Source organism: Jeotgalibaca sp. MA1X17-3, from assembly GCF_021513155.1.
GTDB lineage: Bacteria > Bacillota > Bacilli > Lactobacillales > Aerococcaceae > Jeotgalibaca.
The window spans coordinates 771372-829042 of record NZ_CP090983.1; the positions used below are offsets into that span (position 1 = coordinate 771372).

General features: G+C 33.9%; 50 protein-coding genes and 1 pseudogene (1 of these 51 only partly in view). 32 read left to right on the top strand and 19 right to left on the bottom strand.

Annotated features, from left to right (window positions below; translation table 11 throughout):
• Positions 1–109: 109 nt before the first annotated feature.
• Positions 110–556 carry a DUF4385 domain-containing protein gene (locus LZ578_RS03865; protein ID WP_235146019.1) on the top strand — a complete coding sequence of 149 codons (447 nt, stop codon included), beginning with the start codon at positions 110–112 and terminating at the stop codon, positions 554–556.
• A gap of 690 nt (positions 557–1246) precedes the next feature.
• Positions 1247–6814, top strand: coding sequence for a polysaccharide lyase family 7 protein (locus tag LZ578_RS03870; protein WP_235146020.1), 5568 nt, complete (start codon positions 1247–1249; stop codon positions 6812–6814).
• A 57-nt stretch (positions 6815–6871) separates the two neighbouring features.
• Here the strand turns inward: LZ578_RS03870 and LZ578_RS03875 are convergent, their stop codons facing one another.
• Together LZ578_RS03875 and LZ578_RS03880 are read right to left on the bottom strand one after the other, a co-directional pair.
• Positions 6872–7834, bottom strand: coding sequence for an aromatic acid exporter family protein (locus tag LZ578_RS03875; protein WP_235146021.1), 963 nt, complete (start codon positions 7832–7834; stop codon positions 6872–6874).
• A gap of 20 nt (positions 7835–7854) precedes the next feature.
• Positions 7855–9120: an HdeD family acid-resistance protein gene (locus LZ578_RS03880; RefSeq protein ID WP_235146022.1), complete on the bottom strand. Its 1266-nt coding sequence runs from the start codon at positions 9118–9120 to the stop codon at positions 7855–7857.
• 130 nt (positions 9121–9250) lie between these two features.
• On the opposite strand from LZ578_RS03880, the gene LZ578_RS03885 reads away from it, so the two are divergent.
• The 8 genes and pseudogenes from LZ578_RS03885 to LZ578_RS03920 all read left to right on the top strand — a co-directional run bounded on the left by LZ578_RS03885 (position 9251) and on the right by LZ578_RS03920 (position 17098).
• Positions 9251–10093, top strand: a complete 843-nt coding sequence (locus LZ578_RS03885) for an SDR family oxidoreductase (RefSeq protein WP_235146023.1) — start codon at positions 9251–9253, stop codon at positions 10091–10093.
• Between the two features lie 109 nt (positions 10094–10202).
• A complete protein-coding gene (locus LZ578_RS03890) occupies positions 10203–11186 on the top strand; it encodes a sensor domain-containing diguanylate cyclase (protein ID WP_235146024.1) in 984 nt (327 codons plus the stop codon).
• Between the two features lie 197 nt (positions 11187–11383).
• Positions 11384–12136 (top strand): SDR family NAD(P)-dependent oxidoreductase, encoded by a 753-nt coding sequence (locus LZ578_RS03895; RefSeq protein WP_235146025.1) that lies wholly within the window; start codon positions 11384–11386, stop codon positions 12134–12136.
• Between the two features lie 232 nt (positions 12137–12368).
• Positions 12369–12773 carry a MarR family winged helix-turn-helix transcriptional regulator gene (locus tag LZ578_RS03900; protein WP_235146026.1) on the top strand — a complete coding sequence of 135 codons (405 nt, stop codon included), beginning with the start codon at positions 12369–12371 and terminating at the stop codon, positions 12771–12773.
• A 27-nt stretch (positions 12774–12800) separates the two neighbouring features.
• Positions 12801–13439, top strand: a complete 639-nt coding sequence (locus LZ578_RS03905) for a nitroreductase family protein (RefSeq protein ID WP_235146027.1) — start codon at positions 12801–12803, stop codon at positions 13437–13439.
• A 226-nt stretch (positions 13440–13665) separates the two neighbouring features.
• Positions 13666–14604: a TIGR01212 family radical SAM protein gene (locus tag LZ578_RS03910; RefSeq protein WP_235146028.1), complete on the top strand. Its 939-nt coding sequence runs from the start codon at positions 13666–13668 to the stop codon at positions 14602–14604.
• A 215-nt stretch (positions 14605–14819) separates the two neighbouring features.
• Positions 14820–15784 (top strand): annotated as a pseudogene (locus tag LZ578_RS03915) (glutathione S-transferase family protein).
• Positions 15785–15805: 21 nt separating this feature from the next.
• Complete coding sequence (locus LZ578_RS03920; protein ID WP_235146029.1) at positions 15806–17098, top strand: DUF2254 domain-containing protein; 1293 nt, start codon at positions 15806–15808, stop codon at positions 17096–17098.
• Positions 17099–17146: 48 nt separating this feature from the next.
• Here LZ578_RS03920 and LZ578_RS03925 read toward each other — a convergent pair whose 3' ends face one another.
• The 5 genes from LZ578_RS03925 to LZ578_RS03945 all read right to left on the bottom strand — a co-directional run bounded on the left by LZ578_RS03925 (position 17147) and on the right by LZ578_RS03945 (position 21080).
• A complete protein-coding gene (locus LZ578_RS03925) occupies positions 17147–17791 on the bottom strand; it encodes a pentapeptide repeat-containing protein (protein ID WP_235146030.1) in 645 nt (214 codons plus the stop codon).
• 35 nt (positions 17792–17826) lie between these two features.
• A complete protein-coding gene (locus LZ578_RS03930) occupies positions 17827–18330 on the bottom strand; it encodes a hypothetical protein (protein ID WP_235146031.1) in 504 nt (167 codons plus the stop codon).
• 404 nt (positions 18331–18734) lie between these two features.
• On the bottom strand, positions 18735–19208 hold the full coding sequence (locus LZ578_RS03935) for a GNAT family N-acetyltransferase (protein ID WP_235146032.1): 474 nt from the start codon (positions 19206–19208) through the stop codon (positions 18735–18737).
• Positions 19209–19366: 158 nt separating this feature from the next.
• Entirely contained in the window at positions 19367–20410 is a 1044-nt protein-coding gene (gene add / locus LZ578_RS03940) for an adenosine deaminase (RefSeq protein ID WP_235146033.1), read from the bottom strand.
• Between the two features lie 100 nt (positions 20411–20510).
• A complete protein-coding gene (locus LZ578_RS03945) occupies positions 20511–21080 on the bottom strand; it encodes a hypothetical protein (RefSeq protein WP_235146034.1) in 570 nt (189 codons plus the stop codon).
• A 197-nt stretch (positions 21081–21277) separates the two neighbouring features.
• Between LZ578_RS03945 and LZ578_RS03950 the strand changes: the two genes are divergently transcribed.
• On the top strand, positions 21278–22123 hold the full coding sequence (locus LZ578_RS03950) for a DegV family protein (protein WP_235146035.1): 846 nt from the start codon (positions 21278–21280) through the stop codon (positions 22121–22123).
• Between the two features lie 45 nt (positions 22124–22168).
• Here LZ578_RS03950 and LZ578_RS03955 read toward each other — a convergent pair whose 3' ends face one another.
• The 3 genes from LZ578_RS03955 to LZ578_RS03965 form a co-directional block, all read right to left on the bottom strand.
• Positions 22169–22666, bottom strand: a complete 498-nt coding sequence (locus tag LZ578_RS03955; RefSeq protein ID WP_235146036.1) for a hypothetical protein — start codon at positions 22664–22666, stop codon at positions 22169–22171.
• Positions 22667–22691: 25 nt separating this feature from the next.
• A complete protein-coding gene (locus tag LZ578_RS03960; protein WP_235146037.1) occupies positions 22692–23546 on the bottom strand; it encodes a DegV family protein in 855 nt (284 codons plus the stop codon).
• Positions 23547–23711: 165 nt separating this feature from the next.
• Entirely contained in the window at positions 23712–25268 is a 1557-nt protein-coding gene (locus LZ578_RS03965; RefSeq protein ID WP_235146038.1) for a helix-turn-helix domain-containing protein, read from the bottom strand.
• A 280-nt stretch (positions 25269–25548) separates the two neighbouring features.
• On the opposite strand from LZ578_RS03965, the gene LZ578_RS03970 reads away from it, so the two are divergent.
• The 6 genes from LZ578_RS03970 to LZ578_RS03995 all read left to right on the top strand — a co-directional run bounded on the left by LZ578_RS03970 (position 25549) and on the right by LZ578_RS03995 (position 32749).
• Positions 25549–28314, top strand: a complete 2766-nt coding sequence (locus tag LZ578_RS03970) for a VWA domain-containing protein (protein ID WP_235146039.1) — start codon at positions 25549–25551, stop codon at positions 28312–28314.
• Positions 28315–28325: 11 nt separating this feature from the next.
• Complete coding sequence (locus LZ578_RS03975) at positions 28326–29837, top strand: SpaH/EbpB family LPXTG-anchored major pilin (RefSeq protein ID WP_235146040.1); 1512 nt, start codon at positions 28326–28328, stop codon at positions 29835–29837.
• 110 nt (positions 29838–29947) lie between these two features.
• Positions 29948–30808 (top strand): class C sortase, encoded by an 861-nt coding sequence (locus LZ578_RS03980; RefSeq protein ID WP_235146041.1) that lies wholly within the window; start codon positions 29948–29950, stop codon positions 30806–30808.
• A gap of 1 nt (position 30809) precedes the next feature.
• Positions 30810–31613: a class C sortase gene (locus LZ578_RS03985; protein ID WP_235146042.1), complete on the top strand. Its 804-nt coding sequence runs from the start codon at positions 30810–30812 to the stop codon at positions 31611–31613.
• A complete protein-coding gene (locus LZ578_RS03990; protein ID WP_235146043.1) occupies positions 31592–31846 on the top strand; it encodes a hypothetical protein in 255 nt (84 codons plus the stop codon). The genes LZ578_RS03985 and LZ578_RS03990 overlap by 22 nt, the downstream gene beginning before the upstream one ends.
• Positions 31847–31870: 24 nt before the next feature.
• Positions 31871–32749: a class C sortase gene (locus LZ578_RS03995; protein ID WP_235146044.1), complete on the top strand. Its 879-nt coding sequence runs from the start codon at positions 31871–31873 to the stop codon at positions 32747–32749.
• A 44-nt stretch (positions 32750–32793) separates the two neighbouring features.
• On the opposite strand, the gene LZ578_RS04000 is transcribed toward LZ578_RS03995, so the two are convergent.
• Positions 32794–33990, bottom strand: coding sequence for a helix-turn-helix domain-containing protein (locus LZ578_RS04000; RefSeq protein ID WP_235146045.1), 1197 nt, complete (start codon positions 33988–33990; stop codon positions 32794–32796).
• A gap of 119 nt (positions 33991–34109) precedes the next feature.
• On the opposite strand from LZ578_RS04000, the gene LZ578_RS04005 reads away from it, so the two are divergent.
• The 4 genes from LZ578_RS04005 (at position 34110) to LZ578_RS04020 (ending at position 38709) form a co-directional block, all read left to right on the top strand.
• Positions 34110–35081: an NAD(P)-dependent oxidoreductase gene (locus LZ578_RS04005; protein ID WP_235146046.1), complete on the top strand. Its 972-nt coding sequence runs from the start codon at positions 34110–34112 to the stop codon at positions 35079–35081.
• A 154-nt stretch (positions 35082–35235) separates the two neighbouring features.
• A complete protein-coding gene (locus tag LZ578_RS04010) occupies positions 35236–37047 on the top strand; it encodes a GGDEF domain-containing protein (RefSeq protein ID WP_235146047.1) in 1812 nt (603 codons plus the stop codon).
• A 131-nt stretch (positions 37048–37178) separates the two neighbouring features.
• Positions 37179–38099: an HD-GYP domain-containing protein gene (locus LZ578_RS04015; RefSeq protein WP_235146048.1), complete on the top strand. Its 921-nt coding sequence runs from the start codon at positions 37179–37181 to the stop codon at positions 38097–38099.
• A gap of 196 nt (positions 38100–38295) precedes the next feature.
• The gene (locus LZ578_RS04020; RefSeq protein ID WP_235146049.1) at positions 38296–38709 is read left to right on the top strand and encodes a hypothetical protein; all 414 of its coding nucleotides are present in this window, start codon (positions 38296–38298) and stop codon (positions 38707–38709) included.
• Positions 38710–38806: 97 nt separating this feature from the next.
• Here the strand turns inward: LZ578_RS04020 and LZ578_RS04025 are convergent, their stop codons facing one another.
• The 6 genes from LZ578_RS04025 to LZ578_RS04050 all read right to left on the bottom strand — a co-directional run bounded on the left by LZ578_RS04025 (position 38807) and on the right by LZ578_RS04050 (position 42892).
• Positions 38807–39064, bottom strand: a complete 258-nt coding sequence (locus LZ578_RS04025; protein WP_396326717.1) for a metal-sensitive transcriptional regulator — start codon at positions 39062–39064, stop codon at positions 38807–38809.
• Between the two features lie 2 nt (positions 39065–39066).
• Complete coding sequence (locus LZ578_RS04030; protein ID WP_235146051.1) at positions 39067–39366, bottom strand: rhodanese-like domain-containing protein; 300 nt, start codon at positions 39364–39366, stop codon at positions 39067–39069.
• A gap of 2 nt (positions 39367–39368) precedes the next feature.
• Positions 39369–41039, bottom strand: coding sequence for an FAD-dependent oxidoreductase (locus LZ578_RS04035; RefSeq protein ID WP_235146052.1), 1671 nt, complete (start codon positions 41037–41039; stop codon positions 39369–39371).
• Positions 41039–41305: a rhodanese-like domain-containing protein gene (locus LZ578_RS04040; RefSeq protein ID WP_396326687.1), complete on the bottom strand. Its 267-nt coding sequence runs from the start codon at positions 41303–41305 to the stop codon at positions 41039–41041. Before LZ578_RS04040 ends, LZ578_RS04035 begins: the two co-directional genes overlap by 1 nt.
• 176 nt (positions 41306–41481) lie before the next feature.
• Complete coding sequence (locus tag LZ578_RS04045; protein WP_235146053.1) at positions 41482–42243, bottom strand: ABC transporter permease; 762 nt, start codon at positions 42241–42243, stop codon at positions 41482–41484.
• A complete protein-coding gene (locus LZ578_RS04050; protein ID WP_235146054.1) occupies positions 42236–42892 on the bottom strand; it encodes an ATP-binding cassette domain-containing protein in 657 nt (218 codons plus the stop codon). Before LZ578_RS04050 ends, LZ578_RS04045 begins: the two co-directional genes overlap by 8 nt.
• Before the next feature lie 152 nt (positions 42893–43044).
• Between LZ578_RS04050 and LZ578_RS04055 the strand changes: the two genes are divergently transcribed.
• From LZ578_RS04055 to mglC, 9 genes are all read left to right on the top strand, one after another.
• Entirely contained in the window at positions 43045–43467 is a 423-nt protein-coding gene (locus LZ578_RS04055) for a cupin domain-containing protein (protein ID WP_235146055.1), read from the top strand.
• Between the two features lie 127 nt (positions 43468–43594).
• Positions 43595–44323, top strand: a complete 729-nt coding sequence (locus tag LZ578_RS04060) for a class I SAM-dependent methyltransferase (protein ID WP_235146056.1) — start codon at positions 43595–43597, stop codon at positions 44321–44323.
• A gap of 43 nt (positions 44324–44366) precedes the next feature.
• Positions 44367–45989, top strand: coding sequence for a response regulator (locus LZ578_RS04065; RefSeq protein WP_235146057.1), 1623 nt, complete (start codon positions 44367–44369; stop codon positions 45987–45989).
• A 16-nt stretch (positions 45990–46005) separates the two neighbouring features.
• A complete protein-coding gene (locus LZ578_RS04070; RefSeq protein ID WP_235146058.1) occupies positions 46006–47805 on the top strand; it encodes a sensor histidine kinase in 1800 nt (599 codons plus the stop codon).
• 148 nt (positions 47806–47953) lie between these two features.
• On the top strand, positions 47954–48751 hold the full coding sequence (locus tag LZ578_RS04075; protein ID WP_235146059.1) for a substrate-binding domain-containing protein: 798 nt from the start codon (positions 47954–47956) through the stop codon (positions 48749–48751).
• An 11-nt stretch (positions 48752–48762) separates the two neighbouring features.
• A complete protein-coding gene (locus tag LZ578_RS04080) occupies positions 48763–49779 on the top strand; it encodes a galactose ABC transporter substrate-binding protein (protein WP_235146060.1) in 1017 nt (338 codons plus the stop codon).
• 197 nt (positions 49780–49976) lie between these two features.
• Positions 49977–51035, top strand: coding sequence for a galactose ABC transporter substrate-binding protein (locus tag LZ578_RS04085; RefSeq protein WP_235146061.1), 1059 nt, complete (start codon positions 49977–49979; stop codon positions 51033–51035).
• Positions 51036–51095: 60 nt separating this feature from the next.
• On the top strand, positions 51096–52643 hold the full coding sequence (locus tag LZ578_RS04090; RefSeq protein ID WP_235146062.1) for a sugar ABC transporter ATP-binding protein: 1548 nt from the start codon (positions 51096–51098) through the stop codon (positions 52641–52643).
• An 89-nt stretch (positions 52644–52732) separates the two neighbouring features.
• A complete protein-coding gene (gene mglC, locus LZ578_RS04095; protein WP_235146063.1) occupies positions 52733–53872 on the top strand; it encodes a galactose/methyl galactoside ABC transporter permease MglC in 1140 nt (379 codons plus the stop codon).
• Positions 53873–53919: 47 nt separating this feature from the next.
• Here mglC and LZ578_RS04100 read toward each other — a convergent pair whose 3' ends face one another.
• Entirely contained in the window at positions 53920–54810 is an 891-nt protein-coding gene (locus tag LZ578_RS04100; protein WP_235146064.1) for a Cof-type HAD-IIB family hydrolase, read from the bottom strand.
• Positions 54811–54814: 4 nt separating this feature from the next.
• A complete protein-coding gene (locus tag LZ578_RS04105) occupies positions 54815–55684 on the bottom strand; it encodes a MurR/RpiR family transcriptional regulator (RefSeq protein WP_235146065.1) in 870 nt (289 codons plus the stop codon).
• Positions 55685–55815: 131 nt separating this feature from the next.
• On the opposite strand from LZ578_RS04105, the gene gnd reads away from it, so the two are divergent.
• Positions 55816–56712: a phosphogluconate dehydrogenase (NAD(+)-dependent, decarboxylating) gene (gene gnd, locus LZ578_RS04110; protein ID WP_235146066.1), complete on the top strand. Its 897-nt coding sequence runs from the start codon at positions 55816–55818 to the stop codon at positions 56710–56712.
• A gap of 11 nt (positions 56713–56723) precedes the next feature.
• Positions 56724–57671, top strand: the 5' portion of a protein-coding gene (locus LZ578_RS04115; RefSeq protein ID WP_235146067.1) for a D-isomer specific 2-hydroxyacid dehydrogenase family protein. It continues 54 nt past the right edge of the window; the window shows 948 of its 1002 coding nt (coding positions 1–948); its start codon is at positions 56724–56726; the stop codon falls past the right edge of the window.

The window sequence follows — 57671 nt, forward strand, 5'->3', positions numbered from 1 at the left end:
AAAAAGACCGAATTAGTTTTTAGAAAAATAAAGACACTTGGAATTGTGATGGATTTCCATCAACCAAATGATTCATTTTTATAGAATTGACAAGCTAGGAGGAACAAAAATGGCTTTCGATTATGATTTAGATTTTGAGACAATCAATTTTCGTGAACGTCCTGAACTTTATCGAGTGGGTAGAGGAGAACAGGGTGTATTATTAGTGGAACCATATAAAAGCGAAATTCTTCCCCATTGGCGTTTCAAAACACCGGAGATTGCCAAAGAATCATCTGAAAAGATTTACCAGATGTTTTTAGATTATAAAGAAAAGGATGACTTCGTAGGAATGGATATGGCAAGAAAATTTATTCAAATGGGGTATACGCGGTCTCGTCGTTATGCCAATCATAAAAGTGGTAGAAAGTACGATAAAGACGGAAAAGTAAAGGAACGCGAACTTGATCCAGAGAAAGCAGAATCAGCTGCTATTTTCATGATCAAATGGAAAACAGTAAGGGAAGATGAAGATTATTTGAAGCTTAAAAAAGCCCATCAAAAGAAATATGGTTGAGAATTTAAAATTAGAATAGTTAAAAAAAGTTGCAAGTCTGTTGAGCTTATCTGCGGTCACTTTGATAGCTGCTTGTTCTATTAATGACGAATTAAGCGATATTCCGGAAGAATCAAAAATAGCCGAGACTCCTACTTATAAAGTAGGAAATAAAATGGAGGTTTGAACTGATCGTATGGAAGGTGCTACTGATACTATAGAAGCTTCAGAAAAATTCACAGTCTACAAGATGTAAGTTGCTAAAACAGCAGCTTACATCTTGTTTTATTTTGAGAATCTAGTGTTCCTTTGTACATAATTATATTTTTCTTCTGATTACTTTCCATCGAATCTGAGGATTGATTAGTATCTATTACAGCCTGTCCACAGCAAGAAAGATAACCTCTTGTCTGAATGATATATAGTAATTTTTTTGAAATGTTGATTATTTTACGAGAAATCAACTTAAAAGAACGCTAAGTCAATAATCGTTGAGTTTATCCCACACTATATAAAAATGAAGAGTATAACTTATAGATAATTGTTTTAGAAGTATTTTGAAAAAAATGAAATGAAAGGGCTTGCACTTCTGAAGTAGAAATGATAGAGTAATCATTGTATTTGCGTATTTGCAAATCATTTGCGTATTTGCAATGAAATATACATTTATTGTTTGGATACCAACAATAAAAAATTAATGGAGGAGAAAAAATGAGGCAAAAGATTGGAAGGGTTTTACTTGTTTTAATGTTGATGCTGAGTTCATTTAATTTTGCTGCTTTAGTTCATGGGGAAGAAAATAAGAAACGCTATGATATTGTTGATGTTTGGGCAAGTGGCGATGATGGAAACGTTATTGAAAATACACTAGATAATATTAGTAGTACAAGATGGGCTTCTAAAGCAGATAAAGAACCCCAATGGGCTGTTTATGACCTTGGAGAAGAAAAGAATGTGGCAAAGGTCGGTATCTCGTTTAATAATGGAGATGTAAGACGTACCATCTTTGATATTGAAGTATCTAATGATAAAAAAGAATGGGTGAAACTACTCGATCAAACATCTACTCCTGAAGAAAAAGCTACAAACGATTTGGTTGGATTTGATGTTAAAGATACAACTGCTCGTTATGTTAGATTTACAGGATATGGTTATGAATTTTATGATGAATCAAAAGGTTCTGGAGATTGGATTAGTATTTTTGACTTCCATATTTATGGAAATGACAGTGATCCTTTAGATCCAACTTTAAATATTGAACAAGAGCAAAGATCTGCTTTGACTTATACACAACCTGGACTTGTAAATGCAGATGGTTCGGATCATGCAGAGCCAGTAGCTAATGTAGCAACGACAACGATTGATGTTACAAAAAATGGTGTAGATACTTCTGAAAATGATCAAAGTACTGCAATCCAAAAATTGATTGACGAGGCTGAAGTAGGAACAGAACTATATTTTCCTAATGGAACGTATACCATTGTTGAATATTTAAAAATGAAAGATGGAGTAAATCTTCGTGGAGAAAGTCGTGAAGGAACTATTTTTATGGCTACACCATCCGATTCTGGATATAATGATATGCTTATTCTGATGTTGGGTGTAGAAGATGTTGTTATTTCAGATATAACGATTACGGCAGATTTAGTTGTAGACTATGAAGTGGATCATACAGTTAATAATCCAAATGCTGATGGATTGAAAGTTCCCATCCGGATTAGAGATAGGGAAGGGTATCTAGATTTAGATACAGGTATTCAATTAAATAAACCTTCAAAAAATATTTTGATTAAAAATGTACTTATTGAAAAATATCAAACGATGGGGATTCGTGTTGAGAATAGTTCTGATGTTGTTATTGATGCAGCAATTTTCCAGAATGCGATGGACCTTGGTGGCGTTGGAGCTGGATACGGAGTATCGATTCAAGGCGCAGGTAATAACAGAGATCGTACAGGATTTAGCAATGATTCCAAGCATAATGTGGTTAAAAATAGTCAATTCATAGGACCTTACTTACGTCACGGCGTAATTCTACAATATTATACCCACAATAATGCTATTTATAATAATGTGCTAACGGAAACAAAATTGGATGCAATTGATATCCATGGTGAAGATGAGTATTTAAATGAAATTTATGGAAACACGATTAAAGATATAAAGACAGGTGCTGGAATTGCAGCAGGAAATACTGGAGCGACCCATGATAAATCAGGTCCAGGAAATTATATCCATGATAATACGATTTCTAATTCTCGTGAAGGGATAAAAATTCACTTAGGTACAGAAGATACCATTATTGAAAATAATACGATAATAGGATCAACAGTCCCTAATGCAAAAGGAATTTATTTACAGAATGCACCCGGAACGCGTGTAACAGGCAATACAATTAAAGATAATCAATCAGCAGGTTTCTATTCTGTTTATATGGATTACGATAACGGAACAGCTGCTACAGGGCAACAAGCGCGTGGTTTTGGTATTCCATATGACATCATTATAGAAGACAATACATTTGATAATAATACAAATGGTGTTTATATATCTTCTGGTAGAAAGATAGAATATGATAATAATACATTTACAAATATTTCTGATCAGAAAATAGTTGATACGAGAACAAAAGATTATAAAGAAAGCATGCTTCCTACAGAGATTCTTGATTTAACAAATTGGAAAATAAATACTGCAAGATATGATGAGAGCGGTACCAAACCAGTAGAAGTTAAACAACCAGAACTGGAAGAGTTCTTTGATGAAGATTTCTATTATGTGAATGCAGAACAAACGGGAGTTGTCTTTAATGCACCAGTAGATGGAGCTACAACGCCTAACTCTAATTATCCAAGAACGGAACTTCGTGAAATGAAAAACGGAGGAACAGAGCATGCTGATTGGTCAACTGCAGAAGGTAAACATACTATGGTGATTGATCAGATGGTTACCTCTTTACCAGCAGTTAAAAATGAAGTAACGGTTGGACAAATTCATGATGCGGATGATGATGTGGTTATGATTCGTTTGGAAGCTGAAAGATTGTTTGTTCAAGCAGAAGGTGTCGATCTTGGTACATTAGAATCAAACTATCAATTAGGAACTCGCTTCCAAGTTAAAATTGAAGCAATGAACAATATTGTTTACGTTTACTACAACGGTGAGTTAAAGGTCGAATATCCTGTAGAAAAACATGGAAATTATTTCAAAGCAGGTATGTATACGCAATCAAATCTTTCAAAAGGCGACATAAAAGGTGCATATGGTGAAGTAGTTATTTTTGGTGTTACTCTAGAACATGATTATGACAACGTACCGACAGAGCCAGAAAAAGAAATCGAACTTCCTGAAACAGATCCAACAGGAACAATCAATGCGGTAATGGATACGTTTATTGAGTTGACTGAAGAAGAAGATACAGACGGAGTCAAGCAACCCGTTGCGAACTCTGAACCAAAAAATTCAAGCAATCAATTAGAGCTGAAAACAAGTGGTTCACAGAAGTATATTCGTATGCCAATCATTCAATTTAATGTAGCTAATTATGATAAAGACGTAGCTTCAGCAGAACTTGTACTATCTAAAAAAAGTTTAGATAAACAAGATACAACCATTAGTGTATATGCAACAACTGAAGTATTACCTGAAGATATTACATGGGCGAACACAGAAGGATTAGGTGTAGATTCAAGAATAAATAAAGGAAATACTGATGTTTTAGACTGGCTAAAATCCATCCAGGCAGAAAAAGTTGGAGAAATGGAATTTGCATTAGATGAAAATATTATGGAACATAAAATGAATGTTTCCAAATTTGTAAACAAAGATTTGGAAGAAGAAAATATTACTTTTATTCTGTTAGATGAAGCAGGAGTAAATACATATTTAAAACTTTATTCGATGGAAGAAGAATACGCACCTACGTTAAACATTTGGGATACGGTAGGTGGAAGTGACGAAGATGAAAGTGAAGAAGGAAATCTTGGTGTAGCTGATGAAGAAGTGGATGCAACTCAAGATACATATATTGAATTATCATCAAAAGTTGGAAATTCAGAAACCTATAATGCAAAGAAAACGTTAGACTTAAAAACTAGTGGTGGGCAAACAACAATTAGAATGCCTATTATTGAATTTGACTTAATGAATTCTGAGTCTATCAAAGCAGGAAAGCTAGGACTATCCTTGGCAAGTTTAGATCAAGATATATCAGTAGCAGTGTATGCCACCAATCAATCATTACCAGCAGATATTACTTGGGAAAGTATAGAAGGGTTGAATAATGATTCAAGAGTAACGGAAAACAAAGGAAATACCGATGTTTTAGATTGGATTACTTCAGTTGGAGGAACAAAGGTTGGTAATATCGACTTTTTAGCGGCAGGAGCAACAGAATATACATTGGATGCTTCAGAAGTGCTGAACGAAGAGTTTAATGGGGATCAAGTAACCTTCATTTTAATTGATGAAGAAGCATCAAATGGTTACTTAAAACTTAACTCGATAGAGTCTGGTAATAGTGCAAAACTTAGCATATGGAATGCTGATCCTTCAGAAGAACCAGGAGAAGGAACACCAGAAGCAAAAAACTATACGCTAACATTCAAAGTAAAAGACGAAAATGATACCTACAATGAATTCCATACAGCTGACTATGAAGGTAGTGAAGAGGCAGCTTTAGAGCATGGAGAAGGTCTAGCAGCCAAATTTGCTGATAAATATGGGGAATATACCTATGAAGCAGTAGATAATGGTTTTGTATTTAACTTTGAAGGTTTAGAAATAGAAGTACCTGAAGTGGAAGTTTATACACTTACATTCAAAGTAAAGGATGAGGATGGAGTTTATAATGAATTCCACACGACAGACTATGAAAGTAATGAAGAAACAGCTTTAGAGTACGGTGAAAGTCTAGCAACTGAATTTGTTGCACTCTATGGAGAATATACGTATAAAGCAGTAGAGAATGGTTTTGTATTCAATTTTGAAGGATTAGAAATAGAAACCCCTGAAGTGGAACTCTATACGTTAACGTTCAAAGTAAAAGATGAGAGTGATGTTTACAATGAATTCTATGTAGTAAATTATGAAGGTAATGAAGAAACAGCACTTGATTATGGAGAAAAATTAGCAGTTAAATTTGCTGAAATTTATGGGGATTATATCTATGAAACAGCAGATAATGGCTTCGTATTCAATTTCGAAGCATTAGAAAATCAAGTACCTGAAGTAGAATATTCTACACTAACATTTAGAGTAAAAGACAAAAATGGAATTTATAATGAATTTTATGTAGTAGATTACGAAGCTAAGGAAGAGACAGCTTTAGCATATGGAGAAAAACTGGCCGTTTTATTTGCTGAAACAAATGGGGAGTATATGTATGAGGAAGTAGAGAATGGGTATGTGTTTAACTTTGAAGGACTAGAAGTTGAAAAATACACTCTAACTTTTAAAGTAAAAGACGAAAATGAAGATTACAATGAATTTTACACAGCAATTTATGAAGGTAGTGAGGAAGCAGCTTTAGAGTATGGAGAATCGCTAGCAATTCTGTTTGCAGAAGTAAATGGAGATTACAATTATGAACGAGTTGAGAATGGTTATATCTTTAATTTTGAAGGGTTAGAAATAGAAATACCAGAAGTGGAAATCTATACATTAACGTTCAAAGTAAAAAACAAAGATGGAATTTATAACGAATTCTATGTGTTTGATTACGAAGGAAGTGTAGAAAAAGCTTTAGAGTATGGAGAAACACTTGCAGATCTATTTGCTGAAACAAATGGAAAATATACGTCTGAAAAAGTAGAGAATGGGTATGTGTTTAACTTTGAAGGACAAAGTGCAGAAATTCCTTTAATACCACTAGAGCCAAGTATACCAGTTGACCCAGAAGATGATGTAGACCCAGATGGCGATACAGATCCAGAAGATGAAACAGACGCAGATGCAGATGACGAATCAAATATAGGTGGCGGAGCAGATATAGATGACGAATCAAATATAGGTGGCGGAGCAGATGCAGATGACAAATCAAATACAGGTGGCGAAGCAGATCTAGATGACGAGTCAGATACAAACGCAAGCTCTAATAAGAAACCAGAATCATCAGAGAAGCCTGGTAAAATAGAGGACAAAGAAAAACCAAGCAACTCTAAAGAGGAGTCATTACCTGAAACTGGAACAAAAAGAAATATCTATTCATTACTAGGAATGATGGTATTAGTTATTGGAGCAGCTATAGTTGTGTACAATAAAAAATCCTCAAAAGAATAAAGATTAAAATATTAGGCAGATGGTCTTGATGACGATCTGCCTTTTTTTATTTAAATTTTAATTACTAATTTGTTCTTCAAAAAATTCTTTTTTAATTTGGATGAACCGTGTGAAATCATTCAATAAAATAAATAGTGTTGCTCGATTTTCAAATTCTCGTCTTGTTTTAGGTAAGTCACTATTTCTAAAATCATTTAACAAATCTTGAATGTCTTTCCTTAAGTCGACTACGGGATTACTCTCATGTAGTTGATTTGCCGTTTGATGAAATAAATTTGCTAAGATCATATTTTGCTTTGTAGGTAAATAACAAACACTTAAATCAACCGACATCTCGGAAAGTATTTTTACTTGCTGTTGGCGCATGTGAATATAGTGAATCATATAATCTTCTTCTCGACTGAATAATTGGTTGTTGTGTTCCGTATAAGCTACTTTCTCTGCTTTTTTCAAATCATAATCCAGTTCTTTTATTAAAAGAGCTGCTCTTTCATTTGCAAATCCTTCTTTTAGAATAAGGCTGAACTCTGTTAAAATATTTTTCATTTTTTCTTCAATTTGATCTCTTGCATGTAGTAATTCAGTTTCTTTTGAAGGCATATATAAATTAAATATAATAGCAATTCCTGCACCAATAATCATTAAGGACAACTCATTTGCTAGCCATCCCACAGAAGTACTTTGTTCTAAGAGTAAGTGGGAGACAAGTACCGAACAAGGAGCAATACCTACTTCTACTTTCAGTTGATAGGCGAGTGGAATATAAATCAAAAGGTAGAGTCCAAAAACAAGGATCGTAAATCCGATTAATTGAAAAAGAATAGTTGCTAAAGTTAGAGCAAGAATAGTGGAACCAATCCTTTGTAGAGCAATTGTAACGGATGATTTTTTTGTATCTAGCACACTTAAAATAGCTATAATTCCTGCGGAGACACTATATTCTAGTTGGAAGGTTTGTGCTAGTAAAATAGCAATCGTCGTTGCAAAAGCTATTTTTATTGCACGTAAAGAAATAGTCATTTCTATCGCTCCTTCCTTTTTTAATTATAGATTTGTTTTGAAACAACGAGCATCCGATTAGATGCGTATTCCTTATTTAAATAGTCAAAATAAGTTCCTGGAGAAATAATTCCATTCATTTTATCAATCCCCGCTCCACCAATTACAAAATCAGCTAGTTTTACGCAGTTAGAACCTAGAACAAAATAAGTCTTAAATGTTCCTTTTTTAAATTTAAAGAATCGGGTGGGAGCAGCATGATTTAATTTTGCTGAATAGCTATCATCTTTTCCAGTATAAGCTGGAGGATTCCATGGTACTAGATCTTCTTTTATCAAATCTAAACGACTACGAACGGCTTCTTTTTGAGCATCCGTTAGACGAAGGCCAAATCCAAACAACGTTTTTTGACCTTGTTCAATAGCAAAAGGAATGTACTTCTCACGTTCAGTAACAAATAAAACCCCATCACCAATCGTATCAAATAATCGTAAACTATCTGCATCGTAATTTCCAAAAGCGATACAGACACCTTCAAAAAATAAATCAATATGACCAATTGCACCGAATCCTTTTTCTGTAATATGTACAAAAATTTCTAAGTCATATTCGTTGTTATCTTTCTTTTCTTGATAATCAGGTACATCATCTGTTTTCTGTTCCGGATCTACTTGCAGGAATGAGTTTACATCATTTAGCACGATTCGAGGAAGGAGTGCCTCAATAAATATAGGTAAAGTAATCCGTATTCTTCGTTTTAGTTTTTGTTTTTCTGAAGGAGGAGTCAGTTCTCTTGCTACATCGCTCAATAAACTTAATCCGTAAAAAATAAAATAAATAGCAATAACATTCATCACGAAACTAGAATATAAATAAGGAGAAAAAACTAAAAGGACGCCGATTATCAAATAAGCGATGGTGAGAAATAACGTTCGATAACGAGATAATACTTTGTTTCGACGTTCGATCGTATAGGTTACAAAATGAATAACGGCAAGAATCATAAAGTAAATCCCGCAAATAAATCCAAAGATGGAGATAGGTAAGTTTGGATAAAAAAGAATGAGCAAACCCACTGTGATTTCTACAATCGCACGAGAAAGTGGAAGTTGACTTTCTTTTTTTGTTAGTTTCTTAATGAAAATCCGAAGCAAACTTAAAATTCCTGTAGCAGTCATACTGATCCCAACAAAATTAAAAAGAAGTTGAAGCGCCATACTACCGTGTTGGAAAAGTAGAATACCTGAAAAGAGTAAAAAAAGACTCATTAAAAATTCATAAGTTATATTAATTTGTTTGTTGTACATATAGATGCCTCCTGTTAAGTGTTTCTTATAAGTAGTATACCATTTAGGAAAGATAATATTGAGTGGAATGCTATGTTTGATCTTTGGAAATGGTATCCTTTCTATATAAAAGAAAGTAGGGAGATGAAAAATGAAAATTGCAGTAGTAACAGGAGCCAATACCGGTATTGGGTACGAAACAGCATTACAGTTATCAAAAGAAAATTTTCAAGTCATTATGCTTTGTCGTTCAAAAGAAAGAGGTGAACAAGCACAAAAAGAGATTATTAAAAAGACCAAAAATAAGCAAGTAGAATTAATCGTAGTTGATCTTGCTTCTTTAAAAAGTATTCAACAAGCAGCAGAAGAACTGATTAATAAATATTCTGTGATTGATGTGTTAGTAAATAATGCGGGTGTATTTTCTTTAAAAAAGGAATATACAATAGATGGTTTTGAAAAAATGGTAGGTGTAAACTATATCGGGCATTTTTATTTGACGAAATTATTATTACCTCTTTTAAAAAAAGCAGAGCAAGCACGTATTGTCGTTGTTTCATCTAATGCATATAAGATGGTTCGTTTTGATTTATCAGATCTTTATCCAGAAAGCCGTTTCTCTATTGCTGGGAACTATGGACGATCGAAATTGATGACCCTTTTATTTGCGAAAGAACTATCGAAAAGATTAGTAGATACAAGTATTACAGTGAATGTCCTTCATCCAGGAGCAGTTGCAACAAGTATGGGAGTTAATCGAGAAACGGGGTTTGGGAAAATAGTTTATAAATTTTTAAGGCCTTTTTTTAAAACACCAGAAGAAGGAGCCCAAACGTCTATATACTTAGCAACAAGCCAAGAAGTAAAGGGAATAACAGGGAAATTTTTTATTGATAGGAAACCAGCTTCAGTAAAAGGACTTGGAAAAGATGAAGGATTAGCACATCAACTCTTTAAAGAAACCGATCAGTTAATTGTCGGAAATATAAAATAATTGGAATACAATAAAGTCTTAGCGGGAAGTAAAGAAGCGTTGTATCTCCATCCCAAATTGATTATACTTAGTTGAACGATAGAAGTATAATCAAAGGAGAACATTTTTTATGAATGATTATGAAACCTACACAAAAGAAAAGTTAATAAAAGAATTAGAATCATTAAAGAGGCTCCATAGAGAATTACTACTTACCTTTCAAGAAACTGAAAAATTAGAATTTGGATGGACGGGAAACTTAGGACAGTGGTTTTGGGATTTCACAACAAATGAAGTAACCTTTAACCCCTTAAAAGCAACCACACTTGGATATTTAAAAGAAGACTTACCAGAAAAAGTGCCGTTCCAATTTTTTACTGAAAAAATCCATGAAGATGAATATGAATCAGTGATGGATCAAATGCAAAAACATCTCTCTGGTGAAACCCCTGTATGGGAAGTGAAATATCGTATTCAAGCAATTGATGGCTCTTGGAAGGTTTATCGAGACCGCGGAAAAGTAACAGAACGTGATGAGAAAGGCAATCCACTCTTCTTAAAAGGAATTGTCTTTGACGTTACCGAAGAAGAAGCAGAACGAGATCAATTAATGCTTAAAAATACAACGTTAAAAATAAAAATAAAAATCGATTCTTTAACTTCTTTATATACTCGACCAGCTATTTTATTGGAATTAGGGAAACGAATAAATAAATCAAAAGAAACCAACCAAAGATTTTCTTTAATGTTTTTAAGAGTGGATACAATCTCTCAATATGAAGAAGGTTTTAGTTCCATAATGAATGATGAAAACCTAAAAGAAATGGGAGATTTGATAGCTTCATCAATTAATAAAGAGTCTGCTGCAGGACGTTACCGAGATAATATTTTTATGCTCGTGTTGGAACATATATCCCTAGAAGAAGCTGAAGTGTTGTCAGAGACCCTACGTAAAAAAGCACAGCACTCATTCTTATCAATTTCTAAAAAGTTAGTTGTAAGTGCTGGAATTTCTACTTATTGTCCCACAAAAACAGCAAGTGAACTAATTGAAGAAACGGCAGAAAAGCTATTAGCCGCGCAACGACAAGGTGGAAATAAAACAGTAATTTGAAAGTAGGAAAAGTAGGAAAAGTAGGAAAAGTAGGATAAAGCCTATTTTTTCTGCTTTTTTTATAGAATTAGAATACAGGTAAATAAACATTTTCAATTCTCCAAATCGGTCTGCTTTCCTATCATATTTTGAAGTGCTATGATGAAGATGAATGTAAAGGTTTACTTTGTAAAAATAAAAAGAAGGATCTGATATAGATGTTATTAAAAGATAAAGTAGTAATTATAACGGGTGGTGCAGGAGGAATTGGAGCGGGAATATCTCGTGCGATGGCTACAGCAGGAGCGAATATAGCGATTGTAGATATAAATGAAGAAAGTGGTCAGGCTCTTGTTAAAGAATTAGAGGATACAGGAGTAAAGGCTATTTTCATGAAAAAAGATATTTCTATAGAAAAAAGTGCCGAAGAAATCAAAGAAATAGTCGTAGAAAAGTTTGGAAAAATTGATGTTTTAATCAATAATGCCCATGCATCTCGTCAAGCGAATTTCATGGATACAACTAAGGAAATGTTTGAATTATCCTTTCATACAGGATTTGCAGCAACAACTTATTTGATGAGAGCCTGTTATGAAGAATTAAAGAAATCTAAAGGTTCGGTAATTAATTTTGCTTCTGGTTCAGCAATGAAGGGCATGGCCAAACAAGCCTCTTATGCAGCAGCTAAAGAAGCAATTCGTGGACTTTCTCGTGTTGTTGCAAATGAATGGGCACCGGATGGTATTCGAGTAAATATCATCTCTCCTATAGCTGAGACAGAAGGAGTAGAAAACTGGAAACAAGACCATCCAGAAGCTTATCAAAGTATGGTGAATGAGATTCCTTTACAACGTTTAGGAGATCCACAAAAAGATATTGGACAAGTAGCTGCATTTTTAGCCAGTGATATGAGTAGTTATGTAACCGGACAAACAATTATGGTTGATGGCGGATCTATTCAGCTTTACTAATTGAAACAAAATTTAAAAGAAGAAGTTGTTGAGAGTTAGTAGGCCTACCTATGAAAAGGTGATTCTTCTCGTATACAAGAGAATAGCTTCCAGAAAGTAGATCCATAAGATCTACTTTTCTGGAGTTTTTTATTTTAAATAATATGAGCAAAGTTCTTTACAAAATAAGTAGACCGTTGTATGATTGACCAATCAACCATTGACTCATCAAGTGTGTGAAAGGAAGCCGAATATGAACTTAAGAGAGATAAGTAATTTGCTATATCAAATTAAATTAACCAATCAAAAAGCAAATACATTATTTGAACAAGAAACAGGGTTTAGTTTAACACGCTATGAAATGTTGATGTTTTTGAAAGAAAAAGGAATTTGTTCTCAAAACCAAATTCAAGTAGAAATGAAAATTGATGGAGCCGCTATTACTCGTCATTTAAAAATTTTAGAGGAAAACGACTTTGTTCATCGAAATCGGAATGTAGACAATAATAGAGAAATTTTTGTTGAATTGTCCGATAAAGCAAAGAATGGACTGGATGCCTGTGAGAAAGAGCATAGGTTGAAAAAAACATTGTTACACCCTTCAATTAGCGATGAAGAGGCTCATCAATTATTAAATCTACTGAAAAAATTATACTAATTATTTAAAAAGAAAGAGGATGTTACAATGACTAGCAAAATAATAAATAATGATTTCTCAGATATTACATTTGGGAGAAGATCTGTACGTGCGTACGATGAAAATTATAAGATTAGTAAGGAAGAAATGTTAGAAATGATTGCGGAAGCTACAAAAGCACCTTCTTCAGTAAACTTACAACCATGGCGTTTTGTAATTGCTGAAAGTGATGAAGTAAAAGCAAAACTAAAACCTTTGATCCGTTTTAATACGGTTCAAAATGATACTTCATCTGCAATGATTTTAATCTTTGGAGATATGCACTGTTATGAATACACAGAAGAAATTTTTGACTCTGCAGTAGAGCAAGGGAAAATGCCAGTAGAAGTGAGAGATGCACAAGTATCAGCTATTGTTCCTTATTACAAGAGCTTCACGGAAAAAGAAATGAGTGACATTGTAAAAATTGATTCTAGTTTAGCTGCGATGCAATTAATGCTAGTAGCCCGTGCACATGGTTATGATACAAATCCAATTGGTGGTTTTGAAGCAGATCAGATAGCTGATGCGGTTGGAATTGATAAAGAAAGATACGTACCTGTTATGATTCTATCTATTGGGAAAGCAGCTGGGGAAACGTTCGAATCCGTTCGTTTTGCTCCTGAAAAAATAACTGAATTCAAATAGATTAATAGAAAAACTAGTATGAATATGGTAGTTTTACTGGTAGTAAAAAAATCATCTTGATGAAAGGTGGAATAGCAATTTTAGCGATGCTATCCTTTCTATTTTAGTTAGTCTTAACCACTCCTATTTAAAGGGAGTGGTTATTTTTTTGAGATGAATAAATTTTAAAAGAGATATCCAAATCAAAATTTAAATGTTACTATTTTCACGAGGAGATGAAATAGCTATGCAACAACAGAAAAGTTATTATACATGGAGTGAACATTTAAAAGAAACGTTTGGAGAAAAAGTTTTTAAAGTAGCGATAGATGGAGGGTTTGATTGTCCAAATCGAGATGGAACGGTGGCACATGGTGGCTGCACATTTTGTAGTGTCTCTGGATCGGGCGATTTTGCTCAAAGTAGAGTGGACCCTTTACCTATTCAATTAAGAAAAGGTATAGAGATGATGCATAAAAAATGGCCTAAGAGCACGAAATATATTGCTTATTTTCAAAACTTTACAAATACACATGCACCAGTAGATGTTCTTCGACACCGCTTTGAACAAGTAGTAAATGAAGAAGGGGTAGTTGGAATCATGATTGCAACTAGACCGGATTGTTTGCCCGATGAAACCATTGAATACCTCAGTGAGTTAAATAAAAGAATGTATGTATGGATTGAGTTGGGTTTACAGACGATACATGAAGAAACGAGTGAAAAAATTAATCGTGCTCATTCTTATGAAACGTATTTGAAGGCAGTTGAAAAACTGAGAGCTCACAACATCAAGGTCTGTACTCACTTAATTAATGGCTTACCGGGAGAAACTCATGAAATGATGTTAGAAAATGTAGAGAGAATGATCGTAGATTCTGATATTCAAGGTGTAAAATTACATTTACTACATCTAATGAAAAACACAAAAATGGTTCGTGATTATGCGCAAGGTAGATTAGAGTTACTTGAAAAAGACCATTATGTAGAATTAATTTGTGATCAACTAGAAATGATTCCAAAAGAAATTGTGATTCATCGGCTAACAGGCGATGCTCCGCGAGACACATTGATTGGTCCCGAGTGGAGTTTGAAAAAGTGGGAAGTTTTAAATGCGATCGATGCTGAAATGGAACGAAGAGGCAGTGTACAAGGAATTCATGATATTCGACTCGCTACATTATAGGGAGTAACCCTCAACAATAAGACTGTACGTGTCTGTTTGTTGAGGGTTATTTCATGTGATAGATTTTAAGTAATCATATCGGATATCGCTCTATAAAAAGACATTATTTGTCATAATACAGTACAAATACGATATACTATAGATAACATATTGATTTTTTTAAAAGTTAGCGGGCAAATTTTACAGTTATTCTAAATTTGAAAGGAGTAAATAAAATGGGGTTACTAGTAGATGGAGAATGGCATGACCAATGGTATGACACCAAAAGTAGTGGAGGACATTTTATCAGGCAAGAGTCACAGTTTCGTAATTGGATTACAAAAGATGGAAGTGCGGGTCCCACTGGAAAAGGTGGTTTCAAAGCAGAGCCGAATCGGTATCATCTTTATGTTGCATTCGCATGTCCCTGGGCACATCGAGCACTCCTTATGCGTAAAATAAAGGGTTTAGAAAACATTATTTCTGTTTCTGTTGTCCATCCTCTCATGGCAGAGAACGGGTGGACGTTTGAACCAGGTGAAGGAGTGATTGCTGACCCTGTTATCGATGCAAAATACTTATATCAACTATATACACATGTCGAGCCAGAATATAGTGGGCGAGTAACGGTACCTGTTTTATATGATTTACAACAAAATCAAATTGTGAATAATGAGTCTTCTGAAATATTAAGAATGTTAAATACAGCATTTGATTCTGTAGGAGCAAAAAAAGAGATTATTATCCTCAAGCACTTCGCCCAGAAATTGATGCGATCAATGAAAAAATATATCATACCGTCAATAATGGTGTTTATAAAGCTGGCTTTGCAACCGAACAAAGTGTTTATGAAGAAGAAGTATCTAAATTATTTAAGACCTTAGATGAATTGGAAAGCATCCTAAATGAAAATCGCTTCCTACTAGGAGAAGAAATTACGGAAGCAGATTGGCGTTTATTTACAACGTTAATCCGTTTTGATAGTGTTTACTATAGTCATTTCAAATGTAATTTAAAGCGCATCGTTGACTATAAAAATCTCTGGAGGTATACAAGAGAACTATACAACGAAGTAGGAGTTCCGGAAACTGTGAATTTTAAACATATAAAAGAACATTATTTCGGCAGTCATTTGAATATTAATCCAACTGGAATTGTTCCAATAGGTCCAGAACTGGATTTTAGGTTGGATGAAACATAAATAAGCGAAAGGTTGTGCAGGATGAGAGTAAAACATTGGTTTGAAACCATAAAGAAAAGCATTTGGTTATATCCAGTTTTGTATAGTTTAATGGCAGCTCTACTTGCAGCGGTAGTGGTTCTTTTAGATAATGGTTATATTTTTGACCTTCAACCATACCTTCCAGAATTATTTTTAACGAGTGGTAGTTTAGCAAAATCAGTTTTGGGTATTATTTCAAGTGCCTTTATTAATATTACGACGTTCACCTTTTCAACAACGATGGTCGTTTTAACAATTTATATGAGTGAATTTTCACCACGCGTAGTGGAAAATTTTTTGTCAGATGAACGGACGATGAAGTCATTTGGAATTTTTGTAAGTGGTTTTATTTATAGTATTCTTTGTATGTTATTTATTCGAGAAGAGTTTTTAACGAAGCCTATTCTTGCAGGGACTATTGGGGTTATCTACATTATTTTTGGGTTATTTAACTTTATTTTATTTATTAATAGTGTAGGGAAGCATATCCAAGCAAGTAATTTAATCGATCGTCTCTACGATCGAGCTGCTGAAGATATTACCGTTTATAAAGAAGAGATTGCTCAGTACAAGAATATTACTAAAAAAGAACTCAAACAACATATGCCTGGGCAACCAATTAAAAGTAGTGAAAATGGGTATATTCAGCAAATTGATTATAATCAAATGTTGAGAACGGCTAAAAAGTATGGTGTGATTATTCGGTTTAATAATGTGATGGGGCATTTCGTAACAAACCAAGTAGTAATCGGAGAGCTTCTCTTTGTTCCAGATGATGTAGATCATAACGAAGTAATGGAAGACATCCAAAATAGTATTTTAGTAGGAACGCGAAGAACTGAAGAACAAGATTTTCGGTTTTCTATTCAAAAAATAGTCGAAGTAGCAGTAAAATCTTTGTCACCAGGAATTAATGATCCAAATACGGCTATTTTTTGTATCAATAATTTAGGACTTCTTTTAGGTGATTTATCTAATCTGAAAGAAGGATATGTGGTGATGGAAGAGGAAGCCGAAGCCGGTAAAATATATAGGGAAAGTTATGATATGGACCGAATATTACGTGAAACATTTCTGCAAATTATTCATTATGGAGAAGTGGATGTATACGTGATGATTGCAGTTATAAAAGCATACCGTCATATAATCAGTGAATCAGATCATATAAGTAATGAGATTATAAAAAAACATGCAAAATATTTATTTGATCGTTTGATGGACGGCACATCGGACCCAATGGAAAAAGAGATGTTTCTGGATGCCTATCAAGAAATCATCCAAATAAAGAATTAAAAAAAGACTGTGGGATTTTCCACAGTCTTTTTTTGTTAAATAGATGTATCAAGTTTTTACTTTTAGTCCCAGTAAAGAAGCAAATCCAATTGCCTGTTCAGATGAAACTTCACATCCCTCTAAATCTTCTAAGGATACAGTAATTCTTTCAAAGGTCGAATCACTAAGGTCCATTCCTTTGAGGGCAGTTCCAGAAAGATTCATTCCATCGATATCACATTGTTTGAATCGAAGCTTATGAAACGTACATTCATAGAAATCAGCATTTTTAATGGAACAACTTTCAAATCGTACTTGTTTAAAACGACTGTATCCATATGAACTAAGATCTAAAATAGAATCTTTAAAGAGAACATGTGCCATGCTAGATTCTGAAAGGTTAACACCTAACAACTTGCATTCCTTAAACTCAACCCGATGGAGGTTTCCTTCCATGAAGTTAGTGTTAGACAAATCACAATTTTCAAAAACAACATCTGTTAGTTCAATTTTTTCAAAAGATACCTGATGAAAAATGATGTTTTTAAAAACTACTTGAGAAAATTCAGCTTTATCAATGACCTCTCCATCGATTGTACTGTTGGAGAGGGTGCAATTATGAAGATAGGGATCTTCTTCATCATATATTTCTTGAAAATGTACCGGTCGTAAATTGATGGGGATTTTTGGATGGTGTACGTTTATTTTAGCCATAAAAACTCCTTATAAAATATAATTAATAAACCTTTTCACATTTCTCTGCTGTCATAAGCCCAGTGAAGAAGGGTCTGTCTTTGCTTTTTACGACAACTCAAGTCTCCTGGTTCACAATTCTTTCGGATAGCTCCTGCGTGTCTAGTAATAGCTTTCCAGCGTTTAATTTGACGCTGATCTTCTTGTGGAAGCCTTCGACCGTAATAGTACCGGCAATACCACTGAAACCAACCACGCGGGTCTTCTTCATGAATCCATCCCTTTTCTTGCCAATGTTTTAAAGGGAGCGAGGCATCCACTTTATAGTAGTTAAGAGAAATATCCTTTTTCTTAGGGGATAGCTTTGCATTTTCAAACCAATCTGCTGGAAATTCATCTGTGCAGTCAGTCATATATTTACCTGCAAATACTCCTAATTCTAATAGTTCTTTTGGAGATAATTCTGGTTTAAATTCTGGGTCAAAATTTTCCCCCATTTTTTCAGTTAACTCATACTGTCCTTTTTGCATTTGGTCGTCAATTTTTATTGTTTTTCCCATGCTTATTTCCCTCCAGTATATGTTCATTGAGTTTACCTTGAATGAATGATAATTGCCAGAAATGAAAAAGATAAACTTGTAGGGAATGAATTAGACGTACATTCTGTAGCAGAAGGTACGTATGTTTCTGTACGTTTAAATGACACCTTCCAATAAATCGGAGGTGTCATTTGCTTTGGATAGAAATTTTATTATAAATAACTAAAAGGATTCAAAAAAGTGAACAGGAGAGATAACATAGAACTACGAAAAGTTTTAAAAAAAGGTACCTTAAATCTTATTTTACGATAACTTGCCAGTATGAAGGATAGCAAAAAACAGATGATTGTTAAAATAATTATTAAAAAGATAATAGTAGCAAAGAAATCTTTCATTCTAGACATTGTCTGGATCACCCTTCTTTATCATAAATCTTTTACATACCAAGCATCCATTGCAGAATGTTCACTTCCATCGATGGGTTTATCTAACAATCTGAAATCATACTTTTCATATAACCGACAAGCGGCTTCTAAAGAAGAATGAGTTTCTAAATAGCATTGTTCATAATAATTTGAAGCATATTCTAGAGCGGTATTCATCAGCGTGTTTGATAGACCCAATCCACGGAAATCACTGGCTACATAAATTTTTTGTAACTCACAAATTTTATGGTCAGAAGAGAAGGGAGCAATTCCAACACCACCAATAATTTTATGATTTTTTTCGATTACCCAATAGTTTGCATTTTTATTTGTTGCATAATAATCATAAAGAGTATCAATGTGTGGATCAAAATAGGCAGTTCCCGGAATAGCTAGACCTACTTCTTCTAGAGAAGTTTGGATTAGCTCTTTTACTAAAAAATTATCTTTTTTTTCTATAAATCGTATATTCATAAGGACCTCTTTTTCTCTACAATTTCTTTTTATTGTAAAGGAATTTCATAAAAAAAACAATTGAGGAAGCAGAGCCAAAAAGATAAAATCCCTCCAGAAGTTAGAGTGCCAATCTAATTTCTGAAAGGATTATGTAGTTGGTATTTTAAAAAATATATTTATTGAAAGTTTTCAACATATTTATCTACAGAATCTAAATATAGTTTTTTATTGTCATCCGTGGTCCAAGCAATATCAAATGCATTTTTAACCAGTTGAATAACTTGGCTTGAGGTAAGCTCGTATTTTTGACTTAAAGCAAATAAATCATCGGATACATAGCTTTGGAAGTAAGCAGGATCATCGGAATGGATGGTTACTTTAACACCTTGATCTAAAAGTTCAATAATTTCTTTCCCTTTCATATCATCCACTACAAAACTGTTTGAAACGGGGCAACAGGTCAAACCGATTCCTTTTTCTTTTACATAATCAACTAATTTTTGATCTTCTACAATATTTGTACCATGATCTAATCTGTCGACACCAATATCCATAAGTGCTTGACGGATGTTTTCAATCGATTGCTCTTGGTCGATATCACAATGCATAGTGATATTGAATCCAGCATCTTCTGCTTTCTTAAATACTTCAGCAAATTTTTCTGGAGGATTCCCTCTTTCGTCTGAATCCAATCCAATACCTAAGATTTTATCTTGATAAGGAAGAGCTTGTTCGAAAGTTTCTGCTGCAGATTCTGCAGACATGTCACGTAAGAAACACATGATAAGAGAAGAATGGATTCCTAATGTATGACTGTTTTCAATTGCACGGTAATACCCATTGATAACTGTTTCGAAGGATATGCCTCTACTTGTATGTGCTTGTGGATCGAAAAACAACTCAGCATAGACTACATGATGTTCTTTTGCTTTTGCCAGATACGCCATTGCTAGTTCATAAAAGTCTTCTTCCTTTTGTAGTACATTCATAGCAGGATAATATACATTCAAAAAGGAAGTAAGCGAATCAAATTCATATGCAGCTTTTACTTCTTCAATCGTATTTTGACCAATATCGATATGATTTCGTTTTGCAAGTTTCAATTTCAAATCTGGCTCAAGTGTTCCTTCTAAATGTAAATGAAGTTCTGCTTTGGGCATATTCTTAATAAATTCTAAAGTTGGTTGTTCTGATAACAAAATAATCATTCCTTTAATCATATTTCCTTAAGTTTACCACAAAAAGAAACGAAAACAACGATAAAAATAGTGATTACCGAACTTATAATGTAATACATTTATTTAATGTTCGTAAAAAGGGTTAATTCATTGTTTTTTTAGGATGTCGATCGATAATCTCTGAATATTTTTCTAGTAGTTTTGTTCCTTCAGCTGTAATGCGATACCCTCTAATATCAAATTGATCAGCTAACTGATTTTCTGATACCTGTTCTCTAGTCAATTGTAACAAATCTTCTTTTTTCATTTTAGAATAACCAGTAATAGCAAATTCCTTTAAGATTGTTTTTAGTTGGGGGGCATTCAAATGAGTTAAAGAGCCAGATGCAGAAACTTTACGAGCGTAACCTTTTTCTTGAAGTTCTTGGAGCGCATCATTGGCATTGATGCCATAAGTGTATTCAAAGTATTTAGGGAAGATACTTTTAGTTGTAAAGGTTTCAAAATTAATTCGCCATAATAAGATAATTGAACCAGGAAGAATCCCTTCTTCCAAGCGATTCATATTTCGCAAAGGAACCAGGCTTCTAGAACCAGTTTGAATAGAATGAAGCCATTCCTTTAAATCACGTTGTGATGAAATATAAGGCATCTCAGGATAGTTTGCGTACAATTCTTGAATAGTATTTTGACTGTTATCAAGTGGTTTCATAATTAAACTCCTCCATATATACTTTTATAATACAACTTTCTTCTTGATAAAAAAAGTGGAATAGATTCACATAAATAAGAGAAGGAGTGTTTTTTCTTACCAAAATAAATAGTTCGAACATTCTAATTGCCCCAAATGATAAAAAAGGTATAATGAAGTATAGATGATATTTATATTATGAAAATGAAGGAGCAGCTATGAGAACTTTTAAAGTGTTGACAGACTCAACTGTACACCTAACCCAAGAAGAAATAGACATGTACGGGATTACGATTGTTCCTTTATCCACGATGTTGAACGGTGAAATTCATGAAGATGGATCAGATGCAGAAAAAGCACTATTTTTAGAAAAAATGATGGCTAGCGAAGAACTTCCTAAAAGCTCTCAACCATCCATTGGTCGATATATGGATTTATATAACCAATTGACAGCAGATGGTAGTGAAGTGTTAGCAATCATGGTAACGCACACTCTAAGTGGAACAGTAGAATGTGCAAGACAAGCAGCTGCTTTAGCAGATGGGAAAATAACCGTAATTGATTCAGAGTTTTGTGCACGCGCGATGGCATTTCAAGTACTGGAAGCTGCTAGATGTGCAGAAGAGGGATTATCAGTAGAAGAAACCTTGCCGCGGATTGATGCAACTCGGAGCAAAACGATTCTATATATTTCGATTGTTGATTTAACGAATATGATTAAAGGTGGCCGAATTGGTAGAACATTAGGAGCGGTATCACAAATGCTTAATTTGAAAGTAAATTTAAGTATGATTAACGGAGCTTTGGAAACTGATTCAAAAGGCCGTGGGAAAAAATCAATCATTAAGCGTTATGAAAAAATTATACAAGAGATGAAGCAAGCAAAGGTAGAAATTCTTGAAGTAGGGATTACTCATGATGGGTTATCTGAATACTCTGAAAAAATTATTCAAATGCTCCGCGATGCATTACCTCATGCACATTTTGAAACCGCGTATGCTAGCGCCAGTGTTATGACTCATGCAGGTGCAGAAGCAGTTTCTTTTCAATTTTTAACAAAGTAAACAAAAAAGATTTCTAATCCTATTTTGGGGATTAGAAATCTTTTTTTAATTATACTGTAGAAAAATATCTAAGTCATACGGAATATAGCCTTCAGTAACTGTTTGAGCTTCAGCTGAGTATTCTTTATAAAAACCGCCGGTAATAAATGCATAAGCTGTTAGTGTACTTTTACGATAATAGGGTTTCATTTCCGTAGCAATTTCTTCTGGTAGGACTCCTAATTCAATTCCTTCTATTAATATCTTTAAATCAGTATCCTTATCTGCTAGTAATCCTACATTCATTGTAGAAATCTCTGCATATTTATAGACTCTTCTAGAAGCAGGTGTAAAGCTTTCATCAGTTTTTCCACCATAAAAATTTTTAAATGGATCTTCCTCGACCATTTTCATAACAATTTTTTTAATAAGATCAGACTGGTCGGTTATACTTTTTCCAGTAATTTTTGTTTCGTATTGGATTTTTTCTTCCTGACCTGGATCAACATTTGATGAAGCAACAGTGTTTTTTTTCTTACGTTTAAAAAAATCAAATAATCCCATGTATATTTCTCCTTAAAAACTATTTTTATTTCTTTTCAATTCCAATTATTCCAAAAGCACCAGGCCCGCCATGACTCGAAATAACAGCTCCAGCATGAAACCAACTAGGATCATAAAAACCATTTTCATTTACTGTTTTTTCAGCTAACTGTTTTAATTCGTTAGTTAATCCCGCTGTACCACCAATGGTTAGTGTCGAAGAGTCAATCTCGTACTGCTTAAAGAAATCGTTGATTGTATTTTTTAAACAACGTTCATATGAACCACGATATTTTTTGGATGCAACTAAATAGCCGTCCTTTAAAACGATGGTTGGTCGTAAACTCAATAAAGACGCGCCGAGATAAGCCGCATTCGAAACTCTCCCCCCAGCTTTTAAATACAAAAGAGATTGTGGTAAAAAGACAAAACGAGTCCGTTCACGAACATCTTCAACAAAAGCAATAATTTCATTAGGAGTTACTTCTGGATTTTCTTCTATAAATTTTGCAGTTGCAACTACAACGGCAGTTAATCCGCTTGAAACATTTTTACTATCAACGATGTGAATGTTTTCAAAATCTTGTGCAGCTACTTGGCAAGAATTATAAGATACGGTTGTTACTGCTGAATAAGCAATGTGAATAATATGGACATCTGGATATTGCGTGAAAATCTTTTTAAAAATAACGCTATTATCATGAGGAGTAGAACCAGAAGTCTTTGGTAAGCCACCTGTCTCATCATAAAAACGATATACTTTTTCTACTTCGAAACTTCCATCATCTAAAGTTTCAGAACCCATGGTAACGTGCATGGGAACAACAAAAATATTATAGCGCTCGATGAGCTCCTGAGAAATATCAGAGCCACTTTCTGTAGTGAGTATGTACTTAGGCATGTTGCTCCTCCAATCATATGTGTGAATCCTTCTTATAAATAATCATATCACAAGTAGAGAGTAGATTATATACAAATGAAAACGATTGAAGCAAATCAATTTTGATTGCTTCAATCGTTTTTATATTTAATAGATGTACGTTCTTAGCTGATATGAAAAGAGGACCTATAAAAATGATTTAATAGATAATTGTTTTTTCCTTTTTTTCAATGGTTTTTTATTTTCTTTAATCGTTTCACTAATAATAATATTAAAATGTTGGATATCAAGCTTCCCATTCACACGTTTTAAATAAATAACGGGTTGTTTAATATCAAATAAAAGAGTTCGCGTGCTAAATAGAATATCAAATGTATAATCTTTTAAAGAATATTGATTAAGTGTAGACTCTTTATAGATTTCGATAGTTATAGAGTCATTTAATTCTGAGCTTAATTCTGTTGAAATATTAAAGGCATGAATTGAATGATAGTGACTAAATACTAAAATTTTTAAACGATCAAAAATAGAATACATATTTGGAATTAAATGTTCCCAGTTTGAAAGTAGAGTATACGTTAGTTCAATCAGTTGTCCTCTTTTTAATGAGAGCCCTCTTTTTTTACAAATATTTAAAATATTTTGCTGAACTAATGAATAGAAAACAGGATATTCTTCTTTAAACTTTCTATTTAAAAAAAAGTCAGTAGGATTGAATAAAATGTAATCGTTCCCAATAATTGTCGAAGGGAATAATAAATAATTTGTAATTACATTGTTAAGCTTATAAATCAGGTGAATATGATCAGCTTTAGGTAAACTAAATATGGAGGAAAGCTTTTCGATCATTTTTTTTATTTGTTTCAATTCAGTTTGCATAGATTTGTATTCAAGAGTTAATTCATATTCAGGGGTTGGATCATCTAGAAAAAATGTGGAAAAATAAAATTTCCAATTCATAAGTTGATTTAAGTATGCTTGAGATTCTTGTAAGGAAAGATTGAAAGGTTGCATCATTCGAGTGATTTCAGAGACGGTTTCCTTATACAACAGATTTCGATGTTCAAAAATGATAGAGTAGGGAAGGATTGTGGGGAAACTTTGTCTTTCGCGAGTAATATTGACTGCCAGTTGGATTTTTAGAAAATGATAATCAACGTTATCAGAGGATGTTTTAAAATAATGATGTAGATAATCATTCAAAGCATCTATTAATAGAAGATGAATATTTGGAAAAGACCATTCTTCCAAACTATATCGTTCATTGAAGTAAGCAGAGAAAAAGCTTCTAATCAGCCTTTCATCACCGTGAATTTGAAAAGGATTTGTAGAGAGTACAAGTCCATAGGGGGCTAAAGCATCTTTTACTTTAACAACAAGTCGCTTTAGAGAGGAAGAACTAATAAAAAGTAATTCTTCTGCTTCGTGATCAGATATTTCCTTGTTGAAAAAAATATATTCTAATAATTTAAATGCTGGTATGTTCTTATAAAGGTTCCGTTGGAAATAATCTATTCCAATATTAGGTGGAAGGGTAAGTCTTATTCCTTTCGAAGAAGTAATGACTTCTCCATTTAAATATTCAATATAATTCTCGAGTTCTTTAAGGTCATACTTAATACTTCTTTCAGATGAAGAAGTTTTTTTAGCAAGAGTGCTTATCGTCATCCAGTCATTTGAATAATAAATTGCATCGAGTATCTTATACTTTCGAAGTTCATTTGAAGGCACGAGATCCCACATAATAATCCTCCTATCCACAACCATTCAATGTTAAATTGAATGACTTGTTTCTGATAATATAATTATAGCACAAATGATTTCTCACATAATAATTTAATGCACTACAGAGTGCAAAAGTTGAATAATAATAAACAGTTGTTTGGTGTTATAATTAGTTAAACATAAGTTCATTAAAAACGTTATAAAAATAATTAAGGGAAAGCGAAATTATTATTATCAACACTAGGGAGGTGTCTCTGTTGGACGGAAGAAAAGCATGGATCACAGGAGGTGTTTTAATGTGGATACACGAGAGGGGAAAAAGAGGGAAACACTAGACCATAACAAGTATATATTAAACAAAAGAAAAATGTTTAGTATTGTAATGGTATTCATGTTTCTCTTACAATTATTTTTACCAGTCGGACTTGCCTTTGCTACAAGTGGAACAAGTGAATCGCAAGAGTCTTCTATCGTTGAAATCGAAAAAGAAAAAGATGTAGAAGAAAAGGCAAATGTACATAGTAAAGCAACGAAATCTTCGATGGAAGAAACAAAGAAACCAGAGGAGAAAAGTAGTTTAGAAAGTAGTAATTTAAAAGAACAAGAGAGCTCCAGCGCTGAATCTAAAGAGGCAGACTCATCAAAACCAGTTGAAAAACCGGCGGAAGAATCTTCCAGTCAAGAATCAGTGCCAACACAACCAGAAGAATCCTCAAGCCAAGAGTCAGTGCCAACACAACCAGAAGAATCCTCGAGCCAAGAGTCAGTGCCATCACAACCAGAAGAATCTTCGAGTCAAGAGTCAACACCACCAAAATCAGAAGTTGTAGAGGAAGACGATGTTGATTTAAGCGAAGAGTCTTCAGAAGAGGTTGCTGAGTCTAAGGAATCTAAGGAAGAATCCAAAGAAGAAGAGTCTAAGGAAGAATCTAAAGAAGAAGATATTGAAGATCCGGAAGAAAGTTTTATTGGTTTTGATGGAGTAGATCCATCTCTAGCAATCGGATCAACAAATCTACTTTATTTTACTAAAGGAAGTTCAAATTCAGCTAACTCCAAAAATAGAATGGGAGTAATTGAAACTCAAATCGATGGATTGTTGCCTGGAGAAATTCGAACTAATAAAACTGCTGAGCGTGTACCTGGAACTGTAAATACATGGGATATTGAAGTACTTATTGAAGGACGTGATGATGAAAAAACTGAAACAACTGATGTAGTTTTAGTCATTGACCGTTCTGGAAGTATGAAGGGACAACGATTGATAGATGCCAAAACCGCAGCAAATAATTTTATAGAAACTATGCTTACTAGAGATCCGAATTTACGGATTGCTCTTGTATCATTTGCTGGTCCTAATCCACCTACACAAGCAGTTACCGTTGAGAGTGGATTTTCACAAAATAAGTCGTTTCTAAAAGGAAAAGTTAATGGTTTAGTAGCAAATGGAGGTACTCATACCCAAGCTGGAATCATACAAGGTAGAATTTTACTCAATGGCCCTGCTTCTACTGCAGATAATAAGTTTATGGTTCTATTATCAGATGGAGAGCCCACCTATAGTTATGAACCTCAAAATTGGGAAAATAATGTAGGCACTTACAAAAATGGGATATATAATGGTAACTTTAATGTAAATAAAACGGTAGGTACTGGTAATAGTATAGATCGATACTATGATAATGGAAGTGGTACTCCTAGATATCGATACATCAATAATGGTTTTGCAGCAATTAAACAAGGACAAATTGCAAGAGTAGGGATAGATAGCCTTTATACGATAGCTACAAATACTACCACTCTAGGAGAACAAGTATTAACAGATATTGCTTCTCCAGGAAAAGCGTATCGAACACAAAATTCTGGGGATTTGACTCAAATCTATGATCAAATTGCTGGTGAAATCAGTACCCAGTTTGCACTTAGAGAAGCAACTGTGATCGATGAAATGGGTGATGGATTTACTTTAATTGATGGATCCATCGTAACAACAGAAGGAACGACAACAGTTGCGGGTGCAAGTGATCCGAATAATCAAACCATTAATTGGGATTTATCTGCTGGAGTTACAAAAGTAAAACTAGGATTCCCTAAAATTAAATATGCAAAGATGACTTACCGAGTAGAGATAAATGAAAGTATGGCTAGTATAGGAACAGCTGATGGAACGACTGACCATACAAAATTTAAAACAAACAAAGTAACTGAGTTGACTTATAAGGATTCAGATGGTGGAGCCCAGGAGAAATCAATTACTTCGCCAGAAGTAGATCCAGTATTACTGAAGATTAAAAAGATACTACTGGACGAGGCAGGAAATGAAGTTAATGATGATGCTAGAAAATTCAATGTACAAATTACAAATGGTGGATCTGGATTTGATACTACCACGAACTTAGTTGGTGGAGAGGGTTATCAAATTCTTACAACTCTCCGTAAAGAAGGAACTTACAATATTGAAGAAATTGGCATTGATGGTAGTGCAACTGATTTAAATAAATTTAATATCAGCTACGACATCAATGAAAATGCAACTACAAGTTTTGAAGTTAATCATGAAGGTGAAATACCTCGTGGTGATGTAATTATAGAAGTTACGAACGCAGCAATTACACAAGCAATTGATTTCACGTTTACAAAAATGGATGGTTCAGATAATACATTAGAAGGCTCAGAATTTACTTTAGAAAAACAAAATGGTGAAGGAGAACCGATTCTAATTGAAAATACTGGAACGGATCCAATCTTTACATTTGCAGGATTAAATGAAGGCGTTTACATCTTAACTGAAATAAAAGCATCATTAGGATATAAACTACCCACCGGTACGTGGACCATTACTGTAGTCAGAAATATAGAAACTGGTCTACTAGAACTTCAAATACCAGATAACTCATTCATAACAGGTGATAAAGATACTGGATATGAGGTCGAAAACGAACAACAAAGCGAATTTCCACAAACAGGTGGAATAGGCTCCCTAACGTATATCATGATTGGTTTAATAATAGTAATGAGCAGTTTAACTCTTTCTAGTAATATAAAACAAAAAATTGAAAGGTAGAGGTGGAAAAAATGAATAACAAGAGATTATTAAGATGGATGACAACACTACTAATAGCTGTTATGACCGTATTAGGATTAGTCGGTCAAACAGTGGCACACGCAACCGAGACTGCACCTGCAGGACCTTTGACAGACGTTATCATCACTAAAGTTGACACACCAGATCAAGTTAAAGATATGACCCTTGAACAGTTAAGGGATGGAGTAGATGTAGGATTTTACTTTACAAATGGGAAGGTTTTACCAGGAGTTTCATTTACGTACTTCTCAGTAACAGCTCAACAGCTAATGGATATGAAAGCAAATCCAGGAGCATTCGATACAGCTGCTGAAGTAGCTGCTGAAGTAGGAAACAATGGAACTGCTACTGCAGAAACTGATTCAAATGGACAAGTAACACTTCCAAACTTACCAGAAGGAAACTACTGGATTGTTGAGAACACTAAAGGAACCATTGTAAGTTCAAGAGCAGTTCCTTTTGGATTAACGTTACCGTTTACTAATACTGATGGTAATGGATATTTAGAAAACATTTATGTTTATCCAAAAAACACATTAGAAGACTTACCAGATCTTCCTGAAAAAACAGTTTATGAATCCAACGTTGCAATTGGTCAATTAAATACTTGGACGATTTCAATGAACATTCCAGAAGGTATCGAAGACTATGATAAGTTCACATTTATTGATGAAATTGACTCACGTCTTGACTTTGAAGGCACACAATTCGTATTTGTTACAGCTACTGGTGCTGGTTTAGTTGAAGGCGAAGACTATATAATTAGTTTTAACGATGCAGCTGGACAAGTTGGAAACTATGGGCCTTTAGATGGTAAAACATTGACTGGTACACTAACTGTTGAATTCACAGAAGCTGGTCGCAAAAAGTTAGCAAACGTTGATCCTAAGAAAGTAGAAATTAAATTTAATACAAAAGTAAACAAAACAGCGATTATGGGACAAGATATCTTCAACAACGTAGTAATAGATTTTGATAATGGTAATGGTGATACAGGTGAATATGAACCTACCACTCCTCCTTATGTAAATACAGGCGGTAAAGCATTCTTGAAGAAAGACGGAAGTACTGATGCAGCCCTTAATGGAGCAGAATTCAAAATTACAAATGCTCAAGGACAGTACGTAATTCTTGGAGATGAAGGTGCTATTACTTTTGGTACTGAAGCTGATGCAACTGTATTTACATCAGATGCTGATGGTAAGTTCGAAGTTAGAGGACTACCATATGCTACTTATACATTAGTTGAAACAAAAGCTCCAGCAGGATATGCACTACCAACAAATCCTGAAACAACGTTTGAAATTGATGCAGGTTCATACTACACAAATGCAACAGAGGTAACGATGTGGGATACTGAATCAAATAATCCACAAATGATTGTTAACAAAAAAGTAACCATTCCACAAACAGGTGGTATCGGTACAATGGCATTCACACTTATTGGTGCAGCATTAATTCTATTCTCCATTGTATTTTACAAAAGATCAAGTAAGGCATAATTAAACGATATTCCTCCATTGGAATATGTACTCAGAAATGGAGAGAGTTAAAACTACTGAAAAAATAGTTTTAACTCTTTTTTATATGAAAGGATAGGAGGATATCAACGATGGCTAAAAATCAAAATAAAAAAAGGATGCCCGTTATCATTATCTTTTTGTTTTTGATTGGAGTATTGGTAATGATTTATCCGTTGATATCACGTTCCTATTATGATTACCGCGGAAATGAAGAAGTAAATCAATACCAAGAAGAATTAATACAACTCCCGTCAGCTGAGGTAATGGAACGATTGCAATTGGGATATGCATATAACAATGCATTACTATCTAATGAAAATATTTCGCTGGGAGACCCTTTTAATGAAGAAGAAAAAGAAGAAGGAGTTTCTGCATACGGAAAATCTTTAGAAATTAGCGAAAAAATAGGGACCTTAACGATTCCAAAGATTCATATGAAATTTCCCGTGTATGCGGGGACAGCCGAGGCCATCCTACAAAAGGGAGTCGGCCATATGGAAGGAACCTCTCTTCCTATTGGAGGCTTAAGCACTCACTCAGTTTTAACAGCACATCGTGGACTGCCTGAAAATAAATTATTTACGGATTTAGATCAAGTAGAAATAGGTGACCTATTTTTCATCGAAACGATTGCTGGCGAATTAGCTTATAAGGTGATTGAAATAAAGGTGATCGATCCCACAGAAATTGGCGCATTAAGCATAGAAAAAGATAAAGATTTAGTAACCCTGCTTACTTGTACACCATATATGATTAACTCACATCGATTACTCGCTGTGGGGGAGCGAACAGAAGTACCAAAAGAAGCTCAGGAAGAAGCAACAGATATTAGCTGGTGGGATCATGTAACCAGTTTATTAAGTGAATATCTATTTATTATTGCTATTGCTTTACTGGCTATTATACTTTTCATTGTAAGACAGATATGGAAAAGAAAAGGGAGGGATTAAGATGAAAACGAAGAAGATAGTCGGTATTCTATTATTTTTAATAGGCTTCGGACTAATCTTATACCCAATGATTTCAAGAGCCTACTATGATATCTATTCCCGACAAGAAATCAAACAAATTAATGAAAATATAGGAAATGGTGAGCGTTCAGAAAGCCTATATAATCAACAACTCGCTTATAACCAATCGGAAATTTCTAATCCAGAAAATATTGAAGTTCCAGAGGTTACTTTCATAGAAGAACCCGTTACATCCAGCACTGATGATCATACAGCTAACAACGCTAATACAGCAAGTAACAATCCTAATTTCCTAGTAGATGAAAGTGTACTTGGAACGATTTCTATCCCAAAGATTGACATTGTTTATCCTATTTATGATGGAGCGACTCATGAAAACTTATTGAATGGAGTCGCTAGAATAGAAGGAACTAGTTATCCTGTAGGTGGAATGGATACGAATAGTGTCATAGCCGGTCATAATGGTTTGGTGGGGAAAACTTATTTTTCATTTATTAAGGATATGGATTCAGGAGATATCATTGAAATCAAAAATAGAAAAGAATTGCTTACTTATGAAGTGTATAAAACAGCAGTGATTGAACCAGATGATTCAGCTGCCTTAGCCGTAATACCGGGTCAAGATACTCTTACTTTACTAACTTGTACGTGGCTAGCTCCAGGAACTCATCGGTACTTAGTTTTTGCAAGACGAATTCGAATGGTACTGGTACTAAGGCGGTTAGAAATACAAGTGATCAAGCAGATGCTGAAGAATCCATATTGGGAAATACCGAAATTGTAGAAAATATTGTAGATGATATCGCAACAGAAGAAACTAATATAGAAAATACTGTAATTGAAAATTTAGATAGAAATGAATCCACGAATCAAATGAAGAAGTCAGATAAAAAATTTGTAGTAACAGCAGTGGAAGAAACCTTCGAAAAGATTCATCTTGTAACAACTCGCTATGGAACGATTATCATAATGATTCTATTAGGGATTATTTCATTTTATTTTATTTTTATTAGATAAAAAAGAAAGAAAGAAGGGAAGTAGATGAAAAAGAATAAAAAGAAATCATCTCATAAGATAAGTGTTATCTTAATGGGCTTAGGCATTGTTTTAGGATTAGCTTTTGTGCTTTATCCCTTCTTTTCTCAACTTTATTACGATTATTCTTTTAATTCTGAAGTAGATAATTTCCAACAAGAATTAAAAGCAATTGATCCACCAGAGTTAAAAAAAGAAAATGTAAAAAAAGCAGAAGCATATAATGAGGCATTAGAGCCTAATTTACGTTGGATCGATCCTTATTCAGAGAAAGAACGTGAAGAAGGGGTGGAGATTTATGCTGAAATGTTACAAGTACGTGAGAAAATTGGCGTTTTAAATTTCTCAAAACTTAATCTTATTTTACCTATTTACGCTGGAACTAACGAAAACATTCTACAAAAAGGCGTAGGGCACTTAGAAGGAACTTCTTTACCGGTAGGAGGTAAAAATACACATAGTGTTTTGACAGCTCATAGAGGGCTGCCTGAAGCACGTCTATTTACTGATTTGGATCAAGTAGAGATTGGAGATATTTTCTCTGCTGAAACGATGGCCGGAGAGTTGTTTTATGAAGTAGATCAAATACAAGTTGTAGAGCCTACTCAAACAGACACCGTGAAAATAGTCGAAGGCGAAGATTATTTAACCTTGCTGACGTGCACTCCTTATATGATTAATTCACATCGATTATTAGTAAGGGGGAAACGTATACCCACACCTCCTAAAGAAGTTGTAGAAAAAATAAAAGTAGAACAAGAAAAAGACTTTATGTATTATTTGAATATGTATGGGCATTACTTCTTAATCATTATCATTACGTTTCTTTTAGTTTTTGTTGTTCTTGTATTACAAAAGAAAAAAATGGGTAAGTCTTCTATATAGAAATATAGAGGATCTAAAGACAATAAAAAAGACTCACTCGAAACTTAACTTTCGAGTGAGTCTTTGCTTTCTTGAGCCATTTGTTTAGGTGTAATCGCATATATTTTTTTAAAGTTTCTAATAAATGTATTCACATCCCTAAAACCGACGAGTAGTGCAACTTCTTGAACAGGAAGTTGAAAAGAAAGCAGGAACGTCTTTCCAATCTGAACTCTAAAAAAATTCAATAGTTCTTGGAATGATTTTTGGAATGTATCTTTCAGCAAGCTATTAATCTTTTTCTTAGTTATACTAAGAGCCACCGCTACCTCTTCTAAATAAAGTTCTTCTCGACAATGTTCTAGTAAGTAAATAGCAATTTGCCATGAATCATCAGAATTACCATATGGGAGATGTGAATCCATTCTGGAACGATACTGAAGTGGAGTAATTCCTTGTATATTTTTGAAAGATTTATAAAAGTAAGCATCCGTTTGATACCCACAGATTTTGCCAATTTGATTAATAGATAAGTCCTCAAATTGTAAAAGGGCACTTGCATTCCGAATTCGTACTTGATTTAATAATTTAGAAAAAGAAAAACCAGTAAGTTGTTTTAAGTATGTTTGAACGTTCTCTGAATCTATTTTAAAAATAGCACTGACTGAAGAAAGAGTAATCTGTTCTTGATGATGAAAATGAATGTACTCTAGTAGTTTCCACGATAACGTTCGCTCAAAAGAGGACATCTTTTTATTTTTTTGATAGTAATAGATTAAAAATGAAATAAGGGAAACATGTAGCGAGTCCATGTACTGATTATCGTTTTGTTTTTCCTTAAAAACAATTTGACAAAGGGTGCATACTTCTGTGAATGAATCAGCATCTAATGAAAGAATAGGAGCATTTTGCCCTATCTGTTCGATTGCTTTTAAATATCTACTTTTATCGATATTAATTAATAGAAGAAGACCGATTGAAAAACGAATTCGATAACATTCAATGAATTGTTTTGAAAGAACATTTATTTTATATACATGATAAGGCATTAATTGAATGAACATCCCTTTTTGAATAGAGAAAAGTTGATTATTAATTTCCAGCTGTCCGTTTCCATCTATAATAATAATAAATTCAATTTCATTGCTAAAATGCTTTTTTTCAGAAATGTTTATCATTTCTTTTTTAATGGATAATTCAGTAGGTTTAAAATTATGAAAGTTATAATCGCCAGCTATGTAGGGATAATTATGAGTAGTCATTTAAAACTCCTTTCTTCTAATTATACAGTAGAGTTAGTGTTTAGTCTTTATTTGATGATTATTTAATTTTGATTTCCGGTATACTTATATGTGAAGTTATAAACAAAGGAGAGGTTTACATGTCAAAAGTATTTGTTTTGGGTGGTACAGGTTTCCTAGGTTATTATACAATTAAAGAATTGCTATCAAGAGGATATGACGTAAAGACAATGTCATTACCACCTATGCCGGATGAAAATTTATTTCCTTCAGAAGTAGAAAATAAATTAGGAAATATGAACGAGTTGAGCGATGAAGAAATAAAAGAACTCCTAAAAGATTGTGAAGGGTTTATATATGCAGCAGGTGCAGATGAAAGAACTGTTCCACCAGCTCCAGCGTTAAAATTTTTCTATAATGCAAATGTAATTCCTACGCAACGAATAGCTCGTTTAGCTAGAGAATCAGGAGTAAAGAAATTTGTAATATTTGGTTCTTATTTTGCGGAATTCGCAGAACGATTGCCAGATTCAGGCCTAAAGACACAAGGATATCCGAATACTCGACTTCTTCAAGAACAAGTTGCATTCGCAGAAGGAGAAGGTAGTATGGTTGTTACCTCTTTACGTTTACCTTATATCTTCGGCACTATGCCAGGAAGAATGCCTTTATGGTCCATGTTTGTAGAACAAATTAGAGGCAAGGAAGTTTTCCCAGCATTAAAAGGTGGAACAGCTATGGTTACAGTAGAACAAGTTGCAGAAGCGGCTGTAGGTGCTATGGAAAAAGGTGAACATCGTCACACGTATGCTCTTTCAGGGAAAAATATGAAATTCCAAGAATTTTATCAGATGATGGTTGACGCATTAGGACAAACAGAAACAACACAAGTCCCAGTGGTAGACTATGAAAAAATGAAACCAATGTATGAAGAATTAGATAGACAATCAGCAGAAAAAGGGGTAGAGCACGGAATCCACATGGCGACCAGCTCTAAATTACAAACTCAAGATTTATATATCGATCCGGAAGACACTAAAACAGCATTAGGGATTAGAGAGCATGATGTTATTCAATCAATAAAAGAAACACTAGCAAAATGTGTTAAGTAAGTAATAAAATAAAAATGAAAGGCTACACGAACTTAACGTGTAGCCTTTTTTGGCTAAATAATAAATGTAATGGTATTATTATAATGTTTACTATAGAATAAGAAACAACTTAAGAATAAAAATCAACTTAAATTCTAAATAGGCAAGGTGAAAAATGCGTACTATTCTAAAAAAAAATAAAAAGAAACGATTGACAGTTATCTTGATTGTTCTCTTTTTAACATTTATTATACACTCCCCTGAAATGAATGCAGAAGGACCTGATCCAAATAAAGGACCTTTAAAAAGTGAATTACTTTCACTCAGTGAAGAAGAGCAACAATATATTATCGAAAATCCACATATATCTGTATACGTGGTTGATGGTATGGCTCCAATTCAATACCAAGATGAGAATGGACAACTACAAGGAATTACTAGAAAAATTTTTCATGAATTAGAAATAAAAACCGGATTTACTTTTGAGTATATTTTTATAGAAGATATCCGCTCAGCTTTAAAAGAAAGACAAGCAAAGATCATGGCTGCGATTCCTTTTACTTTTGAAGATACAGAATTCTATGAAGATATTCAGTTGTCCCCTGAATACCTGACTACCAATCAAATTTTGATTTTACATGAGGGAGAAGAAGCCACCCACTTAAAAAACAAAATTTATGGTGCAGTTATTGGTTCGCCGATTCCTAGTTCAGTAGATCGTAGAACAACTGTTTTTTTTCATACGAGAGAGGAAATCTTAGACGCAGTAGATAAAGGGGATGTTGATTTTTCTTTTATTAATGGTTTTTCAGCATCTTACTATTTACTTCAAAACAGCTATGATCATATAGTTTCGATCCCTTCTGCAATCCAAAATACAGAATTATCATTTGGATATTTGGATAAGGATGATCCTTTTCTATCAAAAATTCTAAATAAAGCATTAGGAACGATTGATCCAGATCAAATCCAGAACTATATTGTTGAAGAGGCTACAAAAATTGATCGAAAAGTTTCTCTTCAAGTAGTCTTTAATAATTTTTTCACTGAAATTACAACGATTGTTTTTCTTTTTATTATAGGCTTGGGTTATTTGACCTTTCGATCTCGAAAGGACGAAAAGAAAATTCAGTTGCAAAATAACCGCTTATTAGCATTGTCAGAATTATCAGAAGAATATTTTTATGAGTATGATGTAATCCAAGATCATATTAGTATTTCTGACGAGTTAAAAGTACTACTAAATAACTATGGATATAAAGAATCTTTATTAGTTTTACAAAGAGGACTTAAAAAAACATTTTCTGAACATAGTCATCATCCAAAAATGATAGCAGGACACAATCATTCAGTGGAAAATATTGTTTTAAAAGGTGGTTTTGAAAAGAAAGGAACCTATAAAATGGTTAATCTGATCATACGAAATAATCAACATGATGTTTCAATGATTATAGGTAAGTTAATGGATATCAGTATTTTTGAACGAGAAAAAGAAACTTTAAAAATAAAAGCAGAGCGAGATGGGCTTACTAAATTATATAATTATGAATCTAGTAGGGAATTAATCAAAGAAAGATTACTGCAATTTGACTCTAGTTTTCTAGCTGCTTTTATTGTTTTAGATATTGATTATTTTAAATCAGTTAATGATACATTGGGACACCAAGAAGGAAATCGAATCCTCCAAAAGATGGGGAAATTACTCTTGAATAATTTTCGGAAAAGTGATATTCCTGCACGTATTGGTGGAGATGAGTTTTGTATATTCGTAGATAAATTTACAGATAGAGAACAAGTTATAGAAAAATGTCACGAGCTAATAGAAAGTATGAGTGAAACCATTCATGATGTTCCTATTTCGATTAGTATTGGGATTGCATTTATAAAAGAAGAGGATAATTATCAAACCGCATTCAAACATGCAGACGAAGCACTATACAAAGCAAAGGGATCTGGACGGGCTCGAATAGCTATTTATGAAGAATAAAAAAAGTGCGATTAATGTTTCTATAATTAGAACCGATACTGTATAATAGCAAGATACAAACTTGGAAATAAGTTTGTTTTTGTTCAAACAAAAGTTTGAAAACTTAATTATGAAATGAGGATTTTTCATAGATGAATAATAAAGCATTCTCTTCTATTATTCCAGCCGCATATGCTGAATGTAACTTACTTTCTAATCAACTTGGTACTAAAGCATTTCAGATTAAAAAAGCAAATGAGTCATTTATGCAACTACTTGCATCACCCAATAATGATTCAAAAGCATTTACTGATTGCTTAAAAAAGAAAATACTAGAGAAATCTGTAACCTTACAGCCTCTAGACTTGTCCATTATGGAAGTTCCTTTTCAAGATAGTCAATTTTATATATTTATTGTTCTTTTAAAAAATCAAGTATCTAAAGATATTTGTCAGCGTCTTGCTCTTGCTGTAATGAATAATAATGATTTTATAGATTTTTTTCAAAAAAATGAAAATGAAAACGAACAAAGTTGGCAAAATCGACAATTGTCGAATAGTTTATTTACAAGTGATCATGCTCTGCGTATTAAAAAAGTAGCAAAGGAATTTGGTGAATATGCTAAGCTCTCGAACGATGAGATTAATGAATTGATGATTTTATCAACCATGCATGATATTGGGAAAATTCATATTAGTCCTGAGCTTTTAAACTATCCTGGATCTTTCAATCAAAAAGAAAAAGAAGAAATGGAAAATCATACATTGTATGGATATCTTTTACTTCATAATACGCCTTCAATGAGTAATATTGCTCCATTAGTATTGACTCATCATGAGCGTTGGGACGGAAGCGGTTATCCAATTGGTTTAAAAGGGATGGAAATCCCACTTGCATCTCGAGTGATTTGTCTGCTAGATTCGTATGACGCAATGGTAAACGATAGACCTTATCGAAAAGCATTAAGTAAAGCAGCAGCTATTCAAGAAATCAAGGTTCATTTAGGGAGTCAATTTGATCCTATTCTTGGACAGGTCTTTATAGACTTTTTAAATAGTCAAAAAGAGGGATGAAAATTATTTGAAAGAAGCTGGGACATTTGTCCCAGCTTTTTTTCTACTCCTTAACCATTTTCTTAAACGCCTTTTGTTCCTCTCTTTTTTTAGTTGTGATCAGGCTAATTTGCCAAAAGGTTGATTTTTCAGTATAATTAAAAACGTTGTTCTTTATAAGAACCTTAGTAAATCAACAGAAAGAGGTAAATAAGTAATGAAAAAAAGAATTGATTTAACCGGAAGACAGTTCGGAGACTTAACTGTAAAAGGAAAAGCTGAGACAAATAAAAAAGGTCGTTATTGGGTATGTACTTGTGTATGCGGAAATGAAGTAATCGTGAAACAATCTGACCTAAAGAATCGTATCGTAACAAGCTGTGGCCACTCTGAAGAAGCAACTACTCCATCTGTTAAAAAGACGAAAGCTCCTAAAAATAAAAAAACGGCAGCAAAAAAATCTTCAAATGGAACGGGTTATGTTGGAGTATCTCAAGTAGAACTAAAAAGTGGCACTCGTTTTAAAGCTAACATTAGTGTTGATGGTAAGAATAAGCATCTTGGAACATTTGACACATTGGAAGAAGCAGTAGAAGCTCGAAAAGAAGCAGAAGAAGAATATCGTTCATAAAAAAGACCTCCTGTATGGTCTTTTTTATTTGTACTAATAAAGTAAAAAAATAGAGTGCATATGACATAATGGTCATTGCACTCTATTTAAAATGTTTTTATCTTGTTTTGACTAATAAATGAATCGCTTCTTGAACGGCTTCTTCTGAAGTTAATCCACTATTCTCATCAGAAATACATTGAACAAGGTTTTCTGCAACAATCAAACCAATGGCTTTATCAATACTAGAACGGATAGCAGTTAATTGAGTGACTACTTCTTTACAGTCTTTCTCCGTATCCATCATATTCAAAACACCACGCATTTGTCCTTCTGATTTCTTTAGACGATTCACTATTTTTTTATCGTAACGAATCTTCATTCAATGTCACCTCTCCAAACGGACATTCCTCCGATTACGTTTGTTGTTTGAAATCCAGAATTTCCTAAATGTTGACAAGCCATACTCGAACGACTTCCGGAGTAACAGATAACATGATAATGTTGTGCTCGCTCAAGTTCATTCATTTGATCGGCAAAAGAGCTCAGTGGCATAGAAATAGCTCCTGGAACATGACCAGCCGCATACTCATCTGGCTCTCGCACATCTAAAATTTTAATATTTGATTTTTTTCGGTATAGTTGATCCATTTCGTTTGCAGAGATTGAGTTATACATAATTATAAGGATGTCCTTTCTAATTGAACAATTTTTTCAGGATAAATGGTGGAGTAAAGTGAGAAAGCTCCATCCAAGTTTTTAACGTCAAAGCCATGTTGTTTTAAAATACGTTCCGCAATATAACTACGTTGGCCACTATGACAGCTAATAATATACGGTTTATTTTTATCTAATTCATTCACTCGATCCCGTAATTCATCGAGAGAAATGTTAACCGTATCTTTCAGAAAACCATTTTTCTTCAATTCAGCTGGACTGCGCACATCTAAGAGGATCGCTCCTTTTTTTCGTTGCTCTTCCAATTCATGCCATTGAACAGAATCTGAAATTCCTTCTAATAAGTTTAGAGCAGCATATCCAGCCATATTAACAGGATCTTTTGCGGAACCAAATGGAGGAGCGTAAGAGAATTCTAGTTCAGGTAAATCTTCTACAGTTAGTCCACCTTTAATTGCGGTAGCAATGATATCAATTCGTTTATCTACTCCATCAGCACCGATAGCTTGTGCTCCAAATATTTTTCCATTTTCAGGATCAAATAGTAATTTCAAATCAATCATTTCCGCACCAGGATAATATCCAGCATGACTTTTTCCTTGAACGTGAACAACTTTATATTCTATATCGGACATTTTTAATTGTCTTTCATTTAATCCAGTAGATCCAGCAGCTAAATCAAATACTCTAACAATAGCAGTACCGATACTTCCTTTGTTTTTACGTTTATTTCCACTAATGACATCGGCAACCTGTCGACCTTGTCGATTTGCCGGTGAGGCTAAGGCAATCATGGTATCTTCGCCTGTAATTTGTTGTTTTACGATGATGGCATCTCCAACAGCGTAAATATTTTTTATATTTGTTTCATAATTTTCATCAACAAGGATACCCTCACGCATACCGGTCTGAATGCCTGCTTTTTTAGCTAAATCAGATGCAGGAACAACACCAACAGAAAGTAGTGTTAAGTCACTATCTAAGGATGTGCCATCTTCTAAAATAACAGTTTTCCCATCATTTTCAAAAGAAGCTGCAGCGATACCTGTATATAATGTAACACCTTTTCTTTCCAATTCGCGAGTAATAAATGTAGCCATTTCTTCATCCATAGGTGGAAGAACATGGGGTGCCTTTTCAATTAAAGTAACATCCATGCCACGATGAGCCAAGCTCTCAACCATTTCTAAACCAATAAAACCTGCTCCAATAACGATTGCTTTTTTAGGTTGATGCTCATCGATATACGTAGAGATTGCATCTACATCTACAACATTACGTAAAGTAAAAAGATTTGTTGCTTCTTTCAATCCTTTTGAAGCTGGAATAATTGGTTTTGCTCCAGGCGATAGAATTAATTTGTCATAGTGAAGTGGGTAGGATTCTTCGTTGTTTTGAACAACAACAATTTGTTGCTCTCCGTCAATATCGATCGCTTCACTATTTGTACGAACATCAAGTTTGAAGCGAGCATGTAAGCTTTTTGGTGTTTGCACAAGAAGTTGACTACGTTCTTCAATTTCCTCTGAAACATAGTAAGGAAGACCACAGTTTGCAAAAGATACATGAGGTCCTTTTTCTAAAATAATAATTTCCATTTGTTCATTTAATCTTCTTAATCGAGTTGCTGCGGACATACCACCAGCAACTCCTCCTACGATAACAACACGCATTATAATGTTCCTCCTCTTCTTGAGCCCGTCCAAGCAGACATTCCACGATTGACATTTACAGCATCATATCCCTGTGAAAGGAGTTGTTTCGTAGCTCTTTTACTACGCATTCCTGTTGCACAAACGAGATAGATTCGTTCTTTGGACTTTACGTTTCCTATTTTTGATAAAGGAATATTTTTGGAACCAGGTATATGACCACCTTTAAATTCATTAGGTTCGCGAACATCTATAATAAACGGCTTATTTGGTAAATCCTTTTCCAATTCTTTAGTGGAAATGGAAGGTACTTTTTAAAAAACATGGTATTCTCCTTTACTTGTTAAAGTATTCTGTCTTTATGCTTTTACAGTATACCCCCAGGGGTATGATTAGTAAAGAGAAAGAGCTTGAATATAAAAAAATGAAGAACAGATCCTTATGGAATTGTTCTTCAGTACGTTTAAATGGTTAATTGAATTCTGTCGTTGAAATAGCTCTTATAAGATAAATAGCTTGAAATCATCGTTGAGAATCCTGTCACTGCAATGAGCATAAACATGACTACAATTTGGTAACGAATTGCTTCAACCGGGTTGATACCTGCAAACATTAAACCAGACATCATACCAGGAAGGCTCACTAAACCAACTGTTTTTGTTCGATCAACTGTAGGAGCCATTGCAGACTTGATACTTTCTCGAATAATCGTTTTAGAAGCTTGGTTAGGAGTTGCTCCTAAAGCAAGGCGTTCTAGAACTTGTTGTTGTTGATCAGTAAATTTTGTATGCATCGTTCGATATCCTACACCCACAGCCGTCATGGCATTAGCAGCGATCATACCAGTGATAGGAACGATTTGAGAAGGAGTCCATACCAATGCTCCAGATAAAAGTAAAACAGCTAATGATACACCTGTACCAACCCCTATAGCTATTAATGAGTTACGGAATGCATGTGGAAGATTGTTTGCCCGTTTCCCTGCATTATAAGCAGCATTCAAGACGATAAATAGAACCATCGCTAAGGTAACAATGATATGATCTAGTTCAAAAATATATCCTAATAGGTATCCGACAAGAAATAACTGAATAACTGCACGGATGGATGCAATAAAGATATCTTTACCTAGTCCAAGTTGTTCTTTGTGGTCGATTGCTAACGCGATGAAAATCAGAATACTAGACCAAATTAAAGAAGAATTTGATATGTTCAAACTATTCATTTGTAATTCCCCCTATTTCTCCATTTATAATTTCAATTTTATAGTCAGATTCTTGAATTTCCTCTTCGTTATGTGTAACCCATAAAACAGTTATTCCTTTTTCTTTGTTAAGCTGACGAATGGCCTGACCAATAATTCGGCGGTTTTCAGTATCTAAAGCACTGGTTACTTCATCCAGTAGTAAAATTTCTGGCAAAAAGATAATATTTCGAATCAGAGCGATCCGTTGTTTTTCTCCACCGGATAATGTAGTTACTTTTTTATCTAAATAAGATTCAGGAAGCTGTACCATTTTTAAAGCTTCCATAACATGTTGCTGATTAAACTCTTCACCTCTAATTTCAAATGGAAAAGCTAAATTTTCTTTTACGGTTTCTCCAAATAAAGATGCATTTTGAAAACTATAACTTACTTCTTTTCGATAATCAGTCATTTGATAGTCATCAATGAGCTTATCTTTGTAAGAAATAGTACCTGAAGTTGGAGAAGCCATGGAAGCAATTATTTTAAGCAATGTACTTTTACCACTTCCAGAAGGGCCACTAATCGTTAAGAAACTACCTTTCTTAATAGAAAGAGAGATATTCTTTAAAATATCCTTTCCCTTTATCGAATAGGTGATATTTTTTAATTCTAGTATGTCATTCATCCGTTAACCTCCTGTTAGTTATATTGATTTGAATAGTGTTGTAAGTGCTTTCGCTATACAAATCACTTTGTCTATATTATAATTAATATTAGATAACAATAAGTATTATATAGTTTGGAAGAAAAATCAACTAAAAAATGGAGGAATATGAAATGGCAATTGAAGAAAAGGATTATGGCAAGAAACCTTATGTCGTTAATATTGAGAAACAAACGAAAGATAATGATAATTATCGGACGACCATTTGGACGGGAGAAAAACTTCAAGTAACGGTTATGAGTATCCAACCCAATGATGATATTGGATTAGAAGTTCATCACGGGATTGACCAATTCATTCGGATTGAAGAAGGAAAAGGCATATGTAAAATGGGACCAACGGAAGATCAACTTGATTTTGAACAAAAAGTTGAGGATGACGATGCTATCTTTGTACCAGCTGATATGTGGCATAATATTACCAATACGGGTGACAGGCCATTGAAGCTTTACACAATATACGCAGGACCAGACCACCTTCCAAGTACCGTTCATCCAACACATGAAGATGCAGAAAATGATCCCAACGAACAATAAAATAATTCGAAAAAAGCGATCTCTCAATTAAATTTGAAGATCGCTTTTTTTTATTGAATTCAGAAAGGAGTGCATACCAAGAAGAATTCGTATGGTAAAATAGAAACAAATAAAGTGGAGGTGGAAAATGGTGTTTCAATCTTTTGATGAGATTGCATCGGTTTACGATGAAGATATTTACCCTTTGAATGAAAAAGAATTTGTAAATCCAACGGTAGAAGTATTAGCAGGATTAGCATCAGGAACAGATATTTTAGAATTAGCTGCTGGGACAGGTCGAATAACGATTCCACTAGCAAAGCGCGGATTTCAGGTGTCTGCTGTAGATATATCACCAGCTATGATTCAAATTTTAGAAGAAAAACACTCAGAAGAAAATATAAAAACATTTATAGGTGATATGAAAAATATCCAATTAGATCAAACCTTTGATCTGATTTATTTAGTTTTTAATGGAATTACTTATTTGAAAGATTTGAATGAGCAAGTTGACTGTTTTAAGAATGCAGCTCGTCATTTGAAACCAGGAGGTCTTTTTTTAATCGAAACTTTTCTTCCCAAACTTGATAAAATAATAATGGACCAAACGGCTCCTTATGCTTTAGAAGAAGAGTATATTGGTTTTGATAAGTATGATCTAATTAATCAGACGTTAACTTCCTACCAATTTGATTTGTCCGGAGAAAGAATAAATAAATTTCAAACCAAGCATCGATATGTGTGGCCATCTGAAATGGAACTAATGGGAAATCTGGCAGGATTAAAACTTATTAAAAAATGGGGGAATTGGGAAAAAGATGAACTTTCTTCGGAGCATGATGAATGCATTTTGGTGTGGCAAAAACCAGAAAATTGATGAATAGAATATTAAATTTAAAGCAAGAGGAGATTAGATCACTTTGATAGATCATTTTAAATATCAAGTTTTATTAGTGGATGATGAAGAGGAAATCAGAGAAGGGATGGCATATAAAGTACCTTGGGAAGAATTAGGCTATCAAATTGTTGGCACGGCCGAAAATGGAATGGATGCTCTGGAAATTGTTGAAAAAGAAATGCCTGATATTATTATTACAGATATACAGATGCCCTATATGGATGGCTTACATTTAATCGAAAAAGCAATGAAAATTGTTCCAAATGCAAAGTTTATTGTTTTCTCTGGCTATGATCGCTTCGAATATGCACAAAGAGCAGTAACATTACAGGTAACTCAATATTTATTGAAACCGTTTTCTTTGGTGCAATTTAAAGAAAGTTTGACTAATCTTAAAAGAAAGATGGATGAAGAACGAGAAAATAACCGAAATTTAGATATTTTGAATCAACGGTTTGAAGAAAATCTTCCCATATTGAGTGCTAATTTTATTGTCAGCTGTTTAAATGGAAGTCTTTCACGTGAAATAACGGAACAGCAGGCTCATAATTTAAGTATCAAGTTTATAAATAATCGAATTGTTGTCTTGTTTCAAACATCAACCAATCAATATGAATCTTATTTTTCCGAAAATCAATCCTTATTTGTTATGGCGTTGAAAAATACGATGGAGAAAACTTTTGAAGAAAATTATCCCAATATTAGTTTTTTGATAGGCGATCAATTTGCCGTAGTGATTCATATTGAACATACAGAATCTATTGGTCAACTAGTGCTGGCTGTAAATGAGATTTGTCGATCAGTGAAGCGTCTTAGTAATCAGGATATAGTAGCTGGGATAGGTGGATTAGCTGGTACACTTCATGATTTAAAGGATTCATATCGAGAAGCACAGAATGCGTTGGCATATAGCTATTTGCTTGATCAAACAGAATTATTTGCAACCTACATTCGAGATGTGGAAAAGGATTCTTCTGGAGGGATTACTTTATCTGAAAATGATGAAAGACAATTTATTAATATTCTGAAATATGGTACGACAGAAAAAATAAATTATTTATTAGATAAACAATTCCAATTGTTGCGTGAATACAAATTATCAGCTAGTCAGTATGAACTATATTTAATGGAACACATTACGCTCCTATTACGAATTACTAATATGTATCATTTAAATGGAGAGGTAGTATTTGGAGAACACTTAATGGATTTTTCTATTAAATCAAAAAATATTTCCTTAGAAAAAAATGAAGAATGGTTTCGAATAAAGTGCCACCAAATAAATAAAAAAATCCGTACGGAGACCAAGAATTCTGGTAAATCAGTTATTGAGAAAGCAAAATCATATATGAAAGAACAATTTCATAATCAAGAATTATCAGTAGAAAAGATTGCCTCAGAACTTTATTTATCTCCAGCTTACTTTTCTTCTCTTTTTAAAAAAGAGCAAGGCCAAAGTGTTGTTTCCTATTTGACTGAGCAGCGCCTGAATGAAGCTGTTCAGCTATTAAAAACAACAGATGAAAAAACGTACATCATAGCAGAAAGAGTTGGTTATGCGGAAGCAAACTATTTCAGTTATGTTTTTAAAAAGAAGTTTGGAATCTCACCAAACAATTACCGAAGACAAATTCAGAGTCACTAAAATAGGCGGGTAGAAAATGAAGAAGAAACCAAAATTTTTTCAAAAAGTAACAGCTACCTTACAACGAAAAGGCCTTCAGTTTACTTTGTCTTTCACATTTACTTTAGTAGCTGTGTTTGCTGTTTTTGTAGTTACAGTAGCATTTGCAAATCAATTTTCTGTAACAACGGAACAACTCATCAAAACTAATAATCAAAATATTGTGGACCAAGTGAATGTCCACTTAGATAACTATATTCATAATTTAATGCAGATTTCGAATACAGCTTATTATAATATCATCAAGGAAACAGACATTAAAAAAGATGAAGAAACCATTGCAGATCAACTTCAATTTTTATATAAAACGAATGCATCGAACATCTTAAATATCGCTCTATTTGAGGAAAATGGTGATTTGATTACGGTACAACCCCCGGTACGTTTAAAAGAAGACATCAATCCTGCTTCTCAAGGATGGTTTCAAAAAGCGAGTAGTGAAATTGAAAATGTTCATTTTACAAAACCATATGTTGAAAATGTTTTTAAACCGATTGATCATTTATATCATTGGGTTGTCTCATTCAGTAGATCTGTTGAATTAAGTGAAGGTGGCAGTGTAAAACCAGGAGTGTTGTTAGTCAATATGAATTTTGCTGGAATTGAAAAAATCGCTAATCAGACGGGTTTAAGTAATGAAGGCTATCTTTATATTATGACTCAAGAAGGAGAGCTAATTTACCATCCACAATTACAAAAAATCTATGCGGGTCTATCAAAGGAAGATAATCATAGGACTGTTACTTTAACAGATGGAACACACCAAGAAACCTTTGGGAATGAAGAGAAATTAGTAACTGTTAAAACAATGGGGTATACAGGTTGGAAAATTATAGCAGTTGCTCCTGTAGGAAACTTAGGAGCATCGGTAATTGATAATCGTTTATTGTTATGGATGTTGACAGTTGCCGTCATAATTGCATTAATAGGAATTAATATTTTTATTTCGTCTAAAATTACTACTCCATTAAGACGATTAGAAAGAGCGGTCTCTAGAATTGAGCAGGATATAAATTATGTGGATATCCCACAAGAAGGTACATACGAAATCCGTCATCTAGCCACGACTTTAATGAATATGACCAATACAATGAGAGTGTTGATGGATGATATAGTAAAACAACAGGAAAGCATAAGAGAAACTGAAATGTTAGCATTACAATCACAAATAAACCCTCACTTCCTATATAACACTTTGGATTCTACCGTTTGGATGATTGAAAGTGGCAGATATGAAGGTGCTGTAACGATGATTACAGCTTTAGCACGTTTTTTTCGTATCAGTTTAAGTAGAGGGAAAAATGTTATTTCTTTAGAGCAAGAATTGGAGCAAGTTCGTAATTATTTAATGATTCAGGAAATTCGTTATAAAAATAAATTTATGTATTCAATTACTTTAGATTCAACAATTAAAAATGTTGCAACTATTAAATTAATTATCCAGCCGGTGGTAGAAAATGCAATTTACCATGCAATGGACTATATGTACGAAGAAGGAGAAATCCAAATTCGAGCCTATCCAGTAGAAAATGGAATTTACATAGATATTGAAGATAATGGACCTGGAATGACTAAAGAACAGGTCACTGCACTAGTCGATGGAGAACTCGTCAATCATAATAGTCGAGGTTCTGGATTAGGATTTAAGAATGTAGTCAAACGGATTAAACTTTTTTATGGAGATAGATATGGATTGACCGTTATTAGTGAGCCTGACGAAGGAACAACTATTCGAATCTATATCCCAAATAGAAAAATGGAGGAACATCAGTTATGATAAAAAAACATAAAAAAATATTTTTTTAATATTTAGTTTACTGATGTTTATTGCCTCTCTCATTTACTATATACCTTCTGGAAAAAATTCCGAACAAGTTCAAGTAACTGCATTTCTAACTGATTACTCAGAGGGTATTGAACACACGATGTTAAAACAAGGAATGGAACAAGCAGCTATTGATTATCATGCTGAGTTAACTTTTCGAACCATTAGGAATGAAGATACTACTGCTGAGCTTTTGAGGACTATTGATAAAGAAATTGAAAGTCAAACACAAGCAATTATTTTACAACCTAAAAACATATTAATTCTAGGAGAAAAATTACAAAAGTTAAATGATTCAATCTCCATTTACTTAGTGAATTCAATTATTGATATGGAAAATCCGTTTCCTGTAGTAGCTACGGATACTTATATATTAGGACAAAAATTAGCAGATAAAATTTTATCGACTCGTTTAAAGAATAATCCAATCCTAATATTAAAAGAAAATTTCAACTATACAGAAACGTTTCATTACTACCAAGGAATTACATCGATACTTGACACTGCATTCGTTCCTTATGAAATTAGAGAAGTAAAAGGAAAGAATCAAGAACATCAACTCAAGCAGTTATTAAAAAAACAAGAATATGACGGAGTCATCGCCTTCACTCCTTCTATGCTAGAGCTCGTGGGAAAAATAAAAACGAATGAAAATAAAAGTGGACTACGGATTTTTGGATTTCAAAAAACAAATGCTACGTTAGCATTAATTGATGAGGGGACTGTGGAAGCGATTGGTCTTAGTAATCAATTTACGGTTGGTTATCAAGCTGTTCAGCAAATTTTTACAGATAAAATAAGTCAGCTAGATAAAAATGAAATCCAGCAAATTATTGTTGATAAAACCAATCTTTTTAGTGAAGAAAATCAAAAACTATTGTTTCCAGTAGTGCAATAAGGAGGGTACCTATGAAAAAATGGAAAATTTATCTAGCTTGGTTATTTTTAACTAGTTCAGGAGTTTTATTTTTATTAGGGTTTTCTCAGAGACAATATACAAATCAGTTAGAACGACCGTATAAAATTGGTGTAGTTATTTATCGAGGTGACGACCAGTTTATTTCTGGACTCAGTATGGATATGGAAAAAGAAATTAGAAAACTAGAGGAGTGTTTCGAAGGAAAAATTATTTTAAAAATAGTAGATTCTAAAAACAGTCAAGCTACACAAAATATTCAAGTTGATGACTTTATTCGTAGTGGATATGACGCGATAGTTGTAAACATGGTTGATCGTACAGTTGCTAGTGGGATCATTAATAAAGCCAAACAAGCGAATATTCCTGTAATTTTCTTTAATCGTGAGCCGGTTCGCAATGACTTACTTCAGTGGGATAAAGCCTTTTATGTGGGAAGTAGTGCCAAGGAATCAGGACAAATGGAAGGACAAATTGTAGTAGATGCTTATCTAGAAACACCGGAACTCTTTGATAAGAATCAAGATGGAAAAATACAATATACTATGTTAGAAGGAGAAGAGGTCCATCAAGACTCCTTGATTAGAAGTGAGACATCAATCAATCAAATTGTTAGCTCTCAAATTGAAGTACAAAGATTGGCTCGTGCTGTAGGTGACTGGATGAGACCAAATGCTTTTGAACTAACAAAAAAATGGATGGATATATTTGGAGATGAAATTGAATTAATCATTAGTAATAATGATGAAATGGCTTTAGGAGCTATTCAAGCTTATCAAGAATCAAATCAGAAAATTCCCCCTATAGTAGGGATTGATGGAACTAAAGAAGCTATTTCCGCTGTGGATGATGGGAAATTATTAGGAACAGTGATGAATGATAACGTTACTCAAGCCTATGCTATTTTAGATATTGCGTATAGATCGGGAAAGAACCTTCCGCTAGATGAAGTAATCCCTTCGTTAGATGGACCGTACGCATGGATCCCTTATAAAATTTACAGACAATAATTAGAAAACAATGAAATATTACATAGTATTGGTTCATGAGCAATCTTATAAGCTGATGAACTTTTTTGTGCTCAAAAAAAGTTATTTGAAAGCGCTACCTAAAAAAATCGATAGAACATATAAAAAAATCACATGTTTTTATTGTATGCGCTTTCGTATAATAAGGTTATCAAAAGAATTTGAGGAGGAAAAAAGATATGAAGAAAAAAGTATGGTTTAGAGGGTTTTTAGGTGCAGCCGTATTATTGACACTTGCTGGTTGTGGAGAGCGTGGAGGCGACACGGCAGGAACAGATACCGGAGACGCAGGAGACAAAATGATTGGATCAGCAATTTATAAATTTGATGATACATTTATGACAGGTGTACGAACAGCGATGAGCAGCCAAGCAGAGTCTGAAGGGATTACGTTAGAACTAGTAGACTCTCAAAATAAACAGCCAACACAAAATGAGCAAGTAGATACCTTTATTACAAAAGGTGTACATTCTCTAGCAATAAATGCAGTTGACCGTACTGCTGCAGGTCCAATTATTGAAAAAGCAAAAGCAAAAGATTTACCAATTGTATTCTTGAATCGAGAGCCAGAAGAAAATGATATGAATAGTTACGATAAAGTATGGTATGTAGGTGCAAAAGCAGAGCAATCTGGAATGTTATCTGGAGAAATATTGTCAGATTATTTCACAGCTAACCCTGATGCAGATAAAAATAATGATGGCACGATCCAATATGTAATGTTGCAAGGTGAGCCAGGTCATCAGGATGCAACACTTCGTACTGAATATTCTATTTCATCAATTGAAGAAAATGGTTTTAAAACTGAGAAACTGGCTGTTGACACTGCAATGTGGGACAAAGCAAAGGCTACCGACTTAATGAAATCATTTATTACTGGTCAAGGACTAGACAAAATTGAAGCAGTTATTGCAAATAATGATGATATGGCTTTGGGTGCAGTAGAAGCATTAAAAGCTGAAGGATATAACACAGGAGATTCTTCTAAATATATTCCTGTAGTTGGTGTGGATGCGACAGCGCCAGCTTTAGAAGCTATGAAAGATGGCTCTCTATTGGGGACTGTACTAAATGATGCAGAAGGCCAAGGAAAAGCAACCATTAATGTAGCCAAAGCAGCAATGGCAGGAGAAGAAGTAAACGAAGAAAGTGTTGGTTATCCTGTAACAGATGGAAAATATGTATGGATTGACTATGTAAAGGTAACAGCTGATAATTACGAAGAATTTATGAACTAAGATAGCTGTATAGGGGAAGGCAGCTTCCCCTATATCCATTTTTAGAAAGGGAATGAAGTCATGAGCGATGTAATTTTAGAAATGAAAAACATCATAAAAGAATTTCCCGGTGTAAAAGCATTAGACAACGTCAGTTTAACTGTGAAAAAAGGTAGTGTTCATGCTCTGATGGGGGAAAATGGTGCAGGAAAGTCAACACTAATGAAATGCTTGTTTGGGATTTATCATGAAGATGGCGGGGAAATAATTTTAGATGGTACTAAAGAGGAAATCATGAATTCGAAACAAGCACTTGAACTTGGCGTTTCCATGATTCATCAAGAACTTCATCCGATTCCATTTCGACCGGTTATGGAAAACATTTGGCTCGGTCGCTTTCCAATGAAATGGATAGCGGTTGACAGAAGTGCGATGATTCGAAAAACAGAAGAACTATTTAAAGAAATAGGACTAGATATTGATCCAGAAATAGAGGCAGGAAGATTATCAGCCTCCACTCTGCAGCTCGTCGAAATTGCAAAGGCAGTCAGCTACAACTCAAAAATTATTATTATGGATGAACCAACTTCATCGTTAACTGAAAATGAAACCAAACATTTATTTAAAATTATCAAGCAATTACAAGCAAAAGGTGTAGCGATTATTTATATTTCTCATAAAATGGAAGAAATTTTACAAATTTCTGATGAAGTGACTATTATGCGAGATGGGCAATACGTAGGAACTTGGGATGCTGAAGACTTAACGACCGACTTAATTATTAAAAGAATGGTTGGACGTGATATGACGAATCGTTTTCCAGATAAAACCTATACACCTTCTGATAAAACGATTCTTAAAGTTGATAAATTAACTTCTCCAGAGTTCCATTCATTTAAAAATATCAGTTTTGAGTTAAAAAAGGGTGAGGTTTTAGGAATTGGTGGATTAGTTGGAGCACAACGAACAGAATTGGTAGAAGCTATATTTGGTTTACGTGCTATTCAATCAGGAACTATTGAGAAAGATGGGAAATCCTTAGTAATCAAATCTCCTCGAGATGCAATTGCGAATAAGATTGCCTTACTGACAGAAGAAAGAAGAGCAACAGGAATTTTTGGGATTTTATCGGTTGTAGATAATACAGTTATTGTTAATCAAAAAGATTATTCTCATTTTGGGATGTTAAATGATCATGAACGTTGGAAAGATGCTGAACGACTTAATAAAAGTTTACGTACAAAAACTCCAAATATGATGGAATTAATTAAGAATTTATCTGGTGGGAATCAGCAAAAAGTTCTTCTAGCTCGTTGGTTATTAACAGATCCAGACATTTTGATTCTTGATGAGCCAACTCGTGGAATTGATGTAGGTGCGAAATATGAGATTTATACAATTATTCAAAAATTAGCAGAAGAAGGAAAATCAATTATTATGATCTCTTCAGAAATGCCTGAACTATTAGGAATGTCCGACAGAGTGATGGTTATGGCTACTGGACGCATAACGGGCGTTTTAAATGCTGTAGATGCTGACTCAGTTTCAGTAATGAATTACGCAACACGTTTTATTGAAGAAGCAGAAGATCAAATTGATGAGAGTATTAATGAAAGTGAGGTTTTTTAGATGGAAGATGTTGGATACACAATTCCCAGAAAAAATTCGGACTCGGTTTTATTTCAGTTGGTTTAATTATTACCATAACAGCATACGTATTGTGGTGGACGTTAAATCCTGCGGTTTTTTATGATCTAGCTTTATATATAGGAATTGTAGGAGTAGGAGCTCTTTTTTATGGAATAAACCAGATTTTTGCTCGTAGGAACAAAGGAGAAGATGTAGAGCTTTCAAAAAAAACCGCAAATAATTTCTTATTGAATAATGCGATTATTTTAGCGCTATTAGCACTCGTAATTGTGATAATGATTATTCAACCACGTTTTATGCAATTAAATGTATTATTAGACATCTTAACGATGTCATCTACACGAATGATTGTAGCACTAGGGATTAGTTTTACATTGTTAATCGCTGGAACGGATTTGTCTGCTGGACGTATGGTGGGATTGGCAGCTGTTGTCTCTACATCGATGTTACAAAATCCAGATTACTCCAATCGGTTTTTTCCAGACCTACCTTTGATGCCTATCATCTTACCAATCTTTATAGCAATCATTGCAACTTCAGTTTTTGGATTATTAAACGGATTTTTAGTAGCTCGTTTCGAAATGCATCCCTTTATTGCTACCTTAGCTGTTCAAGTTATGGTGTATGGTGTTGCTTCCCTTTATTTCGACTTACCACCTAATAGATCTCAACCTATCGGAGGAATTCGACCAGACTTTGTAGTATTAGGTCAAAAGAAAGTGTTAATAATTGGAAATTTCCCAGGTATATCAGTTTTAGTACCGATTGCCATTCTATTTATTATTCTTATCTGGTTTATCTTAAATAAAACAGTTTTTGGTAAAAATGTTTATGCAATCGGTGGAAACCGTGATGCAGCAATAGTCTCAGGAGTAAATGTATTTGGTACAATCATGGGAATATTTGTTTTAGCAAGTATCATGTATGGTGTAGCAGGTGTGTTAGAAGCCGCTCGTACGGCCGGAGCTACTAACAATTACGGAAATGGATACGAACTGGATGCCATCGCAGCCTGTGTAGTAGGAGGCGTTTCTTTAAATGGTGGTGTTGGGAAAGTTAGTGGAATTGTTAGTGGAGTATTAATTTTTACCGTTATTCAATATGGATTACAATTTATCGCAATAAGTCCGATGTGGCAACAGGTTATTAAAGGACTCATTATTGCAATTGCGGTTGCAATTGACTTAATGAAGTATCGTAAAAAATAAAAATAGTTTAAAAAAGGAGTTACGACAAAAAGTCGTAACTCCTTTTTTCATAGCAATCCTTCTACTTCCATTTTTGTAAGCATATGGAAGATCCCTTCCTCATCATTATTTTTAGTGTGATAATTCGCATGGTTTTTGGCAAGAGGTAATGAATTTTCCATAGCAACTGAATATTTTTTACCTTTAAACATAGAAATATCATTTTCACTATCACCGAAAACGATAATCTCATCTTCTTTTATTCCTTGCTCTTTCATAATTAAATTCAAAGCATTGCCTTTTGTAATTCCCTTGCTTGTTATTTCTAACTTACGTTCATCTGAAAAAACATATTCATATTGGTCATGAAAAGGGTGGTTCAATAAAATATCACGGACAAAAGTCATATAGCTTGGTTCTTGAACAATAGACATCTTATTGCAAAAATCTGGAGTTTCTTCTAAAGTTCGTACCATATATTGATTGGGATAACCGTCTCGTGTATCGCAAAGCCATCCGTACATTCCACCGGTCCATGGATAATCTTCCGGTAGTTTCATTTCACCACGGATATTACGTTTTAATCTAAAAATTGAATCTGGTAAATATGTATAAATAGTGTCGTCTTGGCTATATTGAAGTTCAACATTAAAGAGTGAGAAGAATTGATTGAGTTCATTTATTTTATCGCGTTCTAATAAACCAATACGTGTTCGTTCCTTTTTGGATACGTGGTAAAGGGATGTTCCATTTACATCGATTAAGATTCCGTCATGTTGATCCATCTGGAGTTTTAGTGCATCAGGTAATAAGCGAATATAACTTCGACCACTCGCTAAAATCAACTGAATTCCTTTTTCTTGTAGTTCAATTAATTTCTGTAAAGTTTTTGGCATAATTTGATGATCAGCCGCCAGTAAAGTTCCATCCATATCACAAACGATTACTTTTATAGTCAAACGATTACCCTCCTGTTTTTGTAATAGATAGTGCATCCCGAATATGTTCCAGTGAATTTTTATTTTGTTCTTCGTTATGATACATCGTATTTACGTATAAAATATCAATAATGGTTAAATATAAAATGCGAGAGGTAAGGGTCTCAGAACGAAAAGCAGATTCTTCTGAATAAACTACGAAAGATACATCTGCAAGACTGACAATTTCCGATGAAGGATTACCAGTTAAAAAAATAATTTTAACATCATGTGCTTTTAAAATTTTGGCAATTTCTATCGTTTCAATTGTTTCGCCTGAGTGTGAAAATAAAAACACACAGTCTTCTTTCCCCAATTTAGTCGCATAACTCAATTGCATATGATAATCCATTATATAATTACACTGAAATGTAGACCTCATAAATTTGTGGTATCCATCTAAGGCGATGACAGATGAGGCACCTTGTCCAAAGAAATGAAGAAATCTGGCTGGATAGATAAGTTCAAGAGCTTTGTTTAATAATGTTTCATCTAATGACTGAATCATATTCTCTAATAATTCTTTACTAGAATGAACCACTTTTTGTGCGATTACATAGGAAGAATCATTTTTAGTGATATCAGAGAAGACGGTCAAGTCATGTCGACGATCATCTTTTTGATTATAATTAGAAGCGACAGAAATTTTAAAACTTTGAAATCCGTCAAAGCCAATTTTTTTAACAAATTTAAAAATAGTAGCTTCAGAAAACCCAATATCCTGAGAAAGGGTACTTAATGTTTTATTTGCTACTTCAATTCCAAGTTTGACAAAATGTTTTGCAATAATCTTTTCTGTATCACTAAAAGCTTTCATACGTGGATTTAAGAGCGTTTTCATGTAATTAGTAGACATAGGCGAACCTCCTTATAAGAACAGTATACTATAAAAAGAACTGAATAAAAAATATTTTTTATTGGTAGCCTTTACAAAAAGTATTTTTTTGTTAAAATAGAGTTAAGAAGTTCCTAAAGGAGGAATAAAGATTGAAATTAGCAATGATTGGCCTAGGGAAAATGGGATTAAATCTTTCATTGAATTTGAAAGATCACGAAGTTGATGTTGTTGGCTTTGATGTCTCTGAAGAAGCCCGTATGAATGCGAATAGAAAAGGAATGCAGACGGAAGATTCATTAGAAAAGCTACTACGTGTATTCGATAAACAGAAAGTGGTTATGTTAAGTACTCCGGCAGGCGAAATAACAAACACATTAGTAAAAGAGCTTTGTGAAAAATTAAATCCAGGAGATATCTTAATAGATAGTGGAAATTCTTACTTTAAAGATAGCCTGGAAAATTATGAAAGAGCAAAGAAAAAAGAAATTGGTTTCTTAGATTGTGGAACCTCTGGAGGAATGGACGGAGCTCGCAATGGTGCCTGTCTCATGATTGGAGGAGATAAAGAAATATTTCAACAAGTAGAGGGGGTATTTGAAAAACTTGGTTGTGAAAAAGGATATTTGTACACAGGACGTGCTGGCAGCGGTCATTATTTGAAAATGGTTCATAATGGGATTGAGTATGGAATGATGCAGGCGATTGGAGAGGGTTTCGATATTTTACAAGCTAGTGATTTCGAATTTGATTTTGAAGAAGTAGCTTCTATCTGGAATCATGGATCGGTAATTCGTTCTTGGCTAATGGAATTGGCAGAAGAAAGTTTTGTGAAAGATCCTAAACTCGATAATATCAAGGGTGTTGTGGATGCAAGTGGAGAAGGGAAATGGACCATTGAAGAAGCACTTCGTTTGAATATTCCAGTACCTGCAATTGCAAGCGCTTTATTCGCAAGGAATACGACAAAAATTGATGATAGTTTCTCAGCAAAAGTGGTAGCAACGATGCGGCATGGTTTTGGTGGACATGATGTTAGTGAGAAGTAAGGAGTAAAAATATGAATAAAACGAATAAGATTGCAATCGTAAATTCTAGTAGCTTTGGAAGAATCTTCCCAGAACATATGGAACGATTACTCCGAGTAGGTGAAGTGGATCGCTTTACATTTGATAGTAAAATAGATGGAAAAACGTTAGCTGAAAAATTACACGGCTACAATATGATTGTTGCAAGTGTAACACCATTCTTTACGGAAGAATTCTTTAAACATAAAGATGAGCTGAAAATAATCAGTCGTCATGGGATTGGGTTTAATAATATCGATTTAGAAGCAGCCAAAAAACATCAGACCATTGTTAGTATTGTTCCACCTTTAGTAGAACGTGATGCAGTTGCCGATAATAACATTACGAATTTATTGACGGTGATGCGTCGTACAGATGAGGCTGCTAAAAAAGTCAAAGAAGATGGCTGGGAAGAACGTGCAACTTTTATTGGTCGTGGATTGAGTGGGAAAACGGCAGGTGTGATTGGGGTCGGAAATATTGGGAGTCGAGTTTCAGAAATTCTTCGTTATGGATTTCGTTGTGACGTTCTAGGTTATGACCCTTATAAAACAAAATTAGAATTAGATGTATTTGGAGCTAAAAAAGTTGATTTGGATGAGTTACTGGAAAAATCAGATGTAATTTGTTTATGTGCCAGCCTCAACGAAGACAACTACCACATGATTTCTAAAGAACAATTCCTTAAAATGAAGGATCATGTATATGTATCTAATACAGCTCGCGGAGCTCTAATTGATGAAGAAGCGATGGTTCAATCCTTAGCATCAGGTAAAGTTGCAGGGTTTGCAACAGATGTATTAGAAGTAGAACCTGGACGTTCCAATCATCCTTATCTTTCATTTGAGAATGTGATTATGACTCCACATACCTCTGCTTACACAATGGAATGTCTAGAGGGAATGGGAGAAAAATGTGTGACAGATTGCGAAGAAATTGTA

Coding starts and splice junctions, on each gene's coding strand:
- LZ578_RS04035 (WP_235146052.1), bottom strand. CDS start 41,039: ATGCGTGTTGTTATCGTAGGAGGAGTTGCTGGTGGTATGTCCGCAGCA.
- LZ578_RS04050 (WP_235146054.1), bottom strand. CDS start 42,892: ATGAATGACATACTAGAATTAAAAAATATCACCTATTCGATAAAGGGA.
- LZ578_RS04005 (WP_235146046.1), top strand. CDS start 34,110: ATGTCAAAAGTATTTGTTTTGGGTGGTACAGGTTTCCTAGGTTATTAT.
- LZ578_RS03925 (WP_235146030.1), bottom strand. CDS start 17,791: ATGGCTAAAATAAACGTACACCATCCAAAAATCCCCATCAATTTACGA.
- LZ578_RS04085 (WP_235146061.1), top strand. CDS start 49,977: ATGAAGAAAAAAGTATGGTTTAGAGGGTTTTTAGGTGCAGCCGTATTA.
- LZ578_RS03910 (WP_235146028.1), top strand. CDS start 13,666: ATGCAACAACAGAAAAGTTATTATACATGGAGTGAACATTTAAAAGAA.
- LZ578_RS03895 (WP_235146025.1), top strand. CDS start 11,384: ATGTTATTAAAAGATAAAGTAGTAATTATAACGGGTGGTGCAGGAGGA.
- LZ578_RS04090 (WP_235146062.1), top strand. CDS start 51,096: ATGAGCGATGTAATTTTAGAAATGAAAAACATCATAAAAGAATTTCCC.
- LZ578_RS03935 (WP_235146032.1), bottom strand. CDS start 19,208: ATGAATATACGATTTATAGAAAAAAAAGATAATTTTTTAGTAAAAGAG.
- LZ578_RS03955 (WP_235146036.1), bottom strand. CDS start 22,666: ATGGGATTATTTGATTTTTTTAAACGTAAGAAAAAAAACACTGTTGCT.
- LZ578_RS03900 (WP_235146026.1), top strand. CDS start 12,369: ATGAACTTAAGAGAGATAAGTAATTTGCTATATCAAATTAAATTAACC.
- LZ578_RS04000 (WP_235146045.1), bottom strand. CDS start 33,990: ATGACTACTCATAATTATCCCTACATAGCTGGCGATTATAACTTTCAT.
- LZ578_RS03985 (WP_235146042.1), top strand. CDS start 30,810: ATGAAAACGAAGAAGATAGTCGGTATTCTATTATTTTTAATAGGCTTC.
- LZ578_RS03930 (WP_235146031.1), bottom strand. CDS start 18,330: ATGGGAAAAACAATAAAAATTGACGACCAAATGCAAAAAGGACAGTAT.
- LZ578_RS04080 (WP_235146060.1), top strand. CDS start 48,763: ATGAAAAAATGGAAAATTTATCTAGCTTGGTTATTTTTAACTAGTTCA.
- LZ578_RS04045 (WP_235146053.1), bottom strand. CDS start 42,243: ATGAATAGTTTGAACATATCAAATTCTTCTTTAATTTGGTCTAGTATT.
- LZ578_RS04055 (WP_235146055.1), top strand. CDS start 43,045: ATGGCAATTGAAGAAAAGGATTATGGCAAGAAACCTTATGTCGTTAAT.
- LZ578_RS04060 (WP_235146056.1), top strand. CDS start 43,595: ATGGTGTTTCAATCTTTTGATGAGATTGCATCGGTTTACGATGAAGAT.
- LZ578_RS04020 (WP_235146049.1), top strand. CDS start 38,296: ATGAAAAAAAGAATTGATTTAACCGGAAGACAGTTCGGAGACTTAACT.
- LZ578_RS03865 (WP_235146019.1), top strand. CDS start 110: ATGGCTTTCGATTATGATTTAGATTTTGAGACAATCAATTTTCGTGAA.
- LZ578_RS03885 (WP_235146023.1), top strand. CDS start 9,251: ATGAAAATTGCAGTAGTAACAGGAGCCAATACCGGTATTGGGTACGAA.
- LZ578_RS04010 (WP_235146047.1), top strand. CDS start 35,236: ATGCGTACTATTCTAAAAAAAAATAAAAAGAAACGATTGACAGTTATC.
- LZ578_RS04015 (WP_235146048.1), top strand. CDS start 37,179: ATGAATAATAAAGCATTCTCTTCTATTATTCCAGCCGCATATGCTGAA.
- LZ578_RS03995 (WP_235146044.1), top strand. CDS start 31,871: ATGAAAAAGAATAAAAAGAAATCATCTCATAAGATAAGTGTTATCTTA.
- LZ578_RS03875 (WP_235146021.1), bottom strand. CDS start 7,834: ATGACTATTTCTTTACGTGCAATAAAAATAGCTTTTGCAACGACGATT.
- LZ578_RS03880 (WP_235146022.1), bottom strand. CDS start 9,120: ATGTACAACAAACAAATTAATATAACTTATGAATTTTTAATGAGTCTT.
- LZ578_RS03905 (WP_235146027.1), top strand. CDS start 12,801: ATGACTAGCAAAATAATAAATAATGATTTCTCAGATATTACATTTGGG.
- LZ578_RS03945 (WP_235146034.1), bottom strand. CDS start 21,080: ATGAAACCACTTGATAACAGTCAAAATACTATTCAAGAATTGTACGCA.
- LZ578_RS04030 (WP_235146051.1), bottom strand. CDS start 39,366: ATGTATAACTCAATCTCTGCAAACGAAATGGATCAACTATACCGAAAA.
- LZ578_RS03965 (WP_235146038.1), bottom strand. CDS start 25,268: ATGTGGGATCTCGTGCCTTCAAATGAACTTCGAAAGTATAAGATACTC.
- LZ578_RS04070 (WP_235146058.1), top strand. CDS start 46,006: ATGAAGAAGAAACCAAAATTTTTTCAAAAAGTAACAGCTACCTTACAA.
- add (WP_235146033.1), bottom strand. CDS start 20,410: ATGATTAAAGGAATGATTATTTTGTTATCAGAACAACCAACTTTAGAA.
- LZ578_RS04105 (WP_235146065.1), bottom strand. CDS start 55,684: ATGTCTACTAATTACATGAAAACGCTCTTAAATCCACGTATGAAAGCT.
- LZ578_RS03870 (WP_235146020.1), top strand. CDS start 1,247: ATGAGGCAAAAGATTGGAAGGGTTTTACTTGTTTTAATGTTGATGCTG.
- LZ578_RS03980 (WP_235146041.1), top strand. CDS start 29,948: ATGGCTAAAAATCAAAATAAAAAAAGGATGCCCGTTATCATTATCTTT.
- LZ578_RS03960 (WP_235146037.1), bottom strand. CDS start 23,546: ATGCCTAAGTACATACTCACTACAGAAAGTGGCTCTGATATTTCTCAG.
- LZ578_RS03890 (WP_235146024.1), top strand. CDS start 10,203: ATGAATGATTATGAAACCTACACAAAAGAAAAGTTAATAAAAGAATTA.
- LZ578_RS03920 (WP_235146029.1), top strand. CDS start 15,806: ATGAGAGTAAAACATTGGTTTGAAACCATAAAGAAAAGCATTTGGTTA.
- LZ578_RS04075 (WP_235146059.1), top strand. CDS start 47,954: ATGTTAAAACAAGGAATGGAACAAGCAGCTATTGATTATCATGCTGAG.
- LZ578_RS03950 (WP_235146035.1), top strand. CDS start 21,278: ATGAGAACTTTTAAAGTGTTGACAGACTCAACTGTACACCTAACCCAA.
- LZ578_RS03975 (WP_235146040.1), top strand. CDS start 28,326: ATGAATAACAAGAGATTATTAAGATGGATGACAACACTACTAATAGCT.